This is a genomic window from Variovorax sp. DXTD-1, assembly GCF_003984625.1.
Taxonomy (GTDB): Bacteria; Pseudomonadota; Gammaproteobacteria; order Burkholderiales; family Burkholderiaceae_C; genus Variovorax.
Window position 1 is genome coordinate 166029 of sequence record NZ_RWKH01000005.1, and the last position, 57671, is coordinate 223699.

Here is a 57671-nt window from a genome sequence, read left to right on the forward strand (position 1 = left end):
CATCCAGATGCTGGGGCGCAAGTCCACGCCGGGGCGCTACTTCCAGGTGGCGAACCCGGGCAACGGCTGGGGCGGCACCGACATTGCCGATCCGCTCTCGATCATCGAAGGCTGGGAAGAGGGCGTTGCGCGCCCGGGCCTGCGCCTTTTGATGACATCGACCACCGGCGAGCACGCGCAGTGGTATGTGCTCGACGAGGCGCTGAAGCCGGTCGAGCAGGAAATGCCCGCCGAGGTGAAGCGCATTGTCGAGCGTATCGGCGAGAACTGCGAACCGTCTCTGTGCACGGTGCTGTTCCTCGGCGGTGCGGGCGGGTCCTTGCGCGCCGGCGTCACAGAAAACCCGGTGCTGCTCACGCGCGCCATCAAGCGTGCGCTCGTCAACGTGACCTGCGGCGGCGCGCCGGCCTATGTATGGCCCGGCGGCGGCATCACCGTGATGGCCGACGTCATGCGCATGCCTGACAACAGCTTCGGCACCGTGCCCACGCCGGCCATCGTGGCGCCCATCGAGTTCAGCATGCGGCGCGACGACTACGCAGCGCTCGGCGGCCACATGGAACACATCTTCTCGCTCGAGCAGGCACTCGCGCGCGGTGCCTGGCAGGAGGACGGTGCGCCGCTGGCGCGGCAGTGGCTCGTGATGGACGACGCCAATCCCTGGCCGCTCGGCCATGCTCCGATGCTGGGCTGAACCATGACCGCCCAACGCAGCGCGCTCGACAAGAACCGCTGGCATTTCAACCATGGCCCGATCGACATCGTGGCCGAGGCGCATGGCGACCCGTACGCCGTCGCGGCCGCGCACGACGCGGCCTGGGCTCGCTTCGCTCACGTGCTCGACGAGCTGGTGCGCGAGCTGCCGCTCTTGCGCCTGCCCGCAAGCGACAACATGCGCCCGCGCGGCGTGGTGGCCAAGCGCATGTGGAATGCGTGCGCCGCGTTCTCTCCGATGTTCGTCACGCCGATGGCGGCGGTGGCCGGTTCCGTGGCGCAGGAACTCATCGCGTTCTACGACCGCCCGGGCATCGAGCGGGCCTGGATCAACAACGGCGGCGACATCGCATTGCACCTCGCGCCCAGCCAGTCGGCGCGCGTGGGTGTGTATGCCGACCTGGCGCGCTTCGACTGGCGCAGTCATGTCGATGGCGAAAGCGGCATCCTCACCACCGACGGCCAGTTCGAGATCAAGGCCGAGCAGCCGGTGCGCGGCGTGGCCACCAGCGGCTGGCGTGGCCGCAGCTTCTCGCTGGGCATTGCCGACAGCGTGACGGTACTTGCCGCCACGGCGGCACAAGCCGATGCGGCCGCCACCGTGATTGCCAACGCCGTCGACGTGGACGATGCGGCCATCCAGCGGCGCCCCGCGAACGAATGCAAGGACGATAGCGACCTGGGCGACATCCGGGTCACGGTCGATGTGCCGCCGCTGGCGCCTTCGCAGGTAAAAAGCGCGCTCGATACGGGGGCGGTCTGCGCCAAGGTGCTGCAGAAAGGCGGGCTCGCCTGGGCCGTTCTGCTCGTTTGCCAGGGGCAGTGGCGACTTGTCGAACCCTTATGCTCGAAGGCGCTGCCGGCGGCGGCCTCCGTGGCAGTTGGTTCAGTATTTGCTTAACGAAAAGCAAGGTTCCTTTCATGATCGATATACGCCGCGTCTTCACCCATGTCGAGCACATCCACCACGAGTTCGGCCCTCGCGCCGACACCCCGTTGGTGCGCGGTGCCATCGGCGCGGTGCTGACCAATCCTTTTGCGGGCCGCTACGAGCCCGACATCCTGCCGATGATGGCGCTGCTCGACCCCGTGGGCGTCGACATGGCGCACCGGCTGCATGCCGCCATGGACGTGCCCCTGGAGCAGATCGCCACCTACGGCAAGGGCGCCATCGTCGGTGCCGCGGGCGAGCTGGAGCACGGTGCGCTCTGGCACGTGCCCGGCGGTTATGCCATGCGCGAATTGCTCGGCTGGAAGGGAAGCCGCGCCGCCTACACCGCGGGCAAGGCCGAAGAAAAAACCGGCCAGCCCGGCAACGCGCTTTCCATCGTGCCCTCGACCAAGAAGGTCGGCCCGCCCGGTGCGGCGCTCGACGTGCCGCTCACCAACATCAATGCCAGCTACGTGCGCGGCCAGTTCGACGCCATTGAAGTGCGCGTGCCCGGGGCGCCCGCGGCCGACGAGATCGTCTTCATCCTGGCCATGAGCACGGGCTACCGCGTGCATGCGCGCGTGGGCGGGCTGCTCGCCAAGGACATCAGCAAATGGGACGGCCTGCGCTGAGCCACCTCTCAAGAGACAAGAAGGAACACAAGACATGACTGCCAACATCCGCAAGCTCGTCATCCAGGTCGACGAAACCCGCAAGGAAATGGGCCGCGATATCACGCCGCCCACGCGCCGCGCGGTGGCCATCGCCGTGATCGAGAACCCCTATGCGGGCCGCTTCAGCGAGAACCTCGACGAACTGATTGCCATCGGCGAAGAGCTGGGCGCGTTGCTCGGCCAGAAGGCCGTGAAGGCGCTCGGCATCGAGCCCGGACAGGCGCAGAGCTACGGCAAGGCCGCCATCGTGGGCGAGAACGGCGAGCTCGAGCATGCGGCCGCCATCCTGCACCCCAAGCTCGGTGCGCCGCTGCGCGTGGCTGTTGAAAAGGGCGCGGCGCTGGTGCCTTCTGCCAAGAAGCGCGGCACGCTCGGGACCGCCATCGACGTGCCGCTCGGCCACAAGGACGCCGCCTTCGTGCGCAGCCATTTCGACGCGGTCGAGGCCCGCATGTCCGACGCACCGCGCGCCAACGAAATCGTGGTGGCGGTGGCCGTCACCGACAGCGGCCGTCCGCTGCCTCGCATCGGTGGCCTGCAGGTCGCCGACATCAAGGGTGAAGACGGCCTCAAATGACGCTCATCCCCAGGTTTGCGCCTTGCGCCCATTGCATTTATTCGGTTCCATTGACCATTTCAACGAGGAGTTCCCCATGACCATGCGTTTTGCCTTCAACGTGGTGTCGCTCGCTGCGCTCACCGTCGCACTGATTCCGGTCGCGCAGGCGCAAGGCGTCATCAAGATCGGCGAGATCAACAGCTACAAGGCGCAGCCCGCCTTCCTCGAGCCCTACAAGAAGGGCATGGAACTCGCCGTCGACGAAATCAATGCCGCGGGCGGCGTCAACGGCAAGAAGATCGAGCTGATCACGCGCGACGACAACGCCAACCCCGGCGACGCCGTGCGCGTGGCCGAAGAACTCGTCTCGCGCGAAAAGGTCGACATGCTGGCCGGCACCTTCCTGTCGAACACCGGCCTGGCCGTGACCGACTTTGCCAAGCAGAAGAAGTTCTTCTTCCTTGCCGGCGAACCGCTGACCGACAAAATCACCTGGCAGGGCGGCAACCAGTACACCTTCCGCCTGCGCCCCGGCACCTACATGCAGGCCGCCATGCTGGTGCCCGAGGCCGCCAAGCTCAAGAAGAAGCGCTGGGCCATCGTGTACCCCAACTACGAATACGGCCAGTCGGCCGTGGCAGCCTTCAAGCAGTTGCTCAAGGCCGCGCAGCCCGACGTGGAGTTCGTGGCCGAACAGGCCACGCCCCTCGGCAAGGTCGATGCCGGCAGCGTGGCGCAGGCGCTGGCCGATGCCAAGCCCGACGCGATCTTCAACGTGCTGTTCGGCGCCGACCTTTCCAAGTTCGTGCGCGAAGGCAACACGCGCGGCCTGTTCAAGGACCGCGAGGTGGTGAGTGTGCTGACGGGCGAGCCCGAGTACCTCGATCCGCTGAAGGACGAAGCGCCCAATGGCTGGATCGTGACCGGCTATCCCTGGTACGGCATCGCCACGCCGGAGCACAAGAAGTTCGAGCAGGCCTACCAGGCCAAGTTCAAGGACTATCCGCGCCTGGGCTCGGTGGTGGGCTACAGCATGATCAAGTCGGCCGCGGCGGGCATTGCCAAGGCCAAGAGCACCGACACCGAGAAGCTGGTGGCCGCCTTCAAGGGCCTGCAGGTGGATTCGCCGTTCGGCAAGATCACCTATCGCCCCGAAGACCACCAGTCGACCATGGGCGCCTTCGTGGGGCGCACCAAGAACGAAAACGGCAAGGGCGTGATGGTGAACTACACCTACCTCGACGGGGCCGATGCCAAGTACCAGCCATCGGCGGCTGAAATCAAGAAAACCCGCGCAGCGGACTGACAAAGCTCCACCCCCAGTCTTTGCGCACTTCGTGTCGCTTCGCCAACCCCCTCGCCGGGGGCAACACCAGCGGCCCGGCAAAGCCGGTTCCGCGGTGTTTCGCGAAGAGACAGCGTTGCGCGAGCGTTGGGACTCAAGGATTTCCGAATGAGTTTTTCAGGTTTCATCGTCCAGCTGCTCAACGGGCTTGCGAGCGCGTCGTCGCTCTTTCTCGTCGCAGCGGGTTTGTCGCTGATCTTCGGCGTCACGCGGATCGTGAATTTCGCGCATGGCTCGTTCTTCATGGTGGGCGTCTACATCGCCTACACGCTGGTCGAGAAGCTCGGCGGCAGCCTGGGCTTCTGGCCCGCGCTGCTGCTCGCGGCCGTGGCGGTCGGCGTGCTCGGCGCGCTGATCGAGGTGGTGCTGCTGCGCCGCATCTACAAGGCGCCCGAGCTGTTCCAGCTGCTCGCCACGTTCGCGCTCGTCCTCGTCATCAAAGACGCGGTGCTCTGGCTCTGGGGCCCGGACGAACTGCTCGGGCCGCGTGCGCCGGGCCTCTCGGGCTCGGTCATGATCCTGGGGCGGCAGTTCCCGTCCTACGACCTGTTCCTCATCGTCGTCGGACCGCTGGTGCTCGGCCTCGTGTGGATGCTGCTCACGCGCACCCGCTTCGGCACGCTGGTGCGCGCCGCCACGCAGGACCGCGAGATGGTCAGCGCGCTCGGCGTCAACCAGGCGTGGCTGTTCACGGCGGTGTTCGCGCTCGGCGCATTGCTCGCGGGGCTCGGCGGCGCGCTGCAGCTGCCGCGCGAGCCCGCCACGCTCGAGATGGACCTCAACACCATCGGCGCGGCCTTCGTGGTCGTGGTCGTCGGCGGCATGGGATCGATTCCGGGTGCCTATGCCGCGGCGCTGCTGATCGCCGAGATCAAGGCCATCTGCATCTGGCTCGGCGTGGTTGACGTGTTCGGCATCAGCGTTTCGTTTTCCAAGCTCACGCTGGTCGTGGACTTTCTCGTCATGGCGGTGGTGCTGGTGTGGCGCCCCTGGGGCCTGTTCGGCCGGCCGCAGGCACCGAGCCGCTACGTCGGCATGCAGGAGGAGCCGCTGCGCCGCGCCGGCAAGGCCTACGTGGTGGCCGCGGCGGTGTTCGGCCTGGTGCTGGCGGCGGCACCGCTGCTCACCGCGGACTCGCCCTACACGACGGTGCTGATGATCGACCTGCTCATCGCCGCGCTGTTCGCGGCCAGCCTGCACTTCATCATGGGGCCGGCCGGCATGCATTCGTTCGGGCATGCGGCGTATTTCGGCCTGGGGGCCTACGGTGCGGCATTGCTGGTACGCGCAAGCGGCATGCCGATGGAGCTGGCGCTCGTCGTCGCGCCGCTGGTCGCAGCCATCGGCGCCTTCGTCTACGGCTGGTTCGCCGTGCGGCTGTCGGGCGTGTACCTTGCCATGCTCACGCTGGCCTTTGCGCAGATCACCTGGGCCATCACCTACCAGTGGGACACGTTCACCGGCGGCAGCAACGGGCTCACCGGCGTCTGGCCGGCCGAGTGGCTGTCGGACAAGCGCGTGTACTACTGGCTCACGCTGGCACTGGTGGCGCTGGGTGTGCTGGGGCTGCGCCGCGTGCTGTTCTCGCCCTTCGGCTATGCGCTGCGGGCGGGGCGCGATTCGGTGCTGCGTGCCGACGCAATCGGCATCGACGTCAAGCGCATGCAGTGGGTCGCCTTCGTGATTGCGGGCACCGCGGCGGGCCTGGCCGGTGCGCTCTACGCCTTCTCCAAGGGGAGCATCTCGCCGGAATCCCTGAGCGTCGGCAAGTCGGTCGACGGCCTGGTGATGGTGCTGCTCGGTGGCATCCAGACGCTGGCCGGGCCGGTGGTCGGTGCCGTCACCTTCACGTGGCTGCACGACACGGTCGCGCGCAACACCGACTACTGGCGCGCCATGCTCGGCGCCATCATCCTGCTGCTGGTGCTGCTGTTCCCGCAAGGCATTGCGGGCTTCGCCAAGCAGCTGTCCGGGCGCATCCGCATCCGCACCCGCGGCGCGCGCGAAACGGCAAGACTCGAGGAAGTGAAAGCATGAGCGCGCACGCTCCCCTGCTCAAGGTCGAGAACCTGGGCAAGTCGTTCGGCGGCGTCAAGGCGGTCGACGGCATCAGCTTCGATCTCGCGCCCGGCGAACTGCTGGCGTTGATCGGCCCCAACGGCGCCGGCAAGTCGACGACCTTCAACATGGTGAACGGCCAACTCAAGGCCGACCAGGGCTCCATACGCTTCGGCGGCGAGGAACTGATCGGCCGCAAGCCGCGCGCCATCTGGCGCATGGGCGTGGGCCGCACCTTCCAGATTGCCGAAACCTTCGCATCGCTCACCGTGGTCGAGAACGTGCAGATGGCACTGCTCTCGCACGACGGCAAACTGTTCTCGATGTGGCGCCGCGCCGCCGACCACAGGCGCGACGAGGCATTGGCCCTGCTCGATCAGGTCGGCATGAAGGCGCAGGCCGATCGCCCCTGCAGCGAGCTGGCCTACGGCGACGTCAAGCGCGTCGAGCTCGCAATCGCCATGGCCAATGCGCCAAAGCTGCTGCTGATGGACGAACCCACGGCCGGCATGGCGCCCAAGGAGCGCAATTCGCTGATGGCGCTGACCAAGCAGCTGGTCATCGACCGCGGCATGGCCGTGCTCTTTACCGAACACAGCATGGACGTGGTCTTTGCCTATGCCGACCGCATGATCGTGCTCGCGCGCGGGCGGCTGATCGCACAGGGCAAGCCGCTCGAGATCCGCGACCATCCGAAAGTGCAGGAGGTGTACTTCGGCAGCGGCAAGACCTTCGAGAAGATTGCAGAAAAGGCCGCCGAAGTGAACGCGGCAGTGGGAGCGGCAACCGCATGAGCACGCACGAAACACTTTTGAAGGCCAACGCGCTGTGCGCCTGGTACGGCGCCGCACAAATCCTGTACGACGTCGATCTCGAAGTGCGCCGCGGCGAAGTCGTCGCGCTCATGGGGCGCAACGGCGCCGGCAAGTCGACCACGCTGAAGACGCTGATCGGCATGCTCTCCAAGCGCAAGGGCAGCGTGAGTTTTCTGGGCCACGATATCTCGAAGAGCGAGCCGCATCACGCGGCAAAGCTCGGCCTCGGCTTTGTGCCCGAAGACCGCCGCGTGTTCACCGACCTCACCGTGATGGAAAACCTCGAGGTCGGCAAGCAGGCGCCGCGCCGCTGGGCCGATGGCAGCGAGGCCCCGCTGTGGACGCCAGAGCGGCTGTTCAAGCTCTTTCCCAATTTGGGTGAAATGCCCAACCGCCCCGGCGGCCGCATGAGCGGCGGCGAACAGCAGATGCTGACCGTGGCGCGCACGCTCATGGGCAACCCGTACCTGGTGCTGCTCGACGAGCCTTCGGAAGGCGTGGCGCCGGTCATCGTCGAGCAGATGGCCAACATGATCCTGGAGCTCAAGGCGCAGGGCGTGAGCATTTTGCTGTCGGAGCAGAACATGCATTTTGCCGAGCTGGTGTCCGACCGCGCCTATGTGCTCGAGAAGGGCCAGATCCGCTATCACGCGACCATGGCGGAGCTTGCGGCCAACGAGGAAGTGCGCCGCGCCTACCTGAGCGTCTAGCCCGCGGGCTCCTTCGATTTCTATCTCATCAACCACCGGAGCACACCATGCACGACACGCAGCGAAGATACCTTCTCAAGTCCACGGCTGCATTGAGCATGCTGGGTGCGGCCGGGGCACTGTTCGCGGCGTCGAAGATCAAGCCGAACGACAAGTCCGCGCTGATCGTGATCGATGTGCAGAACTGTTTCGTCGACGGCGGCACGCTGCCAGTCAAGGGCGGCGCCGAGGTGGTGCCGGTGATCAACAAGCTGGCCGAGTCGTTCGAGAACATCGTGGTCACGCAAGACTGGCACACGCAAGGCCATGCGTCGTTCGCGAGTGCGCATGCCGGCCAGAAGCCGTTCAGCAGCATCAAGCTCTCGTACGGCAACCAGGTTCTCTGGCCCGACCACTGCGTACAGGGAACCGACGATGCAGCGCTGCACAAGGACCTGAAGCTGCCCACCGCGCAGGTCATCATCCGCAAGGGCTTCCACAAGGGCGTCGACAGCTATTCCGCCTTCGAAGAGGCCGACCGCAAGACCGCCACGGGCCTGGGCGGCTATCTCAAGCAGCGCGGCATCAAGACGGTCTACGTGGCCGGCCTGGCCACCGACTTCTGCGTGGCCTGGACGGCGCTCGATGCGCGCAAGGCCGGCTTCGAGGTGTATGTGATCGAAGACGCCACGCGCGCCATCGACCTCAACGGCTCGCTTGCCGCCGCATGGAAGCAGATGACCGCCAAGGGCGTCAAGCGCATCCAGTCCGCCGACATCCAGACCGCCTGAACGCACGTGCCGCCATCGCGTTCATTCCAACGGCAACAACAACCACAACAAACCGACGACGTATGAAGACTTCCATTTCGAGGCGCTCCCTCGTGGCGGGCGGCGCAGCCCTGGCAATCGGACCCGGACTCCTGCGCCCGGCACGCGCAGAGAACGGCGTCACCGACAGCATCATCCGCATCGGCCAGTCGGCGGTCTTCAGCGGCCCGGCCAAGGACTTCGGCATCGACTACCGTGCCGGCATCAAGCTCTACTTCGATCGCGTCAACAAGTCCGGCGGCATCAACGGGCGCAAGCTCGAGCTGGTGACGTACGACGATGCGTACGACCCCGCGAAGACGGCCGTCAACACGGCCAAGCTGATCGACGAGGACAAGGTGTTCGCGCTCGCGGGCTACGTGGCCACCGGCAACCTCGTGGCCGCAATGCCGCTGGCCGAGAAGGCCGGCGTGCCCATGTTCGCGCCCCTGGTGGGCACCAGCTCGTTCCGCGCCAAGGTCAACCGCCTGCTGTTTCATGTGCGCGCCGGCTACGACCTGGAGCTGCGCAAGATCATCAGCCATCTCTCGACCATCAGCCTTTCGTCGATTGCGGTGGTCTACCAGGACAGCGCCTTCGGCAAGTCGAACCTTGCCACCTGCGAGCAGCTTGCGGCCGACTACAAGGTGCAGGTCGTGAAGACGCTGCCGCTTGCCATCACCGCCGAAGACGCCAAGCAGGTGGTCGCCGGCCTGGCCGAGGCCAAGCCCGGTGCGGTGCTGATGATCATGGCGGGGCGCATGGTCGAAGTCTTCATTCGCGACTACCGCGCGAGCGGCGGGGCTGCGCCGCTCTACACGCTGTCGGTGGGCATCACCGATGCGGCAGGTTCCGCCAAGCGGCTCGAGGGCAAGCTGGCCGGGCTGGTCACGGCCAGCATCGTGCCGCCGCCGGAAGCCGTGCGCGTGCCCATCGTGGCCGACTACCAGCGCGACCGCGCCGAGTTCGGCGAGAAGATCGACAGCTACACCACGCTCGAGGGCTACATTGCCTCGCGTGTGATGGTCGAGGGCCTGCGCCGCGGCGGCAAGACGCTCACGCGCGACAGCTTCATCGCCGGGCTGGAGAGCATCGGCAGCACGCGCTTCGGCGATTTCCCGGTCGAATACAGCGCGAGGAACCACAACGGCTCGACGTTCGTTGACCTGGAGATGTACACCCGTGACGGCCACCTGCGGCGTTGAGCCGCTGCAGCTGCAGGTCAACGGGCAGGCCTGTTCGATTGCCGGCGTGCCGCGCGAGGCCACGCTGCTGTACCTGCTGCGCAACGACCTGGGCCTGAACGGGCCCAAGTACGGCTGTGGCCTGGGGCAGTGCGGCGCCTGCACGGTGCATGTCGACGGCGTGGCCGCACGGGCCTGCGTGATTCCCGCGCATGGCGTGGCGGGCCGTGCGGTCACCACGCTCGAGGGCTTGGGCACGCGCGGCCATTGGCATCCGGTGCAGGCCGCTTTCGAAGATGCGCAGGCCGCGCAGTGCGGCTATTGCCTGAGCGGCATGGTGATGCAGGCCGCGGCGCTGCTCGCGCGCGACCCGCATGCGAGCGAGGCGCGCATTCGCAGTGAGCTGTCGGGCAACCTGTGCCGCTGCGGAACGCACATTGAAATTCTGGATGCGGTGCAGCGGGCTGCACTGCGCATGCGTGCGGAGACAAACCGGTGAGCCGTCCGTCTTGTCCCCTCTCCCTCTTGGAGAGGGCTAGGGTGAGGGCATCGGCCTTCGCACAAGCACAACCTTCGCTACCGCCGCTGGCCCTCACCCCAGCCCTCTCCCAGGGGGAGAGGGAGCAAGACGGGAGGCAGAAACCATGACGCGGCGCGCCAACCTGCCCCGGACACGCGCGGAGTTTCTCGTCGCCGACGGCGTGCTGCTCGTCGTGCGCGAAACACCACCCGCGCCCTCACCCGCCAAGGGCCAACCTACAGCCGTGGCAGGCAACCCCATCGAAGGCGACGAGATCCTGCTCGCGGTATGGGACGACGGCAGCGCGTCGGCGCTCAACGGCCACGTCGATCTCGGCACCGGCATACAAACAGCGCTGGCGCAGATCGTGGCGGAAGAACTCGACCTGGGCATGCCGTGCGTGCGCATGATGCTCGGCGACACCGCACGCGCGCCCAACCAGGGCGCGACCATCGCAAGCGCCTCGATCCAGATCCATTCGCAGCCGCTGCGCCTGGCTGCCGCGCAGGCGCGTGCATGGCTGCTGGCGCGCGCGGCCGAACGCCTTGGCGCGGCCGCCGACGTGCTGCAGATTCGCAATGGCGTGGTGCGCGTGATCGAAGAGCCCGATCGCCGCGTGACCTATGCCGACCTGTTGGCAGGGCAGCGCACCGTGCTGCGGCTCGACCCCGGCGCGCAGTCCAAGAACCCGGCTGACTACCGCATCGTCGGCACGCGCCAGCCGCGCGTGGACATTCCCGCAAAGCTCGCTGGCGAGAGCGTCTTCGTGCACGACATGCGCGTGCCGGGCATGCTGCACGGCCGCGTGGTGCGCCCACCGTACGCCGGCGCGGACCACGGCGACTTCATCGGCAACACGCTCGAGTCGGTCGACGAATCGTCCATTGCGCACATACCGGGCATTCGCGCCGTGGTCGTGATCCGCGACTTCGTCGGCATCGTGGCCGAGCGTGAAGAGCACGCGGAGCAGGCACTGCGCGAGCTGCGCGTGACGTGGAAGCCGTGGCCCGGCATGCCGGACCTCTCCAACCTGGCGCAGGCCTTGCGCGACAACCCGTCGACGCAGCGCCTGCTGGTGGACGAAGGCGACGTCGACGGCGCGCTTGCCGCGGCCGCGCAGCCGATGCACCGCACCTATGTGTGGCCTTACCAGATGCATGCGTCCATCGGCCCTTCGTGCGCGCTGGCCGACTGGCAGCCGCAGGACGGCAGTGGCACACAGCTTCGCGTATGGGCCGGTTCGCAGAACCCGCACGTGCTGCGCGCCGACCTTGCCAGGCTGATGGGCGTGGACGACGTGCAGGTCGACGTGGTTCGCATGGAAGCCGCTGGCTGCTATGGCCGCAACGGTGCCGACGACGTGGCCGCCGATGCGGCGCTGCTCGCACGTGCAGTGGGCGCGCCCGTGCGCGTGCAGCTCACGCGCGAACAGGAGCATGCCTGGGAACCCAAGGGCGCCGCGCAGCTCATGGAAGTGGACGGCGGCCTGATGGCGGACGGCCGCATTGCGGCCTACGACTTCGAGACCTCGTACCCATCGAACGGGGCGCCGACGCTCGCGCTGCTGCTCACGCGCACCATCGAGCCGGTGGCGCAAGCCTTCGAGATGGGCGACCGAACGGCGCGCCCGCCTTATGGCTACGACAACCTGCGCGTGAAGGTCAACGACATGGCGCCGATTGTGCGGGCCTCGTGGCTGCGCGGGGTGTCGGCGCTGCCGAGTTCGTTCGCGCACGAGTCGTACATCGACGAGCTCGCCACCGCGGCGGGCGTCGACCCGGTGCAGTTCCGCCTGCGCCACCTGAACGATCCGCGTGCCGTAGAGCTGGTGCAGGCCACCGCGCAGAAGGCCGGCTGGCGCATGCGCACCGGCCCGCGGGAAAACGCCGACGGCGGGCTTGGGGCGGGCGGCGACATTCTCTTCGGCCAGGGCTTTGCGTACGCACGCTACATCCACAGCAAGTGGCCCGGCTTCGGCGCTGCCTGGGCCGCATGGGTGGCCGATGTCGAGGTGAACCGCAAGACCGGCGAAGTGCATGTGCGCCGCGTGGTGGTGGGGCACGACGCGGGACTGATGATCAACCCCGCGGGCGTCGAGCACCAGGTGCATGGCAACGTGATCCAGACGACCAGCCGCGCATTGAAGGAAGAGGTGCAGTTCGCGCCGCAGCAGCAGGGCGACGGCTCGAACGGTGGTGCGCAGCTGCCGGGCGTGCTGCCTTCGGGTGTGGTTGCAAGCCGCGAGTGGGGCAGCTACCCGATCATCAACTTCCGTGAAGTGCCGGTGATCGAGGTCATGCACATGCCGCGTCCCGGCGAGCCTTCGCTGGGAGCGGGCGAATCGTCTTCGGTGCCGGGGACTGCGGCCATTGCGAATGCGATTTTCGACGCGACGGGCGTGCGCTTCCGGGAGCCGCCGTTCACGCCGGAGAAGGTGCTGGCTGCGTGGAATCGGGAGTTTCTCCCTCCCCCTCTGGGGGAGGGCGGGGGAGGGGGCGAGCGGCGTTCGAGTGGTGACGCTGCCGTGCCCCCATCCCAACCGTCCCCCAGAGGGGGAAGGGGCAATGCACCTTGGCCTCGCCGCAAGGGCCTCCTTGCCACCGGCGCGGCCCTCTTCATCGGCGGCATCGGCCTCATCGCCGGCCTGCTCGGCTGGCGCTCCGCCATCGCCCCCGTTTCGCTCAGCGCCCCTGTCTACAGCGAAGCCACCATCGAACGCGGCCGCGTGCTTGCCGCGCTCGGCGATTGCGCCGTGTGCCACACCGCACCGGGCGGCGCGGCCAACACAGGCGGCCGCGCGATGGAAACGCCGTTCGGCACGCTCTACACCACCAACCTCACGCCCGATGCCGACACCGGCCTGGGCCGCTGGTCTTTCAGCGCCTTCCAGCGCGCGATGCGCGAAGGCATCTCGCGCGACGGCCACCACCTGTATCCGGCCTTTCCGTACACGGCATTCACCAAGACCAGCGACGACGACCTGCAGGCGCTCTACGCGTACTTCATGTCCATGCCGGCGGTGCGCGCCGAAACGCCGAAGGCCGAGCTGAAGTTTCCGTTCAGCATGCGGCCGTTGATGGCCGGCTGGAACGCGCTCTTTCATGACCCGGCGCCGCTGCAGCCGGTGGCCACGCAAAGCGCGGAGTGGAACCGCGGCGCCTACCTGGTCAACGGCCTGGGCCACTGCGGCGCCTGCCACACGCCGCGCAACGCGCTCGGTGCGGAGCAGGGCGGCAGTGCATTCCTTTCGGGCGCGATGATCGACGGCTGGGAAGCGCCCGCGCTCACCGGCTTTTCAAGATCGGCCGTGCCGTGGGATGCCGACGACCTCTACCGTTATCTGCGCCAGGGCCACACGCAGCGCCATGGCATCGCGGGCGGCCCCATGGCGGAGGTGGTGCGCGAACTGGCGCAGGTGCCCGATGCCGACGTGCGCGCCATGGCCACCTACCTTGCCTCTTTCAACCCCGAGCCCGTGGCCCAGCCACAAGCCGTGGCGCAGCAAGTCGTCGACGCCGCCGCGGCGCGCACGCAGGGCCAGTTGCTCGGCCCGGCGCAGCGCATGTTCGACAGCGCCTGCGCGTCATGCCATCACGATGGCGACGGCCCCACGCTGCTCGGCGTGAACACGCCGCTTGCGCTGAACAGCAACCTCACGAGCACGCGGCCCGACAACCTGCTGCGCACCATTCTCGACGGCGTGCGCGCACCCGCAAGCCGCGACATCGGCTTCATGCCGGCGTTTCGCGAAGCACTCGACGACCGGCAGATTGCCGAACTTGCCGGCTACATGCGTGCGCGGTTCGCTCCGCAGGAGCCCGCGTGGACCGACCTGCAGGCGCAGGTGGCACGCGTGCGGGCGGCATCGGGGCGCTGAGACCGCCGGACTCGGGTCAGGCCATCCTCACCGCGCCGATGGCGCCTCGGCAATCAACTTGATCGTCTCGGCGCTTTTTGCAGCAGTTCCGAAAGCTGCGCCTTCCACCACGTTGCCTGCCCTGTGGTTCCGTGCCCGGTGGTCCGGTCGCTGGCCGGAATCAGGTAATAGCGGCCATTTTTCACGCGCTTCATTTCACGTTCCATGATGCCGGTCTCAGGCGGGTTGCGCTCGTCATCGGCCGCGTTGATGGCAAGCACGGCCGCCTGAATGCGCTCCAGCCCGGGTGATGGGTTGTAGTCGGCGGACGCTTCCCATTGGTAGAGGATGTCGTTTGCATCCGCGGCAAAAGGGGCACTCAGGCGCGTCTCCAGCAGCTTGTCGGCCTGGGTCCGCGTCGGCGCGGCCTTGTACATCGCCAGGTTGCCGCCGTTGGTGGCCGTGGCGAAGAACACGGAGGCAAACTGCGCGCTGCGAGGCTGGGCGGTGTAGTTGCCGTTGTTCCACTCGGGATCCCTGCGGATGGACTCCGCCAGCAGCCGGCGCATCATCCAGTTGCGGCTGGACATCTCGGTGGGCTGGCACGCCATCGGCACCAGCGCGTCCATGGCGTTCGGGTACTTCACGCCCCACGTCCAGGCGTGCATGCCGCCCATGGAATTGCCGACGATCGCCCGAAGGTGCTTGACGCCAAGGTGCTCGGTCACGAGCCGGTACTGCGCGTCCACCATGTCGTCGTAGTTGTAGCGGGGAAATCTGGCGCGCAGGCCGTCGGAGGGGCGGGCCGACTTGCCCGTTCCCAGACCGTCGGGAATGATGATGTAGTAGCGGGTGGCATCCAGCGGCTGGCCCACGCCGAAAAGCTCGCCGGCAAATGCGGGTGTCAACATGCTTGCCGCCGAGCCGGCGGTTCCATGCAGGATCAGCACCGGCTCGCCGCTGGGTGTGCCAATGGTGACGTAGTTCAGGCGCAGTTCCGGCATGACCTGGCCGGTGTGAAAGCGAAAGTCCTTGGCGATCCAGCTGCCCTCCCTGGGCGGCGGGTAGTCGGCGGCGCGGCTCGTCAACGCGAGCATCGCGAGGCAGGAGTACAAGGCGGCCCGCAAGGCGAACCGGTTGAACTGCGGATTGGCGGGCATGCGTTGTCTCCTGTGGTTTGAGCGCAATTTACCGCGAAAGCCACCTCTGCCGCGCGATGGAGGCGCCGGTCCTCGCCCCCGGCCGGGCGGATTCAACCGGCCGTGTACGGCGTTTCGGGCACCTGCATGTGTAAGCTGGCATTGAGCATGTTCCACGAACGAATGGCGCAGACCGCGAAGGTGAGGTCCGCGATCTGCGCATCAGTGAAGTGCCGCTTCACGGCTTCGAAGTCCGCGTCGCTGGGCGTGCGCTGCGGCACCGCATTGACGGCCTCCGCCCAGTTGAACGCGGCGCGTTCGGCTTCGCTGAAGAAGCGCGCCGCCTCGCGCCAACCGGCTACAGCATTGACATGGCGAGGCTCCATGCCCTGCTTGATCAGATCGGCCCAGTGCATGTCGATGCAGAAAGCGCAGCCGTTGATCTGGCTGATGCGCAAGTTCACCAATTCACGCAGGCGCTTGTCCAGCGTGCTGCCGGCGGCGTGGGAGAACTGGGCGCCGGCGCTTGCCGCGGCGGGCGCGAGGGCGTGGTAGTCGAGTCGGGCTGAGGACATTGTGAGCTCCTTGTAGCTTGAGGGTTTGGGGGAAACACCTCTTAGACGTGCGGGCACATTGTTTTGTGACAGGCGGCGGCAATCTTGACGCAGGTCAAGAGCTTTTCCTGCGATCGCCCGGACATTGCCCCTTCGGATCGATTGCATGCGAGTGCGGCGGTCCGATGGCTTTCCACAACTACAGACTCCACAAAGAGACAAAGGAAAGGTTCTCCTCATGATCCCTCAGTCCAGGGATGGCACGCCTTCGCGCGCAGCCATCGCAACCACTCCCCAGGTGGCCGCCACGGCCACTGCTACCGCCAGTACCACCACCACAGCCAGTACCGCCCCGAGCAGATCGTTGCGATGGGTGCAGCTCGCGCTGGGCATCGTCTGCATGGCGATGATCGCCAACGTGCAGTACGGCTGGACCCTGTTCGTCGCCCCGATGGAGGCCAAGCATCACTGGGGCCTCGGCGCGATCCAGATCGCCTTCTCGATCTTCGTCGTGGTGGAGACCTGGCTGGTGCCCGTCGAAGGCTGGCTGGTCGATCGCTTCGGCCCGCGCCCTGTCGTAGCCGCGGGCGCCGTGCTCGCCGCGATGGGCTGGATTCTCAATGCCTATGCCGACGGGCTGGCCATGCTCTACACAGCCGCCGTGATCTCCGGCGTCGGTGCCGGTTGCGTTTATGGCACCTGCGTCGGCAACGCGCTGAAGTGGTTTCCTGACAAGCGCGGCCTGGCCGCGGGTCTCACGGCGGCCGGGTTCGGTGCCGGCGCAGCGCTCACCGTGATCCCGATTGCAAACATGATCCAGAGCACGGGCTACGAACACACCTTCGTGTACTTCGGCCTCCTCCAGGGAGGCTGCATCTTCCTGCTTGCGATGTTCATGGCGAAGCCCTTCGCCCCCAAGGGCGTGGCCGCGCAAACACGCCTGGTCATGACCAAGGTCGACTACACGCCCGGGCAGATGATGAAGACGCCCGTCTTCTGGCTCACCTACCTGCTGTTCGTGCTGGTGGCCGCCGGTGGACTGATGGCAACGGCAGAGATCGGCCCCATCGCGAAAGACTTTCACATCGACAAGTTGCCGATGCACTTTCTCGGCATGTCGATGCCGCTGCTGACCATGACGCTTGCCATCGACAACCTGGCGAACGGCTTCACCCGGCCGCTGTGCGGCTTCGTCTCGGACAGGATCGGCCGCGAGAACACGATGCTGCTGGTCTTCGTCGGCGAAGGTTTGGCGCTGCTCGGCTTGAAGCTGTACGGCCATGAACCTGCGGCCTTCATGACCTTTGCGGCGCTCGTGTTCCTGTTCTGGGGCGAGATCTACTCGATCTTTCCGGCATTGGTGGCCGACACCTTCGGCGGCAAGAATGCCGCGAGCAACGCGGGCACTATGTACACGGCCAAGGGCACCGCATCGCTGTTCGTGCCGCTGGGCTCGGTACTCGCCGCGGGCGGCAACTGGGACCGCGTCTTCCTGGTGGCTGCCGTCGTGTCGATCGGCGCTGGCATTGCCGCCAAGCTGCTCCTCGCACCGATGCGCCGGAGGACGATCGAGACGGGGAATGAGAACTCGGGACGAAGGCGCTGATTGCCGTACGCCCCTGCGGTGAGAACGGCCACAAGCGGACCTTCGCACCAACTATGCTAGGCGGTCAAGAACAAATCCCGCCCGGCCACTGCCGGAGATAAGCCGACCATGCACTCGACCGGAACTCTGCGCGGCATCACCGCGATGCTGTTGGCCTGCGCCTTCTTTGCCTGCATGGACGCACTGCTCAAGAGCCTGGCCGGACACTACCCGCCCGTGCAAGTGATGGCCCTGCGCGGACTCACGGCGCTGCCTCTGGTGTGCCTGTACATCGCGTGGCGACGCGAGGCAGCAGGCGTTTTCGGCCGTCGGCTGCGTTGGCGCCTGCACTTGCTGCGCACCGCGCTGAACATGACGATGCTTGTGCTCTTCGTCCATGGCCTGAAGACCCTGGGCCTGGCAGAGGCCTACACACTCACTTTCATCGCTCCGCTGCTGATGGTGCTCATCGCCGTGCCCATGCTGGGCGAGTCGGTCCAGCCGCGGCACTGGGTCGCCATCGGGCTGGGCTTCGTCGGTGTCGTGATCGCGCTGCGGCCCGAGCAGGGAGCCTTCCTCTCGGTGGGCGCTCTGGCGATCCTGGTGGCCGCAGTCTGCTACGCGCTGTCGAACATGCTGGGCCGACTCATCAGCCGCACTGAATCGAGCGCCGCCCTGGTCTTCTGGACCACCGCCGGCATGGCTGTGGGCGGTTGCCTGCTATCGGCCCCGCAATGGGTGCCCATACAGGCTCAACACACGTGGGTGCTGGCGGGTTTGGCCATCAGCGGCTTTCTGGGGCAGATGGCCATCGCCGAAGCCTTCCGCCACGGCCAGGCCGCTGCCATCGCCCCCTTCGAATACAGCGCCCTCGCCTGGGCGCTTCTGCTGGACTGGGCATTCTGGCAAGCCACGCCCGATGCATGGACGCTGGGTGGTGGCGCGTTGATCGTTGCGAGCGGACTGTGGCTGGCGCGAATCGAGGCGCCAGGAGCCGCGCAGCAAAAGCGGCAGACCGCCTGAGCCGCTGCCAAGTGCGCCGGCTAGGCCTCATGCTTTTGCGGCAATCGCCAAGGCGTCAAGCAGCGGCGCCGAGCAGCGCATCCGCGACGTCGTCCGCGAACCGATAGCGCTTGTCTCCGATCAGGACGATGTCCGATCCGTTCGGATCCGGCCGCGCAGGCGGCAGGCCATGTGCGCACAAGGCCCCTGCGCAGCCGACCCAGTCACCGCCTTCGACCGGTTCGTTGAGCGATGCCCAGGACAGGCTGCCGCAAACGTTGTCGCCGAAGCCGTGCATCGTCCGCCAATCGGCGCCGTGCTCCAGCAGAAAGTGCGTGAGCGCTGCATCACCACGGAAAACAGCGTGGTTGAGCGCTGAGGCGTCGATGTCGCCACCGCGGATCTCGATCGGCCACCCGCACGTCACCATCGCCTTGACGGCGGCAACGCACCCCTGCGCAGCGAGTTCGGGGAGCATGCGCAGCCGGGCATCGTCAAGGGCGTCGATCACGCCCGGGTGGGCCTGCTGAATTGCGCGAGCCGATTCCGCATCGCCGCGCGCGCAGGCAGCCACGAATGCTTCATCCGCTGCAAGCGGCTCACGGTGCGCGCCTGCACGCTCCAGGAGCGCGGCAACCTCGGCTTGCCCGAAGCGAAGCGCCAATGTGCGGGCCGGAACGCCATCCGGTGTGCGCGCGTCCGCCTTCGCGCCGGCCGCAAGCAGGGCTTGCACATGAGCAGGCGAGCGGCGGCGGCGGATCGCCCACAGCAGCGGCGATCCCCAATCGGATGTAGGCGGAGCCAGCGGTGGCTCGTTGGGGTCGCCACCGTGATCGAGCAGCAGTTGCAATACGTTGGCGTCGTCGAGATCGAGCGCGCGATACATCGCGTTCGAGCCGGGAATCCGCGCGCCGGCATCGAGCAGCAGCTTGGTGCACGCGGGCGCTTCGAGTGAGTGGTAGAGAGACTCGCCATCGTTCGGATCCGCGCCGGCCTCGAGCAGAAGCCGGGTCAGCTCCGGATCGAAAGCCTTGCCCGCGGCGCCATAGAGCGCCGACAGCCGCTCTGTGGCCGAAGGCGCCTCGAGCGAAGCCGGAGGCCAACGGTTGCCGACGGACTGGTTGGGCGACGCGCCGGCGGCCAGCAGGAAACTCGCGCAACTGCGCAACCGCTCTCGAAAGCCCGGCCGGCTTGCCAGCCCCGAATGGGTCACCGCCACCAGCGGGGGCAGGCGCAGCGGCCCACCCTCGCGGTGGACCCATGCGGGATCGTGCAGCGTCGCGCGACGGAGGCGAGCCTCGTCCCCGACGGCACAAGCCAGGTATGGATCGTCGCCGGGCAGCGTCGGGTTCTCGATGAGCAACCGTTCGGCCACGGCGGGCCGATGGGCGTTGTTGCCGCCAGCGACGTCGCCGGCATAGACCATGGACAGCCATCGGCGCACCGCCAGGCTCGGATCGTCGGCGAGCGCGCGGCGTGCATGCACGAAGAGCTGCAGGTCGGCCCAAGAGGGAAAGCCATGCTCCCGCGCCAGGCACGACTGTGCATCGTGCAGGCGCAAGGACATGGCGAGCAGGTCCTTGTTCTCCTTGCCGCGAGCCGCAGGCAGAGATTCGCGGAATCGCTGCATCACCGCGGCATCTTCGCGACGATAAAGGGTGAGCAATTCCTTGGCCTGCTTCTTCAATTGGCCAATGTCGGGACGAGGGGGAACGCGCTTCATGGACACCTCCGTGCATCAGATGCCGATGACCCGCAGTGTCGGCTGCACAAAAGGCGTGGATGGGAGATGGAGGCAAGTGGGTTCAACCCTTCCCGCGGGCCCGGGCGCGTCTTGCACGCGAAAGAATCATAAAACATACGGGTGCGGCGCGGACTTCTCGTGCCTGCTGCTGCAGGCATTTTCTTGTACCGGACCCTGAGGTTACAGTCGGCAAAAGAGCCGGACGCCGAGCGTCCGATCCACATGAAAAGGCACGTATGGATTCGCCGCTGGGAACCGTCATCATCTACGCCAGGGACATGCAAAAGGCGGCTGCCTTCTATGCCCGCTATTTCGGATTTCTCACAGATGGTGAGGTCGTCGACGGCTTGATCGAGCTGAAGCATCCGGCCGGCGGCGCCGGCATGCTCATCCATCAAGCAGCCAAGTCCGTGAAGCTTGGGCAAGTGGTAGAAGCGGACGGTCATGTCCTCGGCACAATCCCGCCACAGCCAGAATTTGCCCGCTCCGCATTCCAGCAGATTGCAGGAATGCGAAGCTCGATACCTTCGACTGGCAGACGCCTGCGTTCTACCGAAAGCATCGGCTGCGGTGAAGGACATCCACCCGAGTAAACTCCGCGGCTTTTCGTTTCTGTAGAGGAGCGGCTTGCGATGGCTGTCTTAGGCACCGGCCCTTACTTCCACGGCACGCGGGCGGATCTCCAGGTGGGCGACCTGCTCACCGCAGGCTTCCGTTCAAACTACGACGGCGACGTCGTGATGAACCACATCTACTTCACCGCCTGGCCAAAGGGCGCCGGGCTGGCCGCCGAAATGGCGAAGGGAGATGGACGTTGCCGCGTCTACATCGTCGAGCCCACGGGCGCCTTCGAGGACGACCCCAACGTCACCGACAAGAAGTTTCCGGGCAATCCCACACGCTCGTACCGCAGCCGGGAGCCGCTTCGTATCGTCGGCGAACTCGAGATCTGGGAACCCTTTGACGCGGAGTACATCCGGCAACTCAGGGAGCGCGTACGCACAGGCATGGGGGAGATCATCAACTGAATGCAGAGCGGTTGTCGCTCTCCTCTTGCACGATCAAGGCGAGCGTTCTTCGCGCCGTTCTTCTGGCCGGATCAATGGCATGGCTGAAAACGCGGGCACTCCTCGGCCACACGAATAGCGGTCACCGTATTTTTCCCATCGATGCGCCTGGAAGTGAACTTGACCCAAGAGCCCTCGGGAATATCGGCCAGCAGCGAACGATCGGCGAGCCTGAAGGTCTGCGTTGTAAACGGAATCTTCGATCGGGGCAGCAGCTTCAATCGAACGTAGAGCTTGTCGCCCGGCTTTTCATACGTCGATGTGAGTGCGGAACGACACTGTTCGTTCGTCAACGCGCCATTGAGCTTTCGTCGGTCGGCGCGAAGGTTCGCTCGATCGGCGCTGCGACCAAGCGTGGCACGCCGGCAGCGCGTGCAGAATGCGACCAACGGCCGGAACCGGCCGATTCTGTTGAAAAACTCGGTCGCAGCGTTCACCGCTGCACCGTGGCGAAAATCGACCTCTCAGATCGACCCAGGATCGACGATCGCGGCCCAGGGAATGGTTTGACCACCCCTGCAAATGTGCCCAAGAGAGCGCAATTCGAGTTTTTCAACAGAATCGGCCAGGAGCGGACCTTCGCGCTATGGCCTCACAAGAGGGCCTCTGTAACATAGCAAAGAACATGAACATCAACACGCTTGCACGCAAAGCTGCAAAACCGGGAGGGCCTGAATCCTATGGCGGCGCCGTCGAAGTTGAAGACCTGTTTCGCTTCGTGCTGTTTCATGGCGAAGCGGCGGCTGATGAAATCGAAAGGCTCTCTAGGCAGCATGGTTGGATGATGGATGGAATGGTGCTGCCAAACGGCAACCTTGTGCGACCAATGGGCCGCTGGGCTCAGATCTGCGTTGCGTTTGGCCGAGGCGGTGTGGCTGCCCTGCGATCGCAGCTTGACGACCAAACTTCGGCGGGATTTGCGGCCGCCTTTCTTGCTCACGTCGCCAGCGAAGAGAGCGTGGAAGTGTTGGTGGACTATTGCAAGAGAGTGAGTTGGTCTGCGGCTGATTCCGAGCATCCCGGTTGGAAGGCCATGGCATCCTTGAACGGGCTGTTGAGCTTCGACGATTGCGTGAAGGTGAGCCCGGCGCTTCTCGACAGCCTTCGACCGATCGTGCTCGCGGCCTTCGCGGCGGCGCCTACGGCAGCCCTTCAGGTCCTATGTCTATGCACAGTCCGAGGTGTCCCGAGTCCCGGTGCTGTAGCGTGGGCAGAGGCGCTCTTGCCGTCTGACCCCGACGTCCTGCACGCTCGTAACATGGCAGTCAAAACCATGCGCAAGCGGCTTGCCCCAGAATACAAAGCGCCGACTCCGGAGCAGAAACGTCAAGTACGCAGGCAACGAGTCGCCGACGTTTGACTAAGAAGTAGCTTGCGGCTTAAGCCGACTAAGACAAGCAAGGGCAGAATGCGGCCAGTAACGAACCTTCGCGTAAAGCCTTCAGCACTGAAAGCAAATCATCGCGTTAGAACAAAGAATGCATGACGTAAAAGCCCTTGTCGCCTCAGCATCCATACTCGTTGACGTCACTTCTCGCTTCAGTTCGGTAGTTCTATGCCCATTGGTTCAAGGTTTCGTACTGCTGCCACTGACCGACTCTGTAGTGCGCGACATCGCCGCCGCCCGCACGTCTACCGAGGTAGAACACCCTAAAGTGGATGACATGGCGCCTGGTGTTGCCGGGCTTGCAAAGGAACTGTCGCGGGCGGGCCCCGTGGCCTACATCTCAACTGAGTTCTTCGGCGGCGCTGGCGGACAAGAAGCAGTGGTTTGGGATGGTGGCCGTGTCGCCCTTCTGCTGAGCGATGGTACTGACGGCGGCATCGCGTGGCCGAACAGCCCGGTCAGCCGAGCCCTCCGCACCATAGGTGTCAGCGCCGAGGACGGCAAAGACGAGTTCGACACCCTGGGCTTAGGTACGCACCGCAGCACGAACGCGTGGGCCGCCGCGCAATCGGCGGAGTAAAAGCCCGGCATCGGCCACAAGCGGAACTCCAGAGGCGCGGCAGACTTCGGCTGGGGACGAATGTTGAAATTGGAGAGACCGCGTGAGCGTCGAACATAAATTTGGATGGGGTCCCAAGACGATGCCTCCACCGAACGAGGCGGACATGAAGCGCCTGGCAGGCTTGGTTGAACGCGGTGAATTGCATCCAGTGCTCAATCACACCAAGTGGGCAGAGCTTTGGACCGAGATGCTCGCTGCACCTCCGGAGCAGCACCCTCAGTTCCGGGCTCGCAGCGTGTTCGCGCCGCCGGACTTTTGCACTACTTGGGACGGCGAGTTTTACTATCACGTCCATTCCGTAGCAGACTTGGAGTGGATGGAGCTACGAGCTGCCTCTTTGACGTGGCTGTGCGACGCCCTCCAGCGTCACAGCATTCCGTACTCGCTTGAAGCTGGCGTTGTGCGGGTTTGGGGTTACACACGACCCGGTCCACAACCAGAATGGCAGTAAGCGGCCAACCAGCCGTTCAGCCGTGCGACAGAATTCGTGCATCTGCGTCTCCCCTGAATGCACCGATGATTTCTTATCCTGCATCCCTTGGCCGCTTGTGGGCGCTGACCGGCCAGCCGCTGGCCGAAGGTGGCGCGGCATACAGCAGCCATTTCGATGAGATTGGCTTGCTGTTGTCGCTGCCTTTGAAGCCGAACGAAGATGGGAGGTGCTCTCCCACCAACGTCCTGCGATTCGCCGAAACTGGGGGAGACGGTGTCCAGTTCAGTCTGCTATTGCTCGACGGAACACTTTCCGAAGATTCACCGGTCGTCATGACGATCCCCATGGCGATGGGCAATAGGACGAATTTCGTCATTGGCGAAAACCTGGGCGACTTTCTCGCTCTAGGCTGCCGTCGCGGCTACTTCATTCTCGAGCAGTTGGCTTACCGACCGGACTGGCTGCTATCCGAACTCGCAGCCGAGGAGTACGGCAGGGACGTGTCGGACCACCAGAAGCAATTGCTTGATTCCCTGAGTGCGGCCTTCGGTCTCAACTCGTGGGGAGAGCGTGTCGCCAGTCGGCTCAAGTGGCTCGAGGACGAATACTTCGACCTGCTGGCGCTACCTCCTGCATCTTGATCGCCGTCGATGGTGGGAAGAATACGCCAGGAGCGGACATCTACCGCCGGCAGAATCCGAGCGTCCCGATCCCGAGGTCCATCTCAATTCAGCTATGGAAAAGCGCGAACCGCGGCAATCGAACGTACAGCAGCAAAACGCCCATGCCGAGCGTTCGCTGCGCGCTGAAGCAAGCTATTGGAGGCGGCATGGCGTGCCGCCGATCTTGGCCCGTTTGGGAGCGGAGCGAGGTATCCAATGGGACAGATCGATCGTCATAGAACTTGGCGTTGACTTCCCGGGAATGCCCAGCATCTTTGGGGAGCTAGTGACGCAGGATCACCGGTTCATGGCATTTGAGATCGACACAACGGGCGAAGTACGGGTGGAGCAGTGGGAGGATGTCACGAGCGTCCAGAATTTCAACGAGCACAATCGAGGCATAGGCGTTGGACGCGGGGCGCTCGCTCTCAGGGTTCTGCGTGAACTGAATGCGTAGATGCAGCGCGCGGCAACACTCGGCCAAGAGCGGAAGTCCGTCACGCCCGCCAGTTTTCCCTTGAAAAGGACGTTGTTGCCGCCTGCGCGCTTGCTACAGGCGGCAAATCGCGAGTGATCGTTGAAAATCCAGAGATGGACGAGAAAATCTGCTTCATCTATTCGCGAGACCGGAAGCATCGGCTCGCTATTTTTCGTCGAGCATCGGGCGCGTTTGGCTCAGTGGAGGAGTACCACTTCACGAACGATGAAGCTGGCCTTGAAGGATGGGCCTCATTCGCGCCGCGAACCTCGTATTACGCCGACCTGGACGTTGCAAAAAGGGAGTCAATCTTTGATGTTTCCTGGCCCGTCGGCGACGAAGGTTTTGTTTCTGCCGCGGACCTCTCGTAGGCATCTGTCGGCCAAGACCAGACCTTCACCTCTGTCGTCCAATCCACTCATGACTTCGACACCCATCTCATCCGCGGGAGCTAAGCCCAAGCTGAAATGGGTGCTTCTACAAGGCTTGCTGGTGCTGGCTTTCTTCTCGCTGAGCGCGCTGGTGATTGAGGCGGCATTTGCGATCCCCATAAGCCGATACCAAGCTGATTACGGGCGAGTCCCAGCCAATCTGTCGCACTGCGACGCTGTATATTTGCCAGGGAAGCGTGGTCTCTCCCCAAGGTGCGCGAAGTTTGGATCCGTGGAGACGAATCCCGCTGGCTTTGCGGCGCTCGGCTTTGGCTTGAGCGCCACTGTGTTTCTGCTCGCCTTGTCTACTCGGCCTAGGCGGGGACTGCGATTCGGTCGTAAGCCGGAGGCCTGCTGACGGCCGGGAGCGGTCTCCCGTCAACGTGTGCTTGCGGACGCCCGACCGCCGAGACAAACCCTCCTTTGAGCTAACCTTCACCGATGCATGTACGTGGGATCTCGCTGCGGCCCGTTCGCAATGGAATTGCCCCGTTGGATGCCGCCAATCGCCTTCAGTTCGATGGACGGAACCCTGCGCTTAAGGGGTACTTCAGCCTCATTGCACCAGCGTTCCAGGAGTTTTGCATCGACGATTTCAAAATCGGTGACCTCCACATGCTCGCGGCGGCCTCAGGCGACCGCCTTGCTCATGCTTTAGAGATTTGCTCTCGCATAGAGAATGCGCTCGACAGTCGTCCCGAGGCATGGCGCGTATACCTTGGTTCAATCAAGCGCCCCGGAAGTCCCGAAGTGCCGCTGCAACCGTTGATCATTCGCCGAAAAGCAATTCAGATCGTTCGTGCTGTGACACGCATGCTGGCAATCGCTCGCCGGAATTCAGCGGAGGTGGTGTTCGGAGGAGGTACGTTCTACTGGCCTCTATCAGGCATCAAGCTGAAGCCGGGCGAAGAGTACTAGTCTTAGTGAGGAAATCCGCCCTCTGGATGTCTTCTATCCGCTGACTTGGGTGACGGCTATGGGCCCATCTGAGACGTTGAAAGCAGCCGGTCGAATCCACAGGTCGACGCAAAAGCGGAGCACACGCGTGGATCCAATGGCGCGAGATCGAAATTTGCGAAGGTTCAACGGCGCGCTGCGCGAAGGTCGGATGGCACCGGTGGTGTGATTGAAGGATGGCCCCGGGCCTCGCAACGCTAAGGTTCATTGGCGTTCCGCAGTGAGCCGGGCGCGCGTGAATACGGTGGCGGGCTCGCTGGCTTGTGCGGCCGCTGCGCCAATTGCCACAACGCTCATTGCCGAAACGATGATTCTGCGCATCGTTCTCGTCATCGTTGACTCCTCTGTAGTATTGATCGGCCCGCGACTGACGGGCCGCATTCTTGCATCAAAGCATGGCGCTACGATCACCCTTCTACCGACAAACCCAAGAGAGACAATTCCCATGCCGCTGAACCTCGACACCTCTTCGAGCCTCCCGCAAGACGCCGCGCGTGCCACGCTTGTCGGCCGCCTATGGCAACCCGGCGTCGGGCCGGTCCTGGTGGCCGTCCATGAGGGCGGGCTGCACGACCTTTCCAAGCTCGCGCCCACGATGAGCGACCTGCTTGAAGCCAAGGAGCCGCCATCCGATGCGGTGCGGCGCGCGTTGCAGGGCGGCCAGGCGCCGCGCATCGCCTCGCTGGACGAGGCCATTGCCAACAGCGACGCAACGGCGCGCGACGAAGCGAAGCCCTGGCTGCTCGCGCCTTGCGACCTGCAGGCGATCAAGGCCAGCGGCGTGACATTCGTTGAAAGCCTGCTCGAACGCGTGATCGAAGAGCAGGCGCGCGGCGATGCATCGCGTGCCGAGGCCACGCGCGCCGCGCTGGGCGGCGTGCTCGGCGACAACCTCGCGGGCATCGTGCCGGGCTCGGCCGAGGCCGCAAAGGTGAAAGAGGTGCTGCTGGCACAGGGCGCATGGTCGCAGTACCTCGAAGTGGGCATCGGCCCCGATGCGGAGATTTTCACCAAGGCTCCGGTGCTCTCTTCGGTGGGCACCGGTGCCGACATCGGCATTCACTCCGCATCGGTGTGGAACAACCCCGAGCCCGAAGTCGTGCTGGCCGTGAACAGCCGCGGCCAAACGCTGGGCGCGGCGCTCGGCAACGACGTCAACCTGCGCGACTTCGAAGGCCGCAGTGCGCTGCTGCTCGGCAAGGCGAAGGACAACAACGCTTCCTGCGCGATCGGCCCGTTCATCCGCTTGTTCGATGCGCACTTCGGCATCGGCGACGTCCGGCGCATCACGGTCGCGCTCGAAGTCACCGGCCCCGAAGGCTTCAAGCTCGAAGGCTCGAGCTCGCTCTCGAAGATCAGTCGCGATCCGCTCGACCTGGTGTCGCAAGCCATCGGCGTGCACCACGACTACCCCGACGGCCTCATGTTGTTTCTCGGCACGATGTTCGCGCCGACACAAGACCGTCATGGTCCTGGGCAAGGATTCACCCATGTCGTCGGCGATCGCGTCCGAATCGCCGCGCCGGAACTTGGCGCCCTCGTGAATCGCGTGGTTCATTCGGACCAGGCGCCACGGTGGACTTTTGGGTTAAGCGCATTGATGCGCAATCTTGGTGGGCGCGGGTTGCTGTAAACGTTCTTTCTACGCTTTAAAAGGAGTTGTACTCCTTTGTAATTCATAGGCAGCACGTAGCAATGTGTTGCTGTTGACCGCGCTTCGCGTTCCCCTCAAGATAACCATTGTTGATGGTTGTTAATAAAAGGGAGATGGCGTTGCCGCCAAGCGAGATCGAACTACTGCAGTCGCCTGTTGAAGGCCCGCTTCCGTGCGGCGAAGACCTCGAATACGACCCCGACTTCATGGCGTTGCAGCAGGCAACGACCGGAAAGCGGGAGCAGCAGTTCGGCTCGACCATCATTCCGGCCGAGCCGCCCGACTGGGCTCGCGTCGAACGCATCGCAAAGCAACTGTGCCAACGCACGCTCGACCTGCGCGTGCTGGTTCCGCTCACGCTGGCGTGGACCGAGAGCCGCGGGCTGCCCGGCTATGTCGACGGCCTGCGCGTGGTCGACGGTGTGCTGCAAAAGTTTTGGGACGACGTGCATCCGCGCGTGGTCGATGAAGGTTTCGAAGACCCGCTGCCGCGCATGAATGCGCTGGCCGCATTGGCCGAAGCCGAGGGATTGGGGCGCAGCGTGCGCGATGCGCGCCTGCTCGAAGACGCCGGCGTGTCGATGAGCCTGCGGCAGGTCGAGGCGCTGCTCGATTCGAGCAAGGCCGACCAGATCGACTACCCGGGCGGCATCGGCCGGCTGCGCGAAGTGGCACGCCGTGCGCAAGAAAAAGCGGCGCCGCCGGTGCTGGCATTGCATGCGGCGCTGGAGCTGCTGCAACGGATTCGCGAGACCTCGGAGCGAGCCCTGGGACAAAGCTGGGCGCCCGATTTTTCCAGGCTCGAACGTTCTCTTCGCACCGTGGTGCAACTGCTGCCTGAGCAGGCCCAGCAGACTCTGGCCGAAGCATCGGAAGCTGCGCAAGGCAGTGAGGCAGGGCAATCGGCCTCGCCGGTGCAAGGCTCTGCCAGTGCTGCCAACGGTGCGAGCGGCCAGCGCGTAGCGGGTATTAAAGATATTGAAATATCGAATCGTGATGATGTGCAGCTGTTGCTGGAAAAGGCGTGCCAATACATGGAACGCACCGAACCCAGCCACCCGGCACCCATGCTCATCCGAAGAGCGCAAAGGCTGCTGGACCTCAACTTCTTCCAGATCATCGAAGAACTCGTGCCCGAGGGCTTGCAGAAGATTGAAAGCCTGGCGGGGCGCTCGCTGAGTGCGGGCACCGAATAGAAGTGCCGACAAAAAAAGAGGCAGGGCGGCGAGCAGCGCGAGAACGCAAGGTCAGATTGGTCAGAGGCAACTCCGACCCACACGCATAGAGATTCAAGAGGAAGCTTATGGCAGACAACCGTGTCAGAAACAGTGGTCAGAAGTTCATTGCGCGCAACCGCGCGCCGCGCGTGCAGATCGAGTACGACGTCGAGATCTACGGCAGCGAACGCAAGATCCAGCTGCCCTTCGTGATGGGCGTCATCGCCGATCTCGCGGGCAAGCAGGTCGACCCGATGCCCGACCTGGCGGAGCGCGATTTCATGGCCGTGGACATCGACAACTTCGATGACCGCATGAAGGCCATCAAGCCGCGCGTGGCCTTCCAGGTGCCCAACACCCTCACGGGCGAAGGGCAGATGAATGTCGACATCACCTTCGACAGCATGGACGACTTCTCGCCCGCGCGCATTGCACGCCAGGTGGGCGCGCTGCAGCACCTGCTCGAAGCGCGCACCGAGCTTTCCAATCTGCTGTCCTACATGGACGGCAAGAACGGCGCCGAGCAGCTGATTGCCCAGGCGCTGCAGAACCCGGAGCTGCTCAAGTCGCTCGCGTCCGCACCCAATCCCGCCGTTGCAAAGGCGGTGGAAGCGGCGAACGAGAAGTCGGGCGGCCCCGGCACCTCTTCCGAATAAGCAGCGCAAGCCGACAGGACGTCCATCATGAGCACCGCACCCAAACAGACAGCGCGCGCACAAGCCGCCACCATCGAAGCGCTCGAGCCCAACGAGTTCTCCGACCTGCTGCAGCGAGAGTTCAAGCCCAAGACCGACCAGGCCCGCGAGGCGGTGCAAAGCGCCGTCAAGACGCTGGCGGTACAGGCGCTCGAAAGCACCGTCACCATCTCGAACGACGCCTACCGCACCGTGCAGGCGATCATCACCGAGATCGACCGCAAGCTCTCCGAGCAGATCAACCAGATCCTTCACCACGAAGACTTCCAGCAGCTCGAAGGCGCATGGCGCGGCCTGCACTACCTGGTCAACAACACCGAGACCGACGAGCAGCTCAAGATCCGCGTGATGTGCGCATCCAAGCGCGAAGTGGCCCGCTCGCTCAAGCGCCACAAGGGCATCGGCTGGGACCAGAGCCCGCTGTTCAAGAAGATCTACGAACACGAATACGGCCAGTTCGGCGGCGAGCCCTTCGGCGCGCTCATCGGCGACTTCCACTTCGACCACAGCCCGCCCGACGTCGAGATGCTCGGTGAAATGGCCAAGATTGCCGCGGCCGCGCACTGCCCCTTCATTGCCGGCGCATCGCCCACGGTCATGCAGATGGACTCGTGGCAAGAGCTCTCCAACCCGCGCGACCTGACCAAGATCTTCCAGAACACCGAGCACACCGCATGGCGGTCGCTGCGCGAATCGGAAGACGCGCGCTACATCGGCCTGGCCATGCCGCGCTTTCTTGCGCGCCTGCCGTACGGTGCGCGCACCAACCCGGTCGACGAGTTCGAGTTTGAAGAAGAAACCGATTCGGCCCTGCACAACCGCTACACATGGGCCAATTCGGCCTATGCCATGGGCGTGAACATCAACCGCTCGTTCAAGCAGTTCGGCTGGTGCACGTCGATCCGCGGCGTCGAATCGGGCGGCGCGGTCGAGAACCTGCCCACCCACACCTTCCCGACCGATGACGGCGGCGTGGACATGAAGTGCCCGACCGAAATCGCCATCAGCGACCGGCGCGAGGCCGAGCTGGCCAAGAACGGCTTCATGCCGCTCGTGCACCGCAAGAACTCCGACTTTGCGGCCTTCATCGGCGCGCAGTCGCTGCAGCAGCCGGCCGAGTACCACGACGCCGACGCCACGGCCAATGCCAACCTGGCGGCGCGCCTGCCGTACCTGTTTGCATGCTGCCGCTTCGCGCACTACCTGAAGTGCATCGTGCGCGACAAGATCGGTTCGTTCCGCGAGCGCGAGGACATGGAGCGCTGGCTCAACGACTGGATCATGAACTACGTGGACGGCAGCCCAGGCACGTCGTCTCAGGATACGAAGGCAATGAAGCCGCTGGCGGCGGCTGAAGTCCAGGTGGAAGCCATCGAGGACAACCCGGGCTACTACGCCGCCAAGTTTTTTCTCCGGCCGCACTATCAGCTCGAAGGGCTGACGGTGTCGTTGCGGCTGGTTTCGAAGCTGCCATCCAACAAGAAGGACAGCAGCTAGTTCAACGGTGTCCCGCAAGCGGGCATATATAACTTTGGGGGTTAATCATGGCAGTAGACATGTTCATGCGCGTCGAGGGCGCAAACGGCGAATCCAAGGACTCGAACCACAAGGACTGGACGGATATCAAGTCGTTTGCATGGGGAGCGACGCAGCCTGGAAACATGGTCAGCGGCGGTGGCGGCGGTGTGGGCAAGGCAAGCTTCAACGATCTGCAGGTTCTTGCGCGCATCGACAAGGCGGCCCCGTCCGTCATGAAGAACTGCGCAAGCGGCAAGCACCTGAGCAAGGTCGAAGTGTCGGTGTGCAAGGCCGGCGGCTCGCAGATCGAATACACCCGCGTCACGCTCGAAGAAGTGCTGGTGACCTCGGTGCAGTACACGGCCGAGCAGGGCAGCGATGCGGTGCTGGTGCAGTTCGCGTTCCAGGCCGCCAAGGTGAAGCAGCAGTACTGGGAACAGACCGACAAGGGCGGCAAGGGCGCCGAAACCGTGCTGGCCTGGAACATCAAGGAAAACCGGGAAGCCTGATTTCCGTTTTTGCCTGACCGGCTCCGCGCGCGCCGCATGGCGGCGTGCCGCGGGGCTCCGGTCACCCGCAGATATTCACCAGCGGCCCATGGCCGCATGCGAGTCAATGAGGAAGTTTCATGGGCGATGGGTTTGCAGTGCTGGGCGAGCGCTCCGTGGCCGAGCACACCGAATGGGTACAGCGGCAGATCCGCGCGCAGCCCCAGAACGCCAGCCTGCGGCTTGCTCTCGGCCACTTTCTTGCGTTGCGCGGCGATTGGCAGCGGGCTGAAGACCAGCTCAAGCTCGCCGCGAAGATCGATCCTTCCTTCGCTCCTGCCAGCGCCACCTGTGCGATGGCCCTGGCAGCCGAGCGCCACCGAACTGAATTCTGGAACGGCGGCCGTGCGCCGGCCGTCATTGCCGGCGATGCAGACTGGGTCGCGGGGCTGATTGCCGCCGCGGCGCTGCCGTCCGAACAGGCCGCGCAAGCGGCCGACCTGCGCGAAGCCGCGCGCCAGGCGGCGCCCGCCTTGCAGGGCACCTTGAGCGCTGTCGACCGGTCCGACTCGCGCGCCGTGCAGGCCATCGACGGCGAGCCGGTGCAAGGCAGCGAGTTCGCATGGCTTTGCGACGGCGACGTGCGCATTGGCGCCGTGCTCGAACTGCTCACGCCTTCGGGCTACGCATGGCTGCCGCTGCCAGCGGTGCGGCGCCTCAAGTTTTCGCGTCCACAGCACCTGGTCGACCTGCTGTGGGCGCCAGCCGAAATCGTGCTGCACGACGGGCGCGGGCTCAACGGCCTGGTGCCGGTGCGCTACCCCGGCGCACTCGATGCGCTGGAAGACGAAGCGGCGCTGGGCCGCCGCACCGACTGGCTGCCGCTGGCCGGTGAAGAGCAGTACGCCGGCGTGGGCCAGCGAACGCTGATCAGCGAAGCCGGCGACCATTCGCTGCTCGACATTCGCCTTGTCGAGTTTGCCGCTGCGGAGAGCGTTGCCCAGTGAGTTCACTCCTGCCTGCCAGCCGCTCGCCCGTGGAGGCCGATGGCGACCACCAGCAAGAAAGCGTTGCACGCGACCGCCTGCAGCCGGTGCTGCTCGACCGCCTGACCGACAAGCAGCCGCAGACCCGCCAGGAGCGCGCGGGCGCGTTCCTGATGAGCGGCAAGCTGCTGCGCGACTCGGTGCTGCGCGACTTGCAGTGGCTGCTCAACACCACCAATTTCGGCGCTGACCACAACATCAACGCCATGCCGCGCGCGCGCCGCTCGGTCGTGAACTACGGCGTGCGCGGCTGGGCCGGCGGCCGCATGTCGGAAGTCGACTTCGCGGACGTCGAAGCCGCCATCCGCGCCGCCATCATCGACTTCGAGCCGCGCATCATGAAAGACAGCATCGATGTGCGCTGCGTGACCGATACGACCGACCTCGAGCACCACAACCTGCTCGCGCTCGAGATCCGCGGCACGCTGTGGTCGGTGCCTTACCCCATCGAATTCATCCTGCGCTCCGAGCTCGATCTCGAAAGCGGCCACATGATCCTTCGCCCGACGGGAGGGCTCTGAATGGACGCGCGGCTGCTCGACTACTACAACCGCGAACTCACCTACATGCACGAACTCGGTGCCGAGTTCGCGCAGCGCTATCCCAAGATTGCCGGGCGGCTGGGCATGCGCGGCATCGAGGTCAGCGACCCGTACGTGGAGCGGCTGCTCGAAGGCTTCAGCTTTCTCACGGCGCGCATCCAGCTCAAGATGGATGCGGAGTTTCCGCGCTTCTCGCAGCGGCTCCTGGAAGTGGTGTACCCGAATTTTCTCGCACCGCTGCCCGCGATGGGCGTGGTGCAGATCGACGGCAACCTCAACGAAGGCTCGCTGAAGGCCGGCTACGAATTGCCGCGCCATACCATCCTGCGCGGGCGCATGATCAAAGGCGAGCAGACAGCCTGCGAATTTCGTACCGGCCATGCAGTCACGCTGTGGCCTCTCAAGATCGCGGAGGCGAGCATCGGCCCCGTGCCCGCGGAAATCGCGCACGCGATGCCCGCCGTTGCGCGGCAGGCCAAGAGCGCGATCACCATCAAGCTCGAAGCGGTGGGCGGCGCCAGGTTCGCCGAGATGCCGCTCGACCGGCTCGAGTTCTTTCTGTCGGGCGCCGAGCTGCACGCGCTGCGCGTGCTCGAGCTGGCGGTGCATCACAGCGTCGGAACCGTGTGCCGCAGCGGCGCGGGCAGCACCGCGCGTATCGTGCCGCTCGGCGACGAGGCCATTCGCCACGAAGGCTTCGACCCGGACCAGTCGCTGTTGCCGTACGACGCGCGTTCGTTCCAGGGCTACCGGCTGCTGCACGAGTACTTCGCTTTCCCCGACCGCTACCTGTTCTTCAGCGTGAAGAACCTGCGCGCGGCGGCCGCGGCCATGAGCGGCACCACGATGGAAATCGTGATCCTCCTCGACCGCGCCGACGGCGACCTGGAACGGGTGGTCGACGCACGGCACTTCTCGCTGTTCTGCACGCCCATCATCAACCTGGTGCCGCGCCGCAGCGACCGCATACCGGTCGGCCCGGGGCAGCATGAGCACCATGCGGTGATCGACCGCACGCGTCCGCGCGACTTCGAGATCTTCACCGTCGAGCGCGTCACGGGCCACATGGCGAGCGGCTCGGAAGAACGGGAGTTCAGGCCATTCCTGGGCTCGTTCGCGGCCGACGACGGCGACTTCGGTTCGTACTTCTCGCTGCGCCGCGAGCCGCGCCTGGTGTCCGACCGCGCACGCGCACAGGGCACCCGCACCAGCTACACCGGCAGCGAGGTGTACGTGTCGCTGGTCGACCAGCACGACGCGCCGTTTCCGCACAGCCTGCGGCACATCACGATCGACGCGCTGTGCACCAACCGCGACCTGCCGCTGCTGATGCCCACCGGGCTGGAGTCTGATTTCACCTTGCGCGTGTCCGCACCCGTGCGCGCCGTGCGCATCTTGCGCGGCCCATCGCGGCCGTACCCCGCGCTGGCGGAAGGCGCGCTCACCTGGCGCCTCATCAGCCACCTCGGGCTCAACTACCTGAGCCTGACCGACGTCGATGCCGACCAGGGCGCGGCCGCCTTGCGCGAGATGCTCGACCTGTACGGCAACCTGGCCGACCCGGCGGTGCGCCGGCAGATCCAGGGCGTGCGCTCCATGGCGCTCGCGCCCGTATTCCGCCGCCTGCCCGAGCCGGGCCCCATCGTCTTCGGGCGCGGGGTGGAAATTGCGCTGAAGATCGACGAGGTCGCCTTCTCGGGTTCGAGCCCTTACCTCTTCGGCGCCGTGCTGGAGCAGTTCTTCAGCCGGCATGTGTCGCTCAATGCGTTCACCGAGTTCGCGCTCTCCAGCCTGCAGCGCGGAGAAATTGCGCGGTGGATGCCGCGCATCGGACGCCGCCCCGCCGTATGAGCGCCCTGGACGTCACCGACGATTCGCCGGCGCCGTTGGCAGTGGCTGACCCGTCGAGCGCGCCCGCCCACTCCGCGCAACGCGGCGCGCCCGAGGCCGACCCAGTCTTGTGGGCAGGCCTCGTCGACCAGCCTTTCGAGCACGACCTGTTCATGCTCCTGCGCCGGCTCGATGCGCAGGGCGGCCATCCCTTGTTGGGCCGCGCGCCGCGCCCGCTCGACGAACCGCTGCGCCTGGGGCAGGAGCCCTCGATGGCCTTTGCGCCCTCGAATGTTTCCGGTGTGGATGTCGACGGCGACGGCCCGCCGCGCATCTCGATCTACGGCTTCGGCCTGTTCGGCCCCAACGGTCCGCTGCCGCTGCACCTGACCGAATACGCGCGAGAGCGCAAGCGCCACCACAGCGACAACACGCTCAGCGCCTTCGCCGACCTGTTCCACCACCGGCTGATCCTGCTGTTCTACCGGGCCTGGGCCGATGCGCAATCGGTCAACAGCCTCGACCGCCCCGACGGCCACCGCTTCGTCGATTACGTGGCGAGCCTCATGAACATGGGGCAGCCGGGCCTCAAGGAGCGCGACCGCATTGCCGACCATGCCCGCACCTTCATGGCCGGACACCTCGTGCGCCAGACGCGCAACCCGGAAGGCCTGATCCAGATCCTCAAGCTGTACTTCGACGTGCCGGTGCGTGTGGAGGAGTTCGTGAGCGACTGGGTGATGATCGACGAGCGCCAGGTGAGCCGGCTCGGCCTCTTCGGGCGCAACCACAAGCTCGGCGGCGGCGCCACCATCGGCCTGGCGGTGCGCGATGCACAGAGCAAGTTCCGCCTCGAGCTGGGCCCGCTCTCGCAGGACGAGTTCCGCGAGTTCCTGCCCGGCAGCAAGCGGCTGCTGCAAGTGGTCGACTGGGTGCGCCAGTACGTCGGCATCGAGTTTGCCTGGGAGCTGCGGCTGGTGCTCAAGAAAGAGGAAGCCCGCGGCATGCAACTGAGCAGCGACCAGCGCCTGGGCTGGGGCAGCTGGCTCGGCACGCGCCTCTCGGACACCGACGCCGGCGACATGGTGTTCCAGCCCGAAGCATTGTTTTCCCGTTCCGCATCGGCAGCTTCCGTGGCGGCTGAAGTTTCATCCATGGCCTTATGACCGATATTCGCCGCGTCTCTCTTTTCTCGAAACTGAACCCGATGCTCTACAAGGCATTGGAGACCGCCACCGCGTTCGCCAAGCTGCGCGGCAATGCGTATGTGGAGCTGGTGCATTGGCTGCACCAGATTCTTCAGCTGCAGGACAGCGACCTGCTGCGCATCGTCAAGCGGGCGGGCCTGAACGTCGACGCGGTCGAGCAGGACCTGGTGCGTGCGCTCGACCGCCTGCCGCACGGCGCCACGTCGATCAGCGACATCTCCGAGCACGTCGACAACGCCGTCGAACGCGCCTGGGTGTATGCAAGCCTGCGCTTCGAGGCCACCTCGATCCGCGGCGCCTACCTGCTGGCGGGCATCGTCAAGACGCCGGGGCTGCGGCAGGTGCTTTCGGGCATCTCGCGCGAGTTCGACAAGATCGTGCCCGACGTTCTCGTCGCCCAGCTCCCCGCGTGGACCGAAGGTTCGCCCGAGGACGATTTCGATGCCGCGCCGCCGGGCGCGGGCGGCAGTGCGCCTGCGGCTGCGCACCAGGGCGATGCAGCCGCAGCCGGCGGCTCGGCGCTCGCCAAGTACGCGAGCGACCTGACCGCCAAGGCGCGCGCGGGCGAGCTCGATCCGGTCTATGGGCGCGACGACGAGATACGTCAGATCATCGACATCCTGATGCGCCGGCGGCAGAACAATCCGCTGCTCACCGGCGAAGCGGGCGTGGGCAAGACGGCCGTGGTCGAAGGCCTGGCTTCGCGGCTCGCGGCGGGCGATGTGCCGCCGTCGCTCAAGGACGTGTCGCTGTGGGTGCTCGACCCCACGCTGCTGCAGGCCGGCGCGGGCGTGAAGGGCGAGTTCGAGCAGCGGCTGCGCCAGGTGATCGACGAGGTCGAGAAGAGCCCCAAGCCCATCGTGCTGTTCGTCGACGAAGTGCACACGCTGGTGGGGGCGGGCGGCACCGCCGGTACCGGCGATGCGGCCAACCTGCTGAAACCGGCGCTCGCACGCGGACGGCTGCGCACCATCGGCGCCACCACTTGGTCGGAGTACAAGAAGTACATCGAGAAAGACCCGGCGCTCACACGGCGCTTCCAGACCATCCAGGTGCACGAGCCCTCCGAGCCCAAGGCCGTGGTCATGCTGCGCGGCATTTCGGCCGAGCTGGAAAAGCATCACGGCGTGCTCATTCTCGACGCCGCGCTCGAAGCGGCCGTGAGCCTGTCGCACCGCTACATTCCTGCGCGCCAGTTGCCCGACAAGGCCGTGAGCCTGCTCGACACGGCGTGCGCGCGCGTGGCCCTGAGCCAGCATGCGCTGCCCGCCGCCATCGAAGACCTGCAGCGCCGCATCGAGGTGCTGGGCATCGAGTCGGGCATCGCCGGACGCGAGGCGGCGATCGGTGTGGGTGAACACCAGCGCGTCGAAGACATCGCGGCCCAGGTGGTCGCGGCGCAGGCCGAGCTCGGCCTGCTTGAACAACGGCGCGTGGAAGAAAGCGTGCTCGTCGAACGCATCGTGGCGCTGCGCAAGCTGCTGTCGCCCGCGGCCGTACCGGTGCAGGCAGAGGTGGCGCCGGAAGACGAGGCGGAAAGTGAGGCCGAGGGCGACGATGTCGACGCATCGGCGCAGGCCGAGGCCCTGCCGTCCGAGCCCGAACGCACGCCCGAAGAGATTCGCGCCGAACTCAACGAGGCGCAGGACAAGCTCGTGCAGCTGCAGGGTGAATCGCCGCTCATCCTGGCCGCCGTCGATGCACAGGCCATCGCCACCGTGGTGGCCGACTGGACCGGCATTCCCATCGGCCGCATGGTGCGCGACGACGCGCAATCGGTGCTGCGCCTCGGCGAGATTCTCTCGGCCCGCGTGGTGGCGCAGCCCGACGCGTTGGAGACCATTTCGCGGCGCATCCGCACCGCGCGTGCGCGGCTGGACAACCCGAACAAGCCGGTGGGCGTGTTCCTGCTCTGCGGCCCCTCGGGCGTCGGCAAGACCGAGACCGCCCTCGCGCTCTCGGAAGCCTTGTACGGCGGCGAGCAGAACCTCGTCACCATCAACATGAGCGAGTTTCAGGAGTCGCACACCGTCTCCACGCTCAAGGGTGCGCCGCCCGGCTACGTGGGCTACGGCGAAGGCGGCGTGCTGACCGAGGCCGTGCGCCGCAGGCCCTACAGCGTGGTGCTGCTCGACGAGATCGAGAAGGCGCACACCGACGTGCATGAAATCTTCTTCCAGGTGTTCGACAAGGGCTGGATGGAAGACGGCGAAGGCCGCCACATCGACTTCCGCAACACCGTGATCATCATGACCTCGAACGTCGGCACGGATCTGGTCATGCAGCTGTGCGAAGACCCGACCCTGCGCCCCGACCCCGAGCCGCTCGCGGCCGCACTGCGCGAACCGCTGCTCAAGGTGTTCGCACCCGCGCTGCTGGGCCGGCTGGTTGTAGTGCCTTATTACCCGTTGCACGCAGACGCTTTGCACCGCATCATTCGCCTTCAGCTCGACCGTATTGCCGCTCGCCTCGATGCGAACCACGGCATCGCGCTGGACTACGACGACAGCGCCGTCGAACTGGTGGCGCGCCGTTGCACCGCCATCGAATCGGGCGGACGGATGATCGATGCGATCCTCACGCACACCATCCTTCCGCGGTTGAGCGAAGAAGTCATCGGAGCCACGGTCAGCGCGCGCAAGCTCGCGGGGGTGCGGTTGAGCGCGGCGGGCGACGACTTCGAGTACGAATTTTCCGAACGCTGAGCGAAGAAAGGGAGAAAGCCATGGCCATCAGAATCGTCAAAGCCCACACGCCGTTGGCGGAAGACCAGCTGATGTTCCGCTCGATGCACGGCACCGAGGGGTTGTCGCAGCTGTTCGAGTTCGAGGTGGATCTGGTGAGCCCGAGCGTGTCGCTCGACATGAAGTCGGTTCTGGGCAAGCCGCTTTCGCTTGAAATACTGACGGCCGGCGAGCCTCGCTTCCTGAACGGGCAGATCGTTCGCTTCACCATGGTCGGCAAGGAGGCGGGCACTTCGCGCTACGTGCTGTACCGTGCCACCGTGCGGCCCTGGCTCTGGTACCTGACGCGCACCAGCGATTGCAAAATCTTCCAGAACAAGTCGGTCGTCGACATCCTCGAGGAAGTGTTCGCCGACTACAACTTTGCGTTCGAGAAGAAGCTCAGCGGAAGCTACCGGCAGTGGGAGTACTGCGTGCAGTACCAGGAGACCGACTTCGCCTTCGTGAGCCGGTTGATGGAGCATGAGGGCATCTACTACTACTTCAAGCACGACAAGAACCAGCACACGCTGGTGCTCGCCGATGACATCGGCGCGCACGAAACCCTGCCGGGCTACCCGAAGATCAGCTATCTCGCGGCCGACCGCGACCCGGACCCGTTCCAGGAGGTGATCGACCAATGGCAGGTGACCGAGGAAATCCGCCCCGGCACCTACGTGGTGGACGACTACGACTTCAAGAAGTCGAAGGCCGACCTCATGGGCATGCGCAGCCAGCCGCGCGGGAACCCTCACGATACCTACGAGATCTACGAATGGATGGGCGGCTTCAGCGAAGCCGAGCAGGGCGAGCACTACTCGTGCATCCGGCTCGAAGAGGCGCAGTCGCAGGCGGAGCGCGACGTCGGCCATTGCAGCGTGCGCGGCATGGCACCGGGCTACCGCTTCACCATGCAGAACTGTCCGCGGCAGGACGACAACCGCGAATACCTGATCGTCTCCGTGGCCTATGCACTGCGCGAAGGCGGCTACGAAAGCGGCGCCGCCGACAGCCACTACAGCTTCAGCTTTGCGGTGCAGCCGACCTCATACCCGTTCCGTCCGCCGCGCGTAACGCCGATGACTCGCACCAACGGACCGCAGACCGCCACCGTGGTGGGCAAGGTCGGCCAGGAGTATTGGGTCGATCAATACGGCCGCGTGAAGGTGCAGTTCCGCTGGGACCGCTATGGCAAGAGCGACGAGAACAGCTCCTGCTGGGTGCGCGTTTCCAGTGCCTGGGCCGGCTCGAACTACGGCGCCGTGAACCACCCGCGCAAGGGACAGGAGGTGATTGTCGATTTCATCGGCGGCCACCCTGACCGTCCGATCATCATCGGCCGCGTCTACAACTCGGACCAGATGCCGCCGCTGGAACTGCCCGCGAAGGTGACCGTGAGCGGCTTCGTGAGCCGCAGCCAGGACGGCACGCCCGCCAATGCCAACGAGTTCATCCTGGACGATGCACCGGGCTCCGAGCTGGTCCGGATTCATGCCGAGAAGGATTTCGAACTCGATGTGGAAGCGGACGAGAGGGACACCATTGCCGGTGACCGTACGACCACGGTCACCGGAAACGACACGCTCACCGTTGGCAAGGCGCGCACCACCACAGTGAAGGCGGGCCTTGACCACGCGATGTACCAGACCGGCTCGAAGCTGGAGGTATCGGGTGGGCTGACGGAGCATTTTTTCAACGACAGGATCGAGATCACGACCAAGGGCGGTGCGGAGGAAACCGTCGAAACCGGCATGTCCGAGGTCAACGTGCTGGCCGGGCTGCGCAGGGAGACCTTCGACAAGGGGCTGCATGCCGATGTCAAGGAAGGAATGAAGGAGCATGTGAAGACTGGCGATTCCGAACTTCGAGTCGAGGCCGGAAAACGGACCGAGTTCTACAAGACCGGATGGACCCGAAACATCGACAGCGGCGGCGGCAGTGACACGATCAAGGACGGTCTCACGGAGACGATCGAAACGGGCGACCATGTCTCGACAGTCTCGGCCGGAGACTATTCGGGCAAGGCGGAGAAGGTCACCATCGAGGCCACGGCCGGCGACGTGGAAATCAAGGCCTCGGGAGATTTTCTTTTCGAAGGCAACCACGTCAAGCGGGTCAACAGGGTGCTGTTGTGGGACTGGTCTCCGACTTCGATCACCGCGACCGGCATTTCGAGCGCGTCATTCGGTGTCAACAACAGCAACTCGGTGGTGGCGAATTTCAATGTGCTGACCTCAATTGCCACGAACGGAGTCAAGTTCGAGAAGTTCGGCGTAGCGTCGGCCGTCGGAACCTATACGCAGACCGTCACGGCATTCCATACGCCGAACCCTGGCTACGAACTGAGCGGCGGGTACTTCGTGCTTTTCGCCAAGGCTTTCTTCGGGATCGTTTGAAGACATGAGTGCCTGTTCGACCATCCCGCATGAAGGAGCGTAGGCGCTTGAGCGAATTTGCTGGCATTCTGGTTCTCGTCGCCGTGCTGTGCCTGTGCGCCTACGTGGTCATCAGCGGACAGGCGTTCGAGAGAAAGGTCAGGGGCGTCCATGCCGACGAGGATCGCAGGATCGCGGAATTGCTGGCCACTGGCGTGCCAATGCGAGCGAGGATCCTGTCGGTGTCCGACACCGGAACGCGGCTGCGGCCGCATCACATCCGCGCCGCCGTGCGGCTCCTCGTGCACGAATCCGATGGAACCGAGCGCGAGCTGAGTGGCCTCATCTCGATACCGCCGCTGCGCATTCCGATGCTCGTTCCCGGGCGCGAAGTCGTAGCAAGGGTTGATCCCATCACGAAGGAGTTCGTCGTCGACTATGGAAAAGAGTGAATCTCTTCATCTCTGCGCATGACGCCCGTGCATGATCCATCGGACGGGGCATACGCATGAAGACCGTCAAGCCCTTTCGCCTCAGCGTACTGTCGCGGCCGCATCGCTGGAAAGGCGGGGACGTCCTCGGCGTGGCGGTGATGGCTCTCGCCAGCCTGGAGAAGTCGCCCCGACTCTTTTCCGAGCAGGAGCTCTGGGAGACGGTGACCGGGGAAATCGGTCCGGGCGCGGTGTTCGACCTGGGGGTTCCGAAGGCGGTCCCCGAGTTCCTGGTGAGCGGCCATGCCTACACGGCGCACCAGACGGAAAAGACGGTCTGCGCGGTGCGCGTGCTCGTGGGAGGTCTGGAAAAGTCCCTCACCGTCTTCGGGGACCGCTACTGGCTCGACGGCCGCATGACCGAGGCCCTTCCCTTCGAATCGATGAGCGTCGGTTGGGAGCGCGCCTACGGCGGCGCCGGCGTCCCTGAGAACCCACTGGGCATAGGCACCCAAGACGAGGTGATCAACGGCGTTCTGACCTGCCGCCTTCCGAACGTGGAGGATCCGCGCCACCGCATCGCGACGCGGGGCCAGCGGGTCGCACCCGCCGGGCTAGGGGGGCTCGCGCCCGAGAGCCCCGCGCGAATGTCCTTGATGGGCAGCAAGTACGGCGCCGACTGGCTGCAAAACGGCTTTCCGGGCTTTGCCGACGACATGGACTGGCGCTACTTCAACGCTGCTGCGGCAGATCAGCGGTGGCCGCAGCTGCAGGCGCTGCCGCCTGGCGCGCCGTACGAAATACTGAACATGCATCCTACGCAAGCGGCATTGCGCGGCTGCCTACCGGACTGGCGGGCGCGTTGCTTCTGCAGCTTCAACAAGGATGGCACCGGTCTGCTGGAAGCGGAACTGCGCCTCACGACCGCCTGGTTCTTTCCGCATCTGGAGAGGGTCGCCCTTATCTGGCACGGCGGCATACCGATCGAGGAAGACGATGCATCCGACATGAAGCACCTCATGCCGGCGCTCGAGCTGCCTTCTGAACCGCGTCCGCTCGAGCACTATCAGGATGTGCTGCTCAAGCGTCTCCAGCCGGGACAGAACCCGGGCTATCTGCTGCGCGATGCCGATCTGGCGCCGCGCAGCGTACTGGGTTCCTGGAAGGCGGGGGAGGTGCCCGACGTGATGAACCGTCCCTTGCCGAGGAACTTGCAGGCGGGCCGACAGCGAGACTACGACGTACGGCGCGCCGAGCTTCTTGCCGAGGGGTTGGATCCCGACCGCTACATCGCGCCGCCGATGCCTGCGGAGCGGATCACCGCGCTCGAAGACCTGCCGGAATTCCTCGAACGCATGGAGGCGAAGATTTCCGAAGCGAAGCAACAGGCGGCCGAGGCGCAGGACGCAGGGGCGCGCCTTGACGAAGCCGGCAGGAAGATGGAGGCCGATGCCGGCCTGCCCGCTCAGGCTCCGCCGGCTCACACCGATCCGGAGGAACAGATCCGCCAGTTGGACGAGTTGGACACGCTGCCGCAGTCGAACGACGGTGCCGCAGCGGATTCGCATGCACAACTGAAGGATCGCCTGGCCGCGCAGATCCGGGAGAGCTATCTCCATGCCGCTCATCTTTCGCCGGCCGCGCCGCCGATGCCGTCGTTTCGCGCGGCCAAGATCAGGCGTCGCCTGGAAGCCGCTCCGGCGGACGGTCGCGATTTCGCGCGCATGAGCATGATCGGCGCGGACCTCTCGGGAATGGACCTGCGCAACGCCAATTTCGCTGGGGCGGTCTTGACGGATGCAAACCTGAGTGGCGCGCTACTCGACGGCTGCGATTTCTCGCGCGCGGTGCTGTCCCGCGCCAACCTGACACAGGCGTCCTTGCGTCATGCCACCCTGGCATCGGCCAACATGGCTGGTGCCACACTGGCGGGAACCGTGCTCTCTCATGCGCAACTCACGGATGCCAATTGCCAGCAGGTCCGCTTCAGCGGCTGCAATTTCGAGCATGCCGTGTTCGAGCGCACGGACCTCTATGAGGCCGAGTTCAGGGCGTGCGATCTGCGTGGCTCCAAATGGCAGCAGGTAAACCTGTTCCGGATGAGCTTCGGGGACATCGCGTTCGACGAGGCGACGATCGAGCAGGTCCTGTGGGTGGAGTGCACCTTGCGCCGTGTGTCGTTCGCCGGTGCGCGCCTTGTGCGCTGTGCCTTCGCGTCGACGGACTGCAGTGAGGCGGTCAGCTATGCACGGGCCGAGTTGACGACCTGTTCTTTCACGCAAGGCACATCGCTTGCTCAGGCCGTGTTCAGCGGCGCGATGATCAAGCAGTCCAGCCTCCGGGGCGTGGACCTCGCGCGGGCCGACCTGAGCGAGGTGCGGCTCGATGCCTGCGACTTTTCCGAGTGCGGGCTCCAGTCGGCGCGATTCGATCGGGTCATCGGTGGCGAAAGCCTGTTCGTGCGGGCCGACTTTACCGGGGCTTCGCTGCGCCATGCCAACCTGATCGATGCCAATCTGTCCAAGGCCGTGCTCAGCTTCGCGGACCTCAGTGGCGCGAACCTTTTCCGCACCGATGTTTCGCAGGCCCTGATCGATGGCTCGACCCGATTGGACGGTGCCTACACCCACGGCGCCAAGGTATGGCCAGCACGGCGTTCGAAAGGCCGGGCCGCGTGACGCTGGAGGAACTGCTCGACAAGATCCGCCACGGCAGTCCGGTCGTCGGCGTGGACGGAAGGCACTGGAACCTCCGCGGACTCGATCTCTCGGGCGCGATCCTGGACAAGGTGAACCTTGGTGGCGCCGACCTCTCGGGCGCGAACCTGGAAGACAGCATGCTCACCCATTGCATCTTGTCTGGAAGCGATCTTTCCCAGGCCAACCTCGCGAGCACGAAGTTCTTCCGCTGCGACTTGCAGTCCGCGAGGATGATCGGCGCGATGCTCGAAGGCGCGGGTTTCGTGGAGTCGAATCTGGTGGAGACCGTGCTAACGCAAGCCAATCTGACGCAGGTCTTCTTCGGCAGTTGCCAGCTGCAGCGCGCGCAGTTGCAGACCTCGCATCTCGAGCGGACCGGATTCGCTCAATCGCAACTGGATGGCGCCAGTTTCGCGGGTGCCGCAATGAGCTTCGCCACCTTCCACCGCCTCGACCTGAGCCGCATCGACCTGCGCTCGGCCCGCGGCGAAAGCGTAGTGTTTGCCGAGTGCGATCTGAGCCGCCAGTCGTTTGCGGGGCTGGAGTTCTGCCGGTGCCAGTTCACCGACAGCCGGTTGGAACACGCCGATTTTTCTGGCGCGCGGCTCGTGCAGAGCAACTTCAAGGGCGCATTTCTGCACGGTGCGTCGTTCGCGGGCGCCGATGCGCGGCAGACCCTTTTCATCGAGGCTGGGTTGCATGACGCGGACTGCAGGAACGGCCGCTTCGACCAGTCTCTCTGGGTGGACGCCAGACTCGCGCGCACCAACTTCGGCGGTGCGCACTTGCCCCTGAGCGTCTTCCATCGCGCTTGCTGCACGGAGGCCGATTTCAGGGGGGCTGAACTGCAGGACGCAGATTTTTCGTATGCAGACCTGACGCAAGCCAATCTGGTCGATGCGCGCTTTCTTCGTACGCGTTTTCACCGCGCAACGCAGCAGGGCGCGCTTTTCTCCAGCCGTGGTGGCATCATGGAAAACGAGCCGGAACTCTACAAGGCGCAGGCGTGGTCTGGACCACGACCATGAGCCGCAACGCATCCAGCAAGAAAGGGAATCAATGATGAATGTCATTCCGTTGCGCGCAACGCCCAGCGACCAGACGCCAGTGCATGTGCTGGGCCGCTTGGCTTCCTTTCTGCCCGACGGGCAGCTTGGCGTCGAGGACGAGAGCGGCAGCATCTGGATCTGCCGCCGTGCGGCCAGTTGCCTGCTGAAGCCCGAGATCGGCGATGAGGTCCTGCTCTCCGGTCCCGACCGGGACAGGGTCTGGCTGATCGCGGTGACCGAACAGGCGGATGCGTCGGCCAGTCGCATTGACGCCCCGGGAGATCTGACGCTCGGCAGCATCGAGGGTGCCGTCTCCATCGAGAGTGCCGGCAACGTGCGGCTCCGAAGCGGCGCCACACTGGAAATGGAAAGTCCGCGATGGGTGCTGCGGGCCGAGAGTGGAGACTGCCACGTCGTCAACATGCGGTTCACGGCTGAAACCGCAGACGCCACCGTGGGGCGCCTGCGGATGGTCGGCAAAGTGCTCGAAACGTCCGTGGACCGCCTCGTACAGATGGCGCGCAATGCCTTGCGGCTGGTGGACGAGATCGATCAATCCCGCGTCGGGCACCTAGACTGCAAGGCGACGGAAACCGTGCGCATCCACGGCCGGCATACGCTGGTGACGGGTCAGGACCTCGTCAAGGTCGACGCGTCGCAGATCCACATGGGCTGAGAGGAGCTGTCGCGATGTTTGCCAACTGCCAGTTGATGGGAATGGACCTCGCCTTCCCGGACGTCTGCAAGACACCACCCGCCGCCATGGCGCCCATCCCCTATCCGAACATGGCTCTCGGGCCGATGGCGGTCCCCAACACTTGGAACATCTTGTTCATGGCGATGCCGGCACACAACATGGCCACCACGACGCCGATCACGCTCGGAGACACCGTGGGGGCGGGCGGCGGCATCGTGTCGCAGACGTTCATGAGCCAGTCGCGGCACGTGACCGGCGCATTCACGGTGCTGTTGCGCGGCACGCCGGCGACGCGCGTGACCAGTCTCACGTCCCAGAATCGCAACAACATGGTCGGCATGCGCATCGTGCCGAGCCAGTGCAAGGTATTGATTCTCGCGGCCTGACTGTCCACCCTATGCGGCGGGGCGCGCCGTCGCCGTCCCCGCCAGCGTCACCTGCTGCGGAAACCCCACCCACACCGCCAGCGCCGAGTAGTTGTCGCGCGACTCGTCTGCCTTGGCTTCGGCCGCGCGGCGCAGCAGTGCGAGCCACTCTTCGGCACTGTCGGCCAGTTGCAGCGAGCGTTCCATCACCTGCTGGGAGATGAGCTGCCACAACCCGTCGGTGCACAGCAAGAATGCATCGCCGTCGGCGAGCCGCTGCGGCGTTGACACAGTGGTCTCGGCCGTGGCTCTTGCGCCCAGCGCGCGGTACAGCAGGTTGGTCTTCACCAGCCGCTCGCCGCCGTTGGCTCCGTTGCCCATGGCGGCTTCGCCTGAGCGCTCCGACAGGCTGTGGTCTTCGGTACGCTGCATCAGCGCTCCGCGGCGAAACCAGTAGAGGCGGCTGTCGCCCACGTGGGCCCAGCAGGCCTGGCCGCTGGTGCGGTCGACGAAGAGCGAGACGATGGTCGCGCTCATCCGGCTCTGGTCGGCGAGCTCCCGCTGCTTGGCAAGGATGGCGTCGTTGGCGGCTTTCACCGCATGCTGGATGTCTTCTTTTTCGACCGACGGGTTGTCGACGAAGGTGTTGAGCGCGGTGTCGACCGCAATGCGCGCGGCCAGCTCGCCGCCCGCGTTGCCGCCCACGCCGTCGCTCACGACGAAGCAGGCGTTGTATTCGTCGAGGTGATAGCCAATGGCGTCCTGGTTGCCGCTGCGCTCGCCCACGCAGGAGAACTGCGAGGTGGAAATGGGAACCGCGAAAGCACGGGTGGTTTCAAGCACGGCGTGCCTCCTTGAGTCGTTCCATTTCCTTGTCGTAGGCCTGCTGGAAGGCGCGGCCGAAGACGGCCTGGAAATCGTCCTCGACAGCCGCCGTGGTTTCCGCATGCAGCTTCTGCAACTGGCGCCACAGGCGCGCCTCGCGGCCGCCGGGCAGCAGCTTTTCGCCGAGGCCGCCGTCGTGCGGCGTGGCGGTGTTCAGCGCCGTGGGGTCGAAGCGCTTCAGCACCGTGAGCAGCGCGGCGCGCATGCCGGCCACCATGCCGAGCTGATGCGACTGCAGGTCGCCGAGCGCGTCATGCACGGCGGCTTCGGGCGACAGGAAGCCGGGCATGCGCGCGCCGAACATCTGCATCAGCACGGCGCGGCCGTTGGGAAGAATCTTGAAGGGGTTGTTTTCCTCGTCGACGATCATCGTGATCTCGGCGCGCACTTCGCGCTTGAGCATGGCGCGCGACGAGAGCAGCTCGATGGTGCCGTCGGTGAACGCACGCATGAGCCGGCCTAGGCGCCGCATGGCTTCCGCGTCGAGCGGCTGCTGGCCGGCCACGTCGGGTACGCCGGCGCCTTCGAGAAAGGCCCTGAAGAGATCGTCCGATGAGGATGACGGCGAGGCCGGCGTTACCGTCGGTGCCACCGCGGCGACCACCGGCGAGGGGACAGCCGGTGGGGAAGCGACAGGCTGAGGTGCCGGCGTCGCTGGCTCAGGCGGTGCGGCAGGTTTCGATGCCGATACTGCTGGTGCTGGTGCTGGTGCTGGTGCTGGTGCCGGCGCCTCCACCGGCACTGCAGCCGACTCCGCCTTCTTCGGCTTCGCAGCAAGCGGCGGATCGAAGGCCACCGGGTTCGGCGGCCTGAACTGCGCGGACACTTCGCGCGCATGGTTCGAATGGCTGTGCCCTTGCGGCGTGGCGACGGGCCTGGCCAGCAGGTCGAGTGCGGGATGCACCTCGCGCAGCGGGTCCTCGTGGGTCAGCGCGGTCGGGCGCGGATCGGAAAGCGGCGAGGGCGCGTTGCTGTCGGCGGCAAAGAAAGAGAGCGGGTCCACGCCGCGCTTCAGCGCCACGTCGGACATGTCGGTGGCCGAGTGGGGATTCAGTTCGGAGAGCGGATCGACCGGGTTCCTGCGCGCCTGCGAAGGCAGCTCGAAAGGTTCGTGCGCCATGGGGTCGGGCATCGGCTCGGGCGCGCTCTTTTCGCGGCGCGGCGCATTGGCGAGGATGGCATCCCAGTCAGCCGCGGAGGGAATCTGCGAGGCGCTCGTTCGAGTGCTTGCTGGGGGCGTTGGCACCGATGCCGGCGGCGGGGCGAACACAGGCGGCGCTGCATGTTCTTTGGGCTCTTCCGGCGCAAATGCCGGCACTGCCGCAGAAGCTTCGACGCGCGGGGGGGCCGATGCCGGCGGCGGCATGGCCACGGTGACAGGCTGCGTATCGCCGATGGGCAGCGCGCCCGCGCCGAAGAGATCGGAGAACACATCGGAAACCGGCGCGTCCGGCAGCAACGAGCTCATGGGCGCTTGCGCCTGTGCCATGGCGTTCGCCATCGGAACATCGCGCAAAGGCGCGGTGGGCTGCTGCGGAGCCGGCATCACGGGTGCGGCCGGTGCGACGGCGGCGGCGCGATGGCCGCTCGCCGCTTCCAGCACATAGCTTCCGATGGTCACGCGGTCGCCGTCGGCCACCGGCGATTCCTGCTCGTGCTGCAGCGTGCGTTCGTTGACGCCGATGGGCAGCACCGCGCTCATGTTGCGCAGCACCGCCACACCCTTGTCGTCGAAGCGCACGGTGGCCTGCAGGCGCGAGATCTGGCGCTGCTCGTCAGGCAGCACAAGGTGGTTGTCGGGGCTGCGTCCAATCGTTCCACCGGGCGCCGCAAGAAGAGCCGAAGGCCCCGACGTTACCGGCTTGCCGGCATGTTCGATCACCGTCCAACGCATGGCATCTCCATCTTCATGTCGAGCTGCGGTTTGCTGCCGGCTTCAGCGCTCAACGCTTCATTCGTTTGGCTGCTTCGAAGGCAGGGCCCCACACGGGGTGCTTGCGTTCTGCAACGCTCAAGTCGAAGTTCGGGAACGTATCGAGCAGCTTGCGAAACTGTGTGCGGCATTCGGGCACCTGGTTGGCCACGCAGTAGCTGAACGCCTTGAGCTTCATGGCATCGAGCCGCGTGCCGGGCTCCGCGGCCTCGAACACCGAGACGCCGCCGCTCTTGAGCGTGGCAATGGCCTTGGCATAGTCCCCTTCGTCATACGCCTGTTGCGCGCGTTCGAGCGTGGTGCGCGCCACTTGCTGGCTCAGGCGTTCGGGGTGCGGCGGTTCGGGCGGGTGCGTGGTCGTGCAACCAGCAACGAGGAATAAGGCGAACGCCAAAGCAGGCAGACATGACTTCAATCTTCTCTCCAACCTTGCGAAAGGCAATGCTTGATATGACAGTGTGCAGCTGTCAGGAGACAGGCACACGATACCCACGCGATATGCGACTCGGTTCGTGCGCACGACCTCGATAATACAAGCTGAGAGGTCGCTGGCGCTGGCGGTTTCGTCCACCGCGAGCCTTCGAGGTGTTCGCCCACCTTAGTCACGCGAGCCATTGCGAAGGCCCGTTCATGCGCATCTTGAGCGGGCCGTTACTCACCACTTCGACCACGGGCGCGCCGGGTTCACGCCTTCACCTGTCGTCGGGGTCGATGTCGTGCCAGAGGCCCTTACGCTGTGCATTCGTTCACACATTGCGCATGCGCCTTCTGCGGGTGCTACTTTTGGCCGCTTCGAAGCGGGTGCGGTGGCTTACATAATCCAACAAGCCTGCCCTCGCTCCGAGCGGCGGCCATCTCAGGGAGCCTCATGTCCATCCTCGACAGCGCGCGCGCGTGCACTCGCCGGCCGCAATGAAACGCCGCGTCGAGATCACAACGCCGCTGGGCGAAGCACTCAAATTCCACCGCCTGGTCGGCCGCGAGGCCCTCAGCCAGGCTTACGTTTTCGACGTCGATCTGCTCGGCAACAGCAACGCCCTCGACCCCAAGGCCCTGCTCGGCAAGAGCGCCAACGTGGCGGTGCAAACGGAATCCGGCATTCGCCACCTCGCCGGCATCGTCACGCGCTTCGGCCTGTCGCAGGAAGACGCCCGCCAGTCGTTCTACAAGATGCGGCTGCGCCCCTGGCTGTGGCTGGCCACCCGGCGCTCGGATTTCAGGATATTTCAAGACCAGACCGTCCCGGAGATCATCGCGGCCGTGCTCGGGCGTTACGGCTACCCCTTGGAGCAGAAGCTCAGCCAGAGCTACCGCACCTGGAACTATTGCGTCCAGTACAGCGAAACCGACTTCCAATTTGTGTCGCGCCTGTGCGAACACGAGGGCATCTATTTCTACTTCCGGCACGAGGCCGAGCAGCACGTGCTGGTTTTCGCCGACGACATCGCCAGCTCGCATGGCCCCTTGCCCGGTGGCGAGACCGTGCGCTATCACCCGCACGAAAAATCCGGCATGACGGGGGGCCTGGAGCCCAGCGAACGCATCTATATGTGGGAAACCTCCGAAGAAGTCCGCTCCGGCCACCACTACCGCGACCATTACGATTTCGAGCACCCGAAGGCCGACCTCGCCAGCCTGCGCAAGATGCCGCCCGGCCACGACCACGACGATCACGAACTGTACGAATGGCCCGGCGACGCCGTCCAGCATGGCGATGGCGAGACCTATGCGCGCATCCGCAATGAAGAGCAGCTGAGCGAGCGCAGCCGCGCCAGAGGGCGCTCCAACCTGCGCGAGCTGGCACCGGGCCACACGATCCGGCTGGCCAGCCACCCACGGGCCGACCAGAACCAGCAATACCTGCTGCTCGGCGTGGCCTATCACTTGCAGGAGAACCTGGAGGCCAGTGAGGGAGTCACGGGCACCGGCGGTTCGGTCCAGCAATTCGCCTTCGACGCGCAGCCCACGACCTTTGCATGGCGCCCGGCGCGCACCACGCCCAAGCCACGCACGCGCGGCCCACAGACCGCCATCGTGGTCGGTCCGGCCGGCGAGGAGATCTGGACCGACCAATACGGCCGCGTGAAGGTGCAGTTCCACTGGGACCGCCTCGGCCAGCACAACGAAAACTCCAGCTGCTGGCTGCGCGTGTCGACATCCTGGGCGGGGGCCACCTTCGGCGGTGCTGCCTTGCCGCGCATCGGGCAGGAAGTGATTGTCGATTTCCTCAACGGCGATCCGGACTTCCCGATCATCACGGGGCGCGTGCACAACGCCGACGAGATGCCGGCATGGCAACTTCCTGACCAGAAACACCTCTCGGGCATCCGCAGCCGTGAACTGGGCGGTGGCCGGTCCAATCACCTGGTGCTGGACGACTTGGGCGGCAAGATACAGGCCCAGCTCAAGAGCGACCACCAGAGCAGCAGCCTGAGCCTCGGGCACATCGCCCGCATCGAGGACACGGCGGGTCGCAAGGACCTGCGTGGCCAGGGCTTCGAGCTGCGCACCGATGGGCACGGGGCCATACGCGCCGCCAAGGGCTGTTGGTGACCACCGAGGCACGCTCCAACGCCCGCGCGCACATCACCGACATGGGCGAAACCATCGCCCGGCTCACCAATGGATGCGACTTGCACGAGAGCTTGTCGGAGGCCGCTCAGCAGGCCAAGGCGCACCAGGCTGGCGATCAGGATGCGGTCACCAAGGCGCTGAAGGAGCAGAACGACCAAATCAAGGGCAAGGGTCGCCCGGGCCACAGCCGCGACCTGGGCAAGTTTGCGGAATTCCAGGAGCCTCACCTGACGCTCGCGAGCCCGGCCGGCATCCAGAGCACGGCCGAGGGTTCCACGCACATGGTCAGCGCAGAGCACAACGCGCTCACCAGCGGTGGACATGCCAGCATCAGCGCCGGCAAGAGCTTCCTCGTGTCCGCCAAGAACGCCGTGCGCATGGTGGCCTTCAACAAGGGCATCCGCATGGTCGCCGCAGCCGCCGACATCGACATCTCGGCGCTCAGGGACAGCATCAACGCCCTGGCCAAGCTGAACATCAAGATGGAGGCCAACCGGATCACCATCACGGCCAAGAAGGAAGTGGTGATCAACGGCGGTTCGAGCTACACACGCTGGAATGCCAGCGGCATCGAGAGCGGTACCAATGGAATCTGGCGCGAGCACGCAGCCACGCACAGTCTCGTGGGACCGAAGAGCATGCCGGTTCCGGCGATGGACCTGCAGCGCCCCAATCTGGACCTGGGGCCTTACAAGGCCGACTACCAACTCTTCAAGACCGACAACCGGCCCTTCGAGGGCTACGCCTACGAGATCCATGACCGGCACCGCGAGTTGCTGGAGAGCGGCGACACCTCCAAGGCGGGTCAGACCCGCATGGTCAACAGCGAGATGGCCATCGGCCTGAAGGGCCGCAAGTCCATCATGCGCGAGAGCGAGCGCGTGACCGAGAACTGGTCGTCGGTGCTGGAGACCAAGGCTCGAGAGGCCGAAACCCGCAGCACGCCGACACCGGGCAGCACACCTGAAAGCGAGGCTGCGTAATGCCCGCACCTGCCATCGTCTGGGGCATCATCGAACTGATCGCCCTCGCCATCACGGTTCATGAATTGGGGGAGCTGGCCGAAGAGCTGTACGAAGGGGTCGAGAAATACGGCAAGGACATCGGCAAGGCCAAGGAGGAGGTTCGCAAGGTCATCCAGAGCATCCAGGACGAGATCGCACAGAAGATCGAGGAGAAGGAGGAAGTCGCGATCCTGCTGGCGCTGGAGGCCGCCGACCCTCAGGGGCAGAACACCCGCAAGGCCGCTGGCCGGGGGGCCATGGATGCCACCATCAATGCGGCGATCGAGCAGAAGATTCCGTTTCGCGACGCCATCACCCAGGTGTGCGCTGCGGCCGACCGCATGCCCGTTCTGAGCCTCCGGCGAAAGAAGGGGGTATCGATCAAGGACTTGCCCAAGGCCAAGCGCAAGATCATCGAGGAACTGCTGTCGCTGTCGGTCGAACAGTTGACCGATGTGGAGCTCGAGGAGTTTTTTGTGATCAGGCTGAAGCAGCTGGCGGCCAACCTGTTGTTCGAGTTCGTGGACGAGTGCCTGAGCTGGGCCAGCCCGCTGAAATGCGAGGTCAACTTCGGGCCGCCGCCTGGGTTCGAAGACCCCCCTGTGGAGGGCGCCACCAAGCTCAAGCGGTTTGGCAAGGTCAACCCGTTCTACCCGACGCCATTCCAGTACCGCAAGGGCAGCATTGCGGCGGACCTGATGATCTCAGAGTACCGCCACCAGCGACCCGACAAGGGCAACATCTTTGCCATCGTGGAGATCAAGTTTCCGGGGGATCGGATTGAGGCGGAGCAGTTCGAGGCGTACAAGTTCATGCTTGAAAGAGCCGCCAAGGTCAAGACGGGCCGTGCGCCCATCACATTCCAGGGCAAACCCGTCAGTTCGGGCGGTCGACTGTCGCTGTTCCGCTACCCCGAGGACATCGCGGTTCACGGAAAGAAAGAGCCAGACAAGCCGTCAGAGCACGAGAAGAAGGAAGAGCCGGAGCAGCAGAAATCGGAAAAGTCCAGTGGCAGGTCGCGGCACAGCAGAAAACGAGGCATTTGATGAGTACAGCGGAACTGTTCCTCAGCCCTGAGGAAATCGAGAAGTTCATCCGCGAGAGCAAGATCGCTCCGCAGTGGTTCTATGGCTACCCAGGTCGGGAGTTGGGCATCTGCCCATATGTGACTTTCTACGTCTATCACCAGCCCGAGGACTACATGTCGGTGGCGGGCAAGTTCATCGACATCTGGGAGCGCTTCGGTCGGCTCGTCGACGAGCCCATCAAAAAGGTGTTCAAGTCGCGCACCCAGGTGTGGCTCAACGCTGGCGACAAGCGATTCCCCGAGGATCTTCGAGCAGAAGCTAAGTTCTTGCAGGACGAGTTTCGGACTTTCTATCTGATGGCTACCGACATGGAATCGCCTGATGCATCGCCGTTGTGGTCCTATTCGGCGCGAGTTTGTCATGTGCCTCAAATGGGCTACAGCACGCTCAAACTGGTCTTCTGCTACGACTGGTACGAGGACGGCAATCAAGCGCGGTGGCGGGACTTCGTGCTTGATTGCATCAAGTCGCTTCGACCCGAGCAGGCATACATGGGATATGAGGTAGGCAACGGCGGTCTCAGCGTGATGGGGGCCTATGAGTCCGATGTGCTTGAACGCATCTGCGCTGACCACTTCTATGGGCTGGACATCGATCACCCTTCGAGCATGGGTTTTCACGCCAATGATGATGAAGATGGGTATGTCAATCCGGCTCGACTTGGCGCCGGCGTACGTTCGCCCACCTGGTGCTTCATGCTTTCGCCCGTGTGGCAGCGCAAGCTTGGCAAGCCGGAGCACCAGATTCGCGTCGAGTTGGCCGACCCCCGCATCAAGATCACCGCAGTTCCCTACCCACGGAATACGCGCAACCCCGATGGTGCGAACGGCCTCTGGATCGAGTTAGGCGACCTCGACCTGTATCCGGTGGAAGATGGCGTGCCCGATGTGCTGGTCAAGGCCAATCGCCTGATCCGCCCTATCCGATGCGACCAACTGAACCTCAACACGCTCGATCCATGGGACGGCGACCCGAATCCGCGGTTCGGCTACGAGACTTCGCTTCGCTGGATGCGCCGATTCGACGAGGACAGCGACTGGCCCAGCGCTGAGCAGCGCCGCAAGCCCTCGCCCGATGAAGGCGGCGATGCCACCTCGAAAAGGCAACCGCTCGTGCCCGGCGGCGAGCCCTGCCCGCAGGCCGGGTGGTGGTCCACCCTGGCCCAATCGGGCAGCCGGCGCCGCTTCGAAAAGGGCGAGGTCATGCCGGTCATCGAGGGCAGCTCTTTCGGTGATACCTACTGGCAACAGGCAAGTGGCCCAAAGGACGAAAAGTGAAGGACCGGCCGGTGGATGCGTTTCGGTTTGATCTGGTGCTGCGACAACTTGGGGGAGAGCAGCGGCCAGCCAATGCCTATAGCCAGTTGAATATGCGTATGAGGCAGTCCCTGTGGTGCCGCGCTGGCTGCGGCGAGCTTGCGGAGTGTGGTCCGCTGGGCTGGTGGCCATACTGCAGCCACGCATGTTGGAAAGATCGGAAAGAATCTCGAGAAGAGCCGGATGCTTGCTTCAGCGTGGGGCCTCCGAACGGCGAGCCGGAGACGAAGCTGTGACGGCTCAGCGCATCATCTTGGAACACGACCTCTGGAGAAAGGGCGCGGGTGGGGCGCCAGCCGGCCTGACTGGACAAGCTGACAGCTCGACCTACGTCGACCTGGATCTCGATCTGGCCAAGTTCACCGAGACGACCTTTGCCGGGAGCTGCTTTACGGGAACGACTTTTCGGAAGGCGCAGTGGGCGGGCTGCAGGTTCACAGACTGCATCTTCAGCGCCTGTGACTTTGAGGGCATCGCCATCAGGGGCTGCGCCTTCACCCATTGCGTCTTCGAGCAGGCCAGATTCGGACGGAGCACCCTGGCCAGCAGTCAGTTCATGCGATGCGAGTTGCGCGAGGTCAACTTTGACCAAGGGCAGTGGTCCAAGGTCCGGCTGCTCGACTGCACCGCTACGACCGTCAAGGCAAGGGGATTGCGTGGTGAGGGCGTGGACTTCACGCGCAGTGGCTTCGAGCAGTTGGAGTTTGAGGACACCATCCTCAACAGTGCGATGTGATCCGATGATGTTCCGTTGCATCAGAGATGGGGCCCGGAAATTCAGACACCCATACGGTGAGGATTTCGCCTGTGAAAACCGGAGCAAGAAATGACCAAGAGAACCCGCCGCACGCGCACGGAGGCATTCAAGTCCGAGGTAGTGTCGGCTGCCTTAAAGGGCCGCAAGACGCTGGCCGAATTGGCACGGCAATATGACGTTCATCTCAGCCAATCGACAGGCGCTGAATGAATACCAGGCAGCTAAGATATCTCACCTGAAAGTCTCCATCTTATGCATCGACGAACCTTGCTTCAAGGCGCACTTGCAACCGCACCGTTGTTTGGTGGCCTCAGTGGATGCGCATCGACTGCGAAGTCATTGCCCACACCTTACGCCGTCACCATTCGCATCGACGATGGCGTCAACCCCGACGGGCGCGGCCAGCCGGCGCCGATTCTCGTCAAAGTCTTCGAACTGAAATCTTCCGGTAACTTCGAGACGTCAGACTACTTTGCACTACAGGACCGTGACCGCGAAACGCTTCTGACGGAGCTCGTGAACGCCGACCAGGCCATCATGCGCAGCGGCGAAGAGCGTGTCTTCAAGCGCGAAGCGGGGCTCGACTCGCGTGCCATCGGCATCATCGCCGGCTATCGCAAGCTGGAGGCTTCGCGCTGGCGCATCGTCTTGCCGCTCAAGGAGCCGAAGCAAACCAATCTCTACAAGGTGTGGCAGTTTTCGCCGAGCGAGCAAAGCGTGCGCGTCGCCATTCGCAAGACGGGCATCGAGTTACTACCAACTCGTTAATTTCTCTGCTTTGTAGCTAAAAAGTGCGAGCAATCTGCGCGCGAAATTCGGTGCAAAACGTAAGAAGCGCCGTGTAGCATCTAAGAAAAAATGAATCGATCGGGAGGACGTTAACAAACGCCTCCTGCTTCAGTGTGGGTACTCCCCAGGAGGTTCTTTGGTGACAGTTCGCAACCCGGGCGCCGGCAGGCAGGGCGCTCATCCGCAGGCATTGGCGAATCGCGTGGTGTGGTCCGAAGGCATGTACCTGCGGCCCCAGCACTTTCAGCAACTGGAACGCTATGTCGAGCAGTACGTCACGCGCCGAACCGCGGGCCTGCAAGGCGCCTATTGGGGATGGCTTCACCTGGACATCGACCGCGATGCCTATGCGCTCGGCCGCGTGTCCTTGCTCGGTGGCGCGGGCGTGCTGCCAGACGGCACGCCGTTCTCGTTCGGCGCCGAAGATGCGCCCCTGCCTTATGAAGTACCGACCGACCTGACCGATGAACTCATCGTGCTTGCATTGCCGCTGCGCCGCACCGGCAGCGAAGAAGTCATCTTCTCGGAAGACGAAGGCTCGGCCGCGCGCTTCGGCGTGATCGAGCGCGAGGT

General features: G+C 64.9%; 51 protein-coding genes and 2 pseudogenes (2 of these 53 cut by a window edge). 46 read left to right on the plus strand and 7 right to left on the minus strand.

What is annotated here, in order from left to right; genetic code table 11:
• The 12 genes from EJI00_RS06690 to EJI00_RS06750 form a co-directional block, all read left to right on the plus strand.
• Window positions 1-694, plus strand: the final stretch of a protein-coding gene (locus tag EJI00_RS06690; protein WP_126746689.1) for a 6-hydroxynicotinate reductase. 932 nt of this gene lie to the left of the window's left edge; 694 of the gene's 1626 nt are visible here — the last part of the coding sequence; its start codon lies off the left edge, out of view; it ends in the stop codon at window positions 692-694.
• A 3-nt stretch (window positions 695-697) separates the two neighbouring features.
• A complete protein-coding gene (locus EJI00_RS06695) occupies window positions 698-1615 on the plus strand; it encodes a UPF0280 family protein (protein WP_126746690.1) in 918 nt (305 codons plus the stop codon).
• 20 nt (window positions 1616-1635) lie between these two features.
• Entirely contained in the window at window positions 1636-2277 is a 642-nt protein-coding gene (locus EJI00_RS06700) for an amino acid synthesis family protein (RefSeq protein WP_126746691.1), read from the plus strand.
• A gap of 34 nt (window positions 2278-2311) precedes the next feature.
• Window positions 2312-2896 carry an amino acid synthesis family protein gene (locus EJI00_RS06705; protein ID WP_126746692.1) on the plus strand — a complete coding sequence of 195 codons (585 nt, stop codon included), beginning with the start codon at window positions 2312-2314 and terminating at the stop codon, window positions 2894-2896.
• A gap of 82 nt (window positions 2897-2978) precedes the next feature.
• Window positions 2979-4184, plus strand: coding sequence for an ABC transporter substrate-binding protein (locus tag EJI00_RS06710; protein WP_409514007.1), 1206 nt, complete (start codon window positions 2979-2981; stop codon window positions 4182-4184).
• Window positions 4185-4331: 147 nt separating this feature from the next.
• The gene (locus EJI00_RS06720; protein ID WP_126746695.1) at window positions 4332-6260 is read left to right on the plus strand and encodes an ABC transporter permease; all 1929 of its coding nucleotides are present in this window, start codon (window positions 4332-4334) and stop codon (window positions 6258-6260) included.
• A complete protein-coding gene (locus tag EJI00_RS06725; protein WP_126746696.1) occupies window positions 6257-7075 on the plus strand; it encodes an ABC transporter ATP-binding protein in 819 nt (272 codons plus the stop codon). The genes EJI00_RS06720 and EJI00_RS06725 overlap by 4 nt, the downstream gene beginning before the upstream one ends.
• Complete coding sequence (locus EJI00_RS06730; protein WP_126746697.1) at window positions 7072-7806, plus strand: ABC transporter ATP-binding protein; 735 nt, start codon at window positions 7072-7074, stop codon at window positions 7804-7806. Before EJI00_RS06725 ends, EJI00_RS06730 begins: the two co-directional genes overlap by 4 nt.
• A gap of 47 nt (window positions 7807-7853) precedes the next feature.
• On the plus strand, window positions 7854-8576 hold the full coding sequence (gene pncA, locus EJI00_RS06735; RefSeq protein ID WP_126746698.1) for a bifunctional nicotinamidase/pyrazinamidase: 723 nt from the start codon (window positions 7854-7856) through the stop codon (window positions 8574-8576).
• 62 nt (window positions 8577-8638) lie between these two features.
• Complete coding sequence (locus tag EJI00_RS06740) at window positions 8639-9799, plus strand: ABC transporter substrate-binding protein (RefSeq protein ID WP_126746699.1); 1161 nt, start codon at window positions 8639-8641, stop codon at window positions 9797-9799.
• Complete coding sequence (locus EJI00_RS06745; RefSeq protein WP_126746700.1) at window positions 9777-10277, plus strand: (2Fe-2S)-binding protein; 501 nt, start codon at window positions 9777-9779, stop codon at window positions 10275-10277. Before EJI00_RS06740 ends, EJI00_RS06745 begins: the two co-directional genes overlap by 23 nt.
• A gap of 145 nt (window positions 10278-10422) precedes the next feature.
• Window positions 10423-14175, plus strand: coding sequence for a molybdopterin cofactor-binding domain-containing protein (locus EJI00_RS06750; RefSeq protein WP_126746701.1), 3753 nt, complete (start codon window positions 10423-10425; stop codon window positions 14173-14175).
• 53 nt (window positions 14176-14228) lie between these two features.
• Here EJI00_RS06750 and EJI00_RS06755 read toward each other — a convergent pair whose 3' ends face one another.
• Together EJI00_RS06755 and EJI00_RS06760 are read right to left on the minus strand one after the other, a co-directional pair.
• Complete coding sequence (locus EJI00_RS06755) at window positions 14229-15314, minus strand: alpha/beta fold hydrolase (protein WP_126746702.1); 1086 nt, start codon at window positions 15312-15314, stop codon at window positions 14229-14231.
• A gap of 92 nt (window positions 15315-15406) precedes the next feature.
• The gene (locus EJI00_RS06760; RefSeq protein WP_126746703.1) at window positions 15407-15868 is read right to left on the minus strand and encodes a carboxymuconolactone decarboxylase family protein; all 462 of its coding nucleotides are present in this window, start codon (window positions 15866-15868) and stop codon (window positions 15407-15409) included.
• A gap of 217 nt (window positions 15869-16085) precedes the next feature.
• On the opposite strand from EJI00_RS06760, the gene oxlT reads away from it, so the two are divergent.
• Window positions 16086-17453: an oxalate/formate MFS antiporter gene (oxlT, locus tag EJI00_RS06765; protein ID WP_126746704.1), complete on the plus strand. Its 1368-nt coding sequence runs from the start codon at window positions 16086-16088 to the stop codon at window positions 17451-17453.
• 108 nt (window positions 17454-17561) lie between these two features.
• Window positions 17562-18455, plus strand: coding sequence for a DMT family transporter (locus tag EJI00_RS06770; RefSeq protein WP_126746705.1), 894 nt, complete (start codon window positions 17562-17564; stop codon window positions 18453-18455).
• A gap of 55 nt (window positions 18456-18510) precedes the next feature.
• On the opposite strand, the gene EJI00_RS06775 is transcribed toward EJI00_RS06770, so the two are convergent.
• Window positions 18511-20157 carry an ankyrin repeat domain-containing protein gene (locus EJI00_RS06775; protein ID WP_126746706.1) on the minus strand — a complete coding sequence of 549 codons (1647 nt, stop codon included), beginning with the start codon at window positions 20155-20157 and terminating at the stop codon, window positions 18511-18513.
• 257 nt (window positions 20158-20414) lie between these two features.
• On the opposite strand from EJI00_RS06775, the gene EJI00_RS25350 reads away from it, so the two are divergent.
• Together EJI00_RS25350 and arr are read left to right on the plus strand one after the other, a co-directional pair.
• Entirely contained in the window at window positions 20415-20771 is a 357-nt protein-coding gene (locus EJI00_RS25350) for a VOC family protein (protein WP_260590478.1), read from the plus strand.
• Between the two features lie 39 nt (window positions 20772-20810).
• A complete protein-coding gene (gene arr, locus EJI00_RS06785) occupies window positions 20811-21206 on the plus strand; it encodes an NAD(+)--rifampin ADP-ribosyltransferase (protein ID WP_126746707.1) in 396 nt (131 codons plus the stop codon).
• A gap of 71 nt (window positions 21207-21277) precedes the next feature.
• On the opposite strand, the gene EJI00_RS06790 is transcribed toward arr, so the two are convergent.
• The gene (locus tag EJI00_RS06790; RefSeq protein ID WP_126746708.1) at window positions 21278-21682 is read right to left on the minus strand and encodes a hypothetical protein; all 405 of its coding nucleotides are present in this window, start codon (window positions 21680-21682) and stop codon (window positions 21278-21280) included.
• A gap of 188 nt (window positions 21683-21870) precedes the next feature.
• Here EJI00_RS06790 and EJI00_RS06795 point away from each other — a divergent pair, with 188 nt between their 5' ends.
• The 23 genes from EJI00_RS06795 to EJI00_RS06900 all read left to right on the plus strand — a co-directional run bounded on the left by EJI00_RS06795 (window position 21871) and on the right by EJI00_RS06900 (window position 46773).
• Entirely contained in the window at window positions 21871-22605 is a 735-nt protein-coding gene (locus tag EJI00_RS06795; protein ID WP_126746709.1) for a hypothetical protein, read from the plus strand.
• 118 nt (window positions 22606-22723) lie between these two features.
• The gene (locus EJI00_RS06800; RefSeq protein WP_126746710.1) at window positions 22724-23212 is read left to right on the plus strand and encodes a hypothetical protein; all 489 of its coding nucleotides are present in this window, start codon (window positions 22724-22726) and stop codon (window positions 23210-23212) included.
• 145 nt (window positions 23213-23357) lie between these two features.
• Window positions 23358-23705 (plus strand): DUF6678 family protein, encoded by a 348-nt coding sequence (locus EJI00_RS25575; protein WP_409514008.1) that lies wholly within the window; start codon window positions 23358-23360, stop codon window positions 23703-23705.
• Window positions 23706-23770: 65 nt separating this feature from the next.
• Window positions 23771-24328, plus strand: a complete 558-nt coding sequence (locus tag EJI00_RS06805) for a hypothetical protein (protein ID WP_126746711.1) — start codon at window positions 23771-23773, stop codon at window positions 24326-24328.
• A 94-nt stretch (window positions 24329-24422) separates the two neighbouring features.
• The gene (locus EJI00_RS06810) at window positions 24423-24806 is read left to right on the plus strand and encodes a hypothetical protein (RefSeq protein ID WP_126746712.1); all 384 of its coding nucleotides are present in this window, start codon (window positions 24423-24425) and stop codon (window positions 24804-24806) included.
• A 134-nt stretch (window positions 24807-24940) separates the two neighbouring features.
• Complete coding sequence (locus tag EJI00_RS06815; RefSeq protein ID WP_126746713.1) at window positions 24941-25198, plus strand: hypothetical protein; 258 nt, start codon at window positions 24941-24943, stop codon at window positions 25196-25198.
• Window positions 25199-25750: 552 nt separating this feature from the next.
• Window positions 25751-26176 carry a hypothetical protein gene (locus EJI00_RS06820; RefSeq protein WP_126746714.1) on the plus strand — a complete coding sequence of 142 codons (426 nt, stop codon included), beginning with the start codon at window positions 25751-25753 and terminating at the stop codon, window positions 26174-26176.
• Between the two features lie 484 nt (window positions 26177-26660).
• On the plus strand, window positions 26661-27848 hold the full coding sequence (locus EJI00_RS06825; protein WP_126746715.1) for a fumarylacetoacetate hydrolase family protein: 1188 nt from the start codon (window positions 26661-26663) through the stop codon (window positions 27846-27848).
• Window positions 27849-27982: 134 nt separating this feature from the next.
• On the plus strand, window positions 27983-29065 hold the full coding sequence (tssA, locus tag EJI00_RS06830) for a type VI secretion system protein TssA (protein WP_126746716.1): 1083 nt from the start codon (window positions 27983-27985) through the stop codon (window positions 29063-29065).
• Window positions 29066-29172: 107 nt separating this feature from the next.
• Window positions 29173-29742 (plus strand): type VI secretion system contractile sheath small subunit, encoded by a 570-nt coding sequence (gene tssB, locus EJI00_RS06835; RefSeq protein WP_126746717.1) that lies wholly within the window; start codon window positions 29173-29175, stop codon window positions 29740-29742.
• 27 nt (window positions 29743-29769) lie between these two features.
• On the plus strand, window positions 29770-31278 hold the full coding sequence (tssC, locus tag EJI00_RS06840) for a type VI secretion system contractile sheath large subunit (RefSeq protein ID WP_126746718.1): 1509 nt from the start codon (window positions 29770-29772) through the stop codon (window positions 31276-31278).
• 47 nt (window positions 31279-31325) lie between these two features.
• Window positions 31326-31808: an Hcp family type VI secretion system effector gene (locus EJI00_RS06845; RefSeq protein WP_126746719.1), complete on the plus strand. Its 483-nt coding sequence runs from the start codon at window positions 31326-31328 to the stop codon at window positions 31806-31808.
• A gap of 119 nt (window positions 31809-31927) precedes the next feature.
• Complete coding sequence (locus EJI00_RS06850; protein ID WP_126746720.1) at window positions 31928-32794, plus strand: type VI secretion system accessory protein TagJ; 867 nt, start codon at window positions 31928-31930, stop codon at window positions 32792-32794.
• 29 nt (window positions 32795-32823) lie between these two features.
• Complete coding sequence (tssE, locus tag EJI00_RS06855; protein WP_126746747.1) at window positions 32824-33354, plus strand: type VI secretion system baseplate subunit TssE; 531 nt, start codon at window positions 32824-32826, stop codon at window positions 33352-33354.
• Window positions 33355-35226 carry a type VI secretion system baseplate subunit TssF gene (gene tssF / locus EJI00_RS06860; protein ID WP_126746721.1) on the plus strand — a complete coding sequence of 624 codons (1872 nt, stop codon included), beginning with the start codon at window positions 33355-33357 and terminating at the stop codon, window positions 35224-35226.
• On the plus strand, window positions 35223-36371 hold the full coding sequence (gene tssG, locus EJI00_RS06865) for a type VI secretion system baseplate subunit TssG (RefSeq protein ID WP_126746722.1): 1149 nt from the start codon (window positions 35223-35225) through the stop codon (window positions 36369-36371). Before tssF ends, tssG begins: the two co-directional genes overlap by 4 nt.
• Window positions 36368-39118: a type VI secretion system ATPase TssH gene (gene tssH, locus EJI00_RS06870; protein WP_126746723.1), complete on the plus strand. Its 2751-nt coding sequence runs from the start codon at window positions 36368-36370 to the stop codon at window positions 39116-39118. The genes tssG and tssH overlap by 4 nt, the downstream gene beginning before the upstream one ends.
• A gap of 20 nt (window positions 39119-39138) precedes the next feature.
• Entirely contained in the window at window positions 39139-41532 is a 2394-nt protein-coding gene (locus tag EJI00_RS06875) for a type VI secretion system Vgr family protein (RefSeq protein WP_126746724.1), read from the plus strand.
• 47 nt (window positions 41533-41579) lie between these two features.
• Window positions 41580-41963, plus strand: coding sequence for a hypothetical protein (locus tag EJI00_RS06880; RefSeq protein ID WP_126746725.1), 384 nt, complete (start codon window positions 41580-41582; stop codon window positions 41961-41963).
• Window positions 41964-42019: 56 nt separating this feature from the next.
• Complete coding sequence (locus EJI00_RS06885) at window positions 42020-44620, plus strand: DUF2169 domain-containing protein (RefSeq protein WP_126746726.1); 2601 nt, start codon at window positions 42020-42022, stop codon at window positions 44618-44620.
• Window positions 44617-45669, plus strand: coding sequence for a pentapeptide repeat-containing protein (locus EJI00_RS06890; RefSeq protein WP_126746727.1), 1053 nt, complete (start codon window positions 44617-44619; stop codon window positions 45667-45669). Before EJI00_RS06885 ends, EJI00_RS06890 begins: the two co-directional genes overlap by 4 nt.
• A 31-nt stretch (window positions 45670-45700) precedes the next feature.
• Window positions 45701-46366 carry a DUF3540 domain-containing protein gene (locus EJI00_RS06895; protein ID WP_260590479.1) on the plus strand — a complete coding sequence of 222 codons (666 nt, stop codon included), beginning with the start codon at window positions 45701-45703 and terminating at the stop codon, window positions 46364-46366.
• A gap of 14 nt (window positions 46367-46380) precedes the next feature.
• Window positions 46381-46773, plus strand: coding sequence for a DUF4150 domain-containing protein (locus EJI00_RS06900; protein WP_126746728.1), 393 nt, complete (start codon window positions 46381-46383; stop codon window positions 46771-46773).
• Between the two features lie 9 nt (window positions 46774-46782).
• Here EJI00_RS06900 and EJI00_RS06905 read toward each other — a convergent pair whose 3' ends face one another.
• From EJI00_RS06905 to EJI00_RS06915, 3 genes are read right to left on the minus strand one after another with little or no spacing between them, the layout of a single operon-like run.
• Window positions 46783-47595: a PP2C family protein-serine/threonine phosphatase gene (locus EJI00_RS06905; RefSeq protein WP_126746729.1), complete on the minus strand. Its 813-nt coding sequence runs from the start codon at window positions 47593-47595 to the stop codon at window positions 46783-46785.
• Window positions 47588-49531 (minus strand): type VI secretion system-associated FHA domain protein TagH, encoded by a 1944-nt coding sequence (gene tagH / locus EJI00_RS06910; protein ID WP_126746730.1) that lies wholly within the window; start codon window positions 49529-49531, stop codon window positions 47588-47590. The genes EJI00_RS06905 and tagH overlap by 8 nt, the downstream gene beginning before the upstream one ends.
• 49 nt (window positions 49532-49580) lie before the next feature.
• Window positions 49581-49964 carry a TssQ family T6SS-associated lipoprotein gene (locus EJI00_RS06915; protein WP_260590480.1) on the minus strand — a complete coding sequence of 128 codons (384 nt, stop codon included), beginning with the start codon at window positions 49962-49964 and terminating at the stop codon, window positions 49581-49583.
• Window positions 49965-50482: 518 nt separating this feature from the next.
• Here EJI00_RS06915 and EJI00_RS06920 point away from each other — a divergent pair.
• From EJI00_RS06920 to tssK, 7 genes and pseudogenes are all read left to right on the plus strand, one after another.
• Window positions 50483-53127: pseudogene (locus EJI00_RS06920) on the plus strand (type VI secretion system Vgr family protein).
• Window positions 53127-54194: a hypothetical protein gene (locus EJI00_RS06925; RefSeq protein WP_126746732.1), complete on the plus strand. Its 1068-nt coding sequence runs from the start codon at window positions 53127-53129 to the stop codon at window positions 54192-54194. The pseudogene EJI00_RS06920 and the gene EJI00_RS06925 overlap by 1 nt, the downstream one beginning before the upstream one ends.
• The gene (locus EJI00_RS06930; RefSeq protein ID WP_126746733.1) at window positions 54194-55513 is read left to right on the plus strand and encodes a type VI immunity family protein; all 1320 of its coding nucleotides are present in this window, start codon (window positions 54194-54196) and stop codon (window positions 55511-55513) included. The genes EJI00_RS06925 and EJI00_RS06930 overlap by 1 nt, the downstream gene beginning before the upstream one ends.
• A gap of 271 nt (window positions 55514-55784) precedes the next feature.
• Window positions 55785-56288 (plus strand): pentapeptide repeat-containing protein, encoded by a 504-nt coding sequence (locus EJI00_RS06935; protein ID WP_126746734.1) that lies wholly within the window; start codon window positions 55785-55787, stop codon window positions 56286-56288.
• A gap of 90 nt (window positions 56289-56378) precedes the next feature.
• A pseudogene (locus EJI00_RS25050) lies at window positions 56379-56501 on the plus strand (IS3 family transposase); the annotation flags it as partial.
• Between the two features lie 75 nt (window positions 56502-56576).
• On the plus strand, window positions 56577-57077 hold the full coding sequence (gene tssJ / locus EJI00_RS06940; protein ID WP_260590481.1) for a type VI secretion system lipoprotein TssJ: 501 nt from the start codon (window positions 56577-56579) through the stop codon (window positions 57075-57077).
• A 157-nt stretch (window positions 57078-57234) separates the two neighbouring features.
• On the plus strand, window positions 57235-57671 hold the beginning of the coding sequence (gene tssK / locus EJI00_RS06945; protein ID WP_126746736.1) for a type VI secretion system baseplate subunit TssK. The gene runs 943 nt beyond the window's last position; 437 of the gene's 1380 nt are visible here — the first part of the coding sequence; the start codon lies at window positions 57235-57237; its stop codon lies beyond the right edge, outside the window.

What these genes read in the sequence shown, in the direction of transcription:
- EJI00_RS06695 (WP_126746690.1), top strand. Translation starts at nt 698, where the DNA reads ATGACCGCCCAACGCAGCGCGCTCGACAAGAACCGCTGGCATTTCAAC.
- EJI00_RS06700 (WP_126746691.1), top strand. Translation starts at nt 1,636, where the DNA reads ATGATCGATATACGCCGCGTCTTCACCCATGTCGAGCACATCCACCAC.
- EJI00_RS06705 (WP_126746692.1), top strand. Translation starts at nt 2,312, where the DNA reads ATGACTGCCAACATCCGCAAGCTCGTCATCCAGGTCGACGAAACCCGC.
- EJI00_RS06710 (WP_409514007.1), top strand. Translation starts at nt 2,979, where the DNA reads ATGCGTTTTGCCTTCAACGTGGTGTCGCTCGCTGCGCTCACCGTCGCA.
- EJI00_RS06720 (WP_126746695.1), top strand. Translation starts at nt 4,332, where the DNA reads ATGAGTTTTTCAGGTTTCATCGTCCAGCTGCTCAACGGGCTTGCGAGC.
- EJI00_RS06725 (WP_126746696.1), top strand. Translation starts at nt 6,257, where the DNA reads ATGAGCGCGCACGCTCCCCTGCTCAAGGTCGAGAACCTGGGCAAGTCG.
- EJI00_RS06730 (WP_126746697.1), top strand. Translation starts at nt 7,072, where the DNA reads ATGAGCACGCACGAAACACTTTTGAAGGCCAACGCGCTGTGCGCCTGG.
- pncA (WP_126746698.1), top strand. Translation starts at nt 7,854, where the DNA reads ATGCACGACACGCAGCGAAGATACCTTCTCAAGTCCACGGCTGCATTG.
- EJI00_RS06740 (WP_126746699.1), top strand. Translation starts at nt 8,639, where the DNA reads ATGAAGACTTCCATTTCGAGGCGCTCCCTCGTGGCGGGCGGCGCAGCC.
- EJI00_RS06750 (WP_126746701.1), top strand. Translation starts at nt 10,423, where the DNA reads ATGACGCGGCGCGCCAACCTGCCCCGGACACGCGCGGAGTTTCTCGTC.
- EJI00_RS06755 (WP_126746702.1), bottom strand. Translation starts at nt 15,314, where the DNA reads ATGCCCGCCAATCCGCAGTTCAACCGGTTCGCCTTGCGGGCCGCCTTG.
- EJI00_RS06760 (WP_126746703.1), bottom strand. Translation starts at nt 15,868, where the DNA reads ATGTCCTCAGCCCGACTCGACTACCACGCCCTCGCGCCCGCCGCGGCA.
- oxlT (WP_126746704.1), top strand. Translation starts at nt 16,086, where the DNA reads ATGATCCCTCAGTCCAGGGATGGCACGCCTTCGCGCGCAGCCATCGCA.
- EJI00_RS06770 (WP_126746705.1), top strand. Translation starts at nt 17,562, where the DNA reads ATGCACTCGACCGGAACTCTGCGCGGCATCACCGCGATGCTGTTGGCC.
- EJI00_RS06775 (WP_126746706.1), bottom strand. Translation starts at nt 20,157, where the DNA reads ATGAAGCGCGTTCCCCCTCGTCCCGACATTGGCCAATTGAAGAAGCAG.
- EJI00_RS25350 (WP_260590478.1), top strand. Translation starts at nt 20,415, where the DNA reads ATGGATTCGCCGCTGGGAACCGTCATCATCTACGCCAGGGACATGCAA.
- arr (WP_126746707.1), top strand. Translation starts at nt 20,811, where the DNA reads ATGGCTGTCTTAGGCACCGGCCCTTACTTCCACGGCACGCGGGCGGAT.
- EJI00_RS06795 (WP_126746709.1), top strand. Translation starts at nt 21,871, where the DNA reads ATGAACATCAACACGCTTGCACGCAAAGCTGCAAAACCGGGAGGGCCT.
- EJI00_RS06800 (WP_126746710.1), top strand. Translation starts at nt 22,724, where the DNA reads ATGCATGACGTAAAAGCCCTTGTCGCCTCAGCATCCATACTCGTTGAC.
- EJI00_RS25575 (WP_409514008.1), top strand. Translation starts at nt 23,358, where the DNA reads ATGAAGCGCCTGGCAGGCTTGGTTGAACGCGGTGAATTGCATCCAGTG.
- EJI00_RS06805 (WP_126746711.1), top strand. Translation starts at nt 23,771, where the DNA reads ATGATTTCTTATCCTGCATCCCTTGGCCGCTTGTGGGCGCTGACCGGC.
- EJI00_RS06810 (WP_126746712.1), top strand. Translation starts at nt 24,423, where the DNA reads ATGGAAAAGCGCGAACCGCGGCAATCGAACGTACAGCAGCAAAACGCC.
- EJI00_RS06815 (WP_126746713.1), top strand. Translation starts at nt 24,941, where the DNA reads ATGGACGAGAAAATCTGCTTCATCTATTCGCGAGACCGGAAGCATCGG.
- EJI00_RS06825 (WP_126746715.1), top strand. Translation starts at nt 26,661, where the DNA reads ATGCCGCTGAACCTCGACACCTCTTCGAGCCTCCCGCAAGACGCCGCG.
- tssA (WP_126746716.1), top strand. Translation starts at nt 27,983, where the DNA reads ATGGCGTTGCCGCCAAGCGAGATCGAACTACTGCAGTCGCCTGTTGAA.
- tssB (WP_126746717.1), top strand. Translation starts at nt 29,173, where the DNA reads ATGGCAGACAACCGTGTCAGAAACAGTGGTCAGAAGTTCATTGCGCGC.
- tssC (WP_126746718.1), top strand. Translation starts at nt 29,770, where the DNA reads ATGAGCACCGCACCCAAACAGACAGCGCGCGCACAAGCCGCCACCATC.
- EJI00_RS06845 (WP_126746719.1), top strand. Translation starts at nt 31,326, where the DNA reads ATGGCAGTAGACATGTTCATGCGCGTCGAGGGCGCAAACGGCGAATCC.
- EJI00_RS06850 (WP_126746720.1), top strand. Translation starts at nt 31,928, where the DNA reads ATGGGCGATGGGTTTGCAGTGCTGGGCGAGCGCTCCGTGGCCGAGCAC.
- tssF (WP_126746721.1), top strand. Translation starts at nt 33,355, where the DNA reads ATGGACGCGCGGCTGCTCGACTACTACAACCGCGAACTCACCTACATG.
- tssG (WP_126746722.1), top strand. Translation starts at nt 35,223, where the DNA reads ATGAGCGCCCTGGACGTCACCGACGATTCGCCGGCGCCGTTGGCAGTG.
- tssH (WP_126746723.1), top strand. Translation starts at nt 36,368, where the DNA reads ATGACCGATATTCGCCGCGTCTCTCTTTTCTCGAAACTGAACCCGATG.
- EJI00_RS06875 (WP_126746724.1), top strand. Translation starts at nt 39,139, where the DNA reads ATGGCCATCAGAATCGTCAAAGCCCACACGCCGTTGGCGGAAGACCAG.
- EJI00_RS06885 (WP_126746726.1), top strand. Translation starts at nt 42,020, where the DNA reads ATGAAGACCGTCAAGCCCTTTCGCCTCAGCGTACTGTCGCGGCCGCAT.
- EJI00_RS06895 (WP_260590479.1), top strand. Translation starts at nt 45,701, where the DNA reads ATGATGAATGTCATTCCGTTGCGCGCAACGCCCAGCGACCAGACGCCA.
- EJI00_RS06900 (WP_126746728.1), top strand. Translation starts at nt 46,381, where the DNA reads ATGTTTGCCAACTGCCAGTTGATGGGAATGGACCTCGCCTTCCCGGAC.
- tagH (WP_126746730.1), bottom strand. Translation starts at nt 49,531, where the DNA reads ATGCGTTGGACGGTGATCGAACATGCCGGCAAGCCGGTAACGTCGGGG.
- EJI00_RS06925 (WP_126746732.1), top strand. Translation starts at nt 53,127, where the DNA reads ATGCCCGCACCTGCCATCGTCTGGGGCATCATCGAACTGATCGCCCTC.
- EJI00_RS06930 (WP_126746733.1), top strand. Translation starts at nt 54,194, where the DNA reads ATGAGTACAGCGGAACTGTTCCTCAGCCCTGAGGAAATCGAGAAGTTC.